This is a genomic window from Terribacillus sp. DMT04 (assembly GCF_019056395.1).
In the GTDB taxonomy this organism is placed as follows: domain Bacteria; phylum Bacillota; class Bacilli; order Bacillales; family Amphibacillaceae; genus Terribacillus; species Terribacillus aidingensis_A.
Genome location: NZ_CP077639.1, coordinates 1 through 52,500, shown reverse-complemented (window position 1 = coordinate 52,500; position 52,500 = coordinate 1). Strand labels below are relative to the sequence as shown.

Here is a 52,500-nt window from a genome sequence, read left to right as displayed (position 1 = left end):
TAATTGGATCTTCTTCCTGGTTCGCAGCCTCTGCCGGATCTTGTTGCTTTTGATTCTTTAAGAAATCTTCTCGCAGCTCCGTCCAATTCTCTTCCGGAATCGGTATAATCGCGACTTGATGTCCGATGCGCTCTGCTAGTAATGATTCTATCGTGTCTTTATGTTCTAAGGCAAGTGAACAGTGAATCTCATATTTAAATCCAATAATAATGCTGTTAGAAGATGCTGCTCTTGGCTTACTATTCAAGATAGTGGCATGAGCAGGGGCATTTTGCCGCTTCAACGCATCCATGAAACTCGCCCAATGTTCCGCTACTAGCTTCAGTTCATCCTTTGTCGCTTCCGATAACACTTGGCGAATTCGCTCAAACGGCACACGGTAGTTGTTCTTACCGCCTGTCCGCACTTGCCGTTTCGGTTGCTCTGCTGCAGCGGGCGCGTTTGTTTGCTGTGGCTGCTGCTTCAATTGCTTCAGCTCTTGCTCGAGCTGAGCAAGCTTTCGTGTCAGCTGCTGCACAGCCTCTGCTTCTACACTCGCTGTCGGAGCGCTTTGATCAGCAATATGAAGAATAGCAATCTCAACAAAGACTTTTGGACTGTTCGCCCATTTAATTTCCTGCTGGCAGCGGTTGAGCTCTACAATGGCATCTTGGATCCAAGCTGCATTCACTTCCTCTGCCAGCTGCTTGAACGCATCGTCAACCAGCACGCGTTCTAATATATTCTCCATTCCCGGAGCACTTTGAAACATAAGCAAGTCCCGTAAATAATAGATAAGATCAAAGACAAAACGTCCCGGATCTTTCCCATCTTGGATAAGTAAATCCACTTGCTCGAGTGCTGTTTGCACATCTTGCTTCGCACACGCCCGAATGACTGCTGTGAGTCGATCTTGCGAAACAGCACCTGTAACAGCCAAGACATCCTCCAGCTGGACGGTTTCTTCACTATAGGATATTGCCTGATCTAAAAGACTAAGCGCATCCCGCATTCCGCCTTCTGCTGCAAGCGCAACAGATTCTACCGCTTCATCCGATACAGTTATCTGCTCATTATCCAGAATCTCCTGCATTCTGTTGACCATTGCTTGCTGATTGATTCGCTTAAAATCGAAACGCTGACAGCGCGAAATAATCGTCAGCGGAATCTTATGCGGTTCTGTTGTTGCTAAAATAAAGACTACATGCTTCGGCGGTTCTTCCAATGTCTTTAAAAGCGCATTGAATGCCCCGATTGAGAGCATGTGAACTTCATCAATAATATATACTTTATAGTTTACCGCAGTGGGAGCATATTTCACTTTGTCCCGAATATCCCGTATCTGCTCAACTCCATTATTGGACGCTGCATCTATCTCAATCACATCCGAGATAGATCCGTCTTGTATCCCTCTGCAGGCAGCACACTCATTGCAAGCTTCCTCTACAGGTGCGTGCTCGCAGTTGATCGTCTTCGCAAAGATCTTCGCCGCACTTGTCTTCCCTGTACCACGCGGTCCGGAAAACAAGTAGGCATGTGAAAATTTATCCTGCATAATGGCATTCTTTAACGTGCGGATAATCGGTTCCTGACCTACTACATCAGAAAATGTCCTCGGCCGCCAAACACGGTATAACGCTTGATAACTCATCAGGCCGCGCTCCTTTTTTCTTTGTTATTCCATTATAACGGAATTAGATACCTGTTACTACATAGAAAGAGCCCTTACCAAATGGCAAGGACTCTGATTATTTATTGATTAAGCGCCGTGCACCCACCGTCGATAATACGGATCTAAGCGTTACATAAGTTCATGGCTCGACCCAGGCTTCCCCGCGGCACACAGGAGGAACTGCTTACTGCTGCTTCCTTCCGGACCTGACAGGGTTCACAGGTTCCTGTTGCGCAGGACCCGGGTGTCAACACCAATTCCTTATGGCAGACCTTAAAGCCGTATTACCTCGGGCGGGAATTCGGCCTCGCTACAGCGGATTGCGAGTACAGGGCACCGCTACCTCCCCGCTTAGCACGGCTAAGTTGTGAATAAAGTTAGGCGCATTTGTTAGCGCAATTTATAGTATAGCTTGTTTAGAATGAAAAATCAATCCCGGCTGTTTTTCGCAGCTTTACGCTTCCGCAGATCCCGGAAAAAGGAGGTGAGCATACCGCCGCATTCATCTTGCATGACGCCGCCTATCACTTCTGTTTGATGATTGAATCGGGAATCATCCAACAAATTATATAATGTACCTGCACATCCTGCTTTCGGATCATACGCACCAAATATCACGCGGCGAATCCGCGATTGGATAATAGCTCCCGCGCACATAGGACAAGGCTCAAGTGTGACATATAAATCACAATCCTCCAGCCGCCAGCTGCCGACTTTTTCATTTGCTGACTGAATAGCATGCATCTCAGCGTGCGACTGCGCCTGCTGTGTTGTCTCTCTTAGATTGTATCCGCTGGCGATTATTTCTCCGTCTTTTACGATAATAGCCCCAATTGGCACTTCCTCAAGAAGCTCTGCCCGCTTTGCCTCTTTTATTGCTTGTTCCATCCAGTAAGCATCTGTTGTCATATATATATCCCACATTTCTATTTATAAGGTTTGAAGTTACCTGAAGTAGATAATGTATAAGTATAAGAAGCTTTCTACTATGAAGTAAAGGGGACGATAGCTGTGAGCGATAAAAAAGCTGTTTTATTTATAGATGTATTCAATACATTCGATTTTCCCGGCGGTGATAAGCTGCTTGAGAATACGAAGGAAATTCTCCCTAACTGGGAGAAGCTGCGCAATAAAGCAAAAGAGAACAGCTGGCCTGTCATCTATGTAAACGATCACTATGGAATTTGGCAGGATAACTTTAAAAAAATTGCTGATCATACCCGAACAGATGACAATAAAGAAATCATTGATAAAATGATGCCGAGTGAAGATGATTACTTTCTTTTAAAACCCAAACACTCCGCATTCTTCCAAACATCTCTTCCGTCATTACTGAAGGAATTGGATTGCGAGCGCGTTATACTAGCTGGTGTTGCAGGCAATATCTGTGTTATTTTCTCTGCAAATGATGCACATATGCGGGAATTCAAGCTAGATGTGCCGAGAAACTGTGTAGCTTCTAATACCAAAGAAGAAAACGAAGATGCATTGCGTGTCATTGAAAGTACACTCAATGCTCAAACCGATCCAATTTAACATAGAACGGCTCCTCCGAGCATAGCTTTTCTACAGAGGCTACTTAAAGGAGGAGTCGTTTTGCAAATCTATACAGTTCAGCGTGGAGACACAGTAACGAGTATTGCAAGCCGGTATGGAACGACTAGTCAGGAATTAATTACAGCAAATGAACTTGAAGCCCCTAATAACCTTGTTATTGGCCAAGCATTAGTAATCCCCATTATCGGATCCTTTTATTATGTCCAAACAGGAGACAGTCTTTACAGCATTGCCAGAAAAAATGATCTGACTGCAGCAGAAATAGCTCGTATTAATAACATTTCAGAGACCGCTATCCTTCAGCCTGGCCTGCGTCTTTATCTGCCTGCCAAACCAAAGACAGAACTTGATTCCAATGCCTACATCGAACCATCAGGAAATACAGTTTCCCAAACACTGGAGACTGCAGCTAGACAACGCGCACCTTATTTGACCTATTTAATGCCGTTCAGCTACAAAGTGGACCGTCAAGGTAATCTGACTGCTCCGCCATTAAATGACTTTGCCACCATAGCGGAAAATAACAATACAACACTAAGTTTGGCTATTTCTACAATTGAAGGTGGACAGTTCAGCGAAGAACTTGGTAAGACACTTGTGACAGATACAGCGGTTCAGGATCGCTTATTCACAAATATTATTGATGTTGCCGATGATGTTGGGTTTCGCGAAGTACATTTTGATATTGAATTTCTTCCGGCAGAAAATCGAGAGGATTATAACAACTTCCTTCGTCGCGCTGTCGCCAGACTTCGTCCTCAAGGACTGCGTGTATCTACAGCGGTAGCGCCGAAAACAAGTGCTTCTCAGCAAGGACAATGGTATGAAGCGCATGATTATGCTGCACACGGTGAGATTGTGGATTTTGTCGTTTTGATGACCTATGAATGGGGATACAGCGGAGGACCGCCGCTTGCAGTTTCTCCTTTACCGAATGTACGCGACGTTGTAGAGTATGCGCTGACGGAAATGCCAGCAAATAAAATAGTGCTTGGCCAAAACTTATATGGATATGACTGGACACTTCCCTATGAACCTGGCGGAGATTATGCCAAGGCCGTAAGCCCGCAGCGAGCTATCGCAATTGCACGCGAAAATAATGTATCCATTCAATACGACACAACAGCACAAGCACCGTTCTTTACCTATACAGATGCTGACGGTGCCCAGCACGAGGTGTGGTTTGAAGATGCCCGATCTATACAAGCCAAGTTTGATTTGATCAAGGAATTGAACTTGCGTGGTATTAGTTATTGGAAGCTAGGTCTTTCTTTCCCGCAAAACTGGCTGCTGCTTCAGGACAATTTCACGATTAGAAAACTTTAAAGAGCAGTGTTCACTACTGCTCTTTTTCTTATGTTACTGTTACCAAGTACTTTTCTTCGGTCCACTGACCTCCATCTGCAAGATACATCGGAACAGAGACGTTCAGCGGACTTTGCAGCGGAGAAGGAGTAAGTGTGACTTGATTGGCTGATACCCATGTTCCGATTACCTTATCGGCAAAAGAGAAGTGCTGTCGAAACCCATCTCTGAACCAACTTACTTCCTCTTTTTTTGATGCACCAGGTTCGTTCATACAAATATAAAGGGAAACATCATCACAGAATTCGAGAAGCTTCTGATCAAATGCTAATGTTTCTCTTTCCTGGGGTGATAGTGTTTGCTCATCTGCTTGCTGCAAGCCATTCTCTCGTTCCAGAAATGCCTTAATTCGTTGGTCATCTGTATCTGCAGAAAAGAAGGAGCAATAATGACGGCTGCATAAAATAGCTGCATAACGAGAATGCTCTCTCACTTCCATAATACCTTGTTGATATGCACGAAGCTTATCAGCAATCGGGTAATCAATAAAGCTGAAAAATCCCCCATCTGGCTTCTTCTTTGGCATTTTATCTAATGGTATCCAAGCTCGATCATGCTGCTCAATTGCCATGATTGCCTCCGGGCGCTGCGCAGGTGATTCTGGGTCATCTGTACGCCAATGCCTGGCTATTTCCCCGGAAATAGCGGCATGTGCATGCTGCGGAATGAGTATAGTCCCCTTGTCGCTTTTTCTTACAATCATATTCTCCCTCCTACATAAAACTCCCGGCAATCGCCGGGAGTAAATTGTACTTATTTGATTAGTTTCAAAGATTGTTCGATGAAAGCTGGAATGTCATCAGGCTGTCTGCTTGTAACCAGTTGATCCTGACATACGACAACTTCCTTATCTTCGACTGTAGCGCCTGCATATTCCATATCTACTTGAATGGATTTAAACCCTGTTGCTTTACGCCCTTCTAGTGTTTTAGCTGTAATAAGGAGCTGTGGACCGTGACAAATCGCAAATACAAGTTTCTTTTCATCCATGAAATGCTTTGCGAAATTTACGAATCGGTCGTCTGCCCGCAAGTTATCTGGTGATACACCGCCAGGAATGAATAGTGCATCAAAATCAGATGGATTTACCTCATCGATGCCTTTGTCAATAGATACCGTTGCATCTCCTTGCTTGCCTGTAACGGATTTACCTGCTTCCATTTCAATCGTTGTGACTTCGTGACCAGCTTCCTTGAATGCTTTAGCTGGGTCTGTGTATTCTACGTCTTCGAACATGTCAGTAATTACTGTTGCAATTTTAGCCATTGTTTAACACTCCTTTTAAAAGTATTACACAATGTATAGTTCCACCTGTGAAGCTGGCTAAACCTGTTATTCCTCTAAAGTGGACGTGTCCCCTAGCGGAAGCCCGAGTTCTTTAGCACGAAGTAAGCGGCGCATAATCTTGCCGCTTCTTGTCTTTGGAATGGAGCTGACAATCTCGATTTCGCGTGGAGCCGCATGTGCACTTAAACCCTTCTTAATAAACAGACGAATTTCTTCACGCAGTTCAATGGAGTCTTTATGCCCCTTATCCAGTGTGATAAATGCCTTGATAATTTCTCCACGTTCTTCATCGGGCTTTCCAATCACTGCAGCTTCTGTAACAGCAGAATGTTCAATCAGTTTGCTTTCTACCTCAAATGGGCCAACGAGTTTGCCCGACGTGTTAATAACATCATCCAAACGCCCTTCGAACCAGAAATAGCCGTCGTCATCCATCTTGGCGCTATCTCCGGAAACATACCAGCCATTGATAAAATAACTGTCAAACTTCTCTTGATTGCCCCAGATGGTCTTCATCATGGATGGCCAGCCAGCCTTCACTGCTAAATTTCCGCTCTTATGCGGCGGCAGGATGTTGCCTGCGTCATCTATAATGGCAGCTTCAACACCCGGAATTGGTTTTCCCATGGCACCCGGTTTAATCGGCAGCGTTGGATGATTGACGATTAGCATTGCGCCGGTCTCAGTCATCCACCACGTATCGTGGATTCGTTTTCCGTACACTTCTTCGGCCCAATAGATAATTTCCGGGTTTAGAGGTTCCCCAACGCTGAGGACATGACGAAGTGAGGACAAGTCAAAGGAATGCGCTACCTCATCTCCTGCAGCAGCCAGCTTTCGCAATGCAGTCGGCGCTGTATACCATACGGTTACTTTGTGCTTTTCAATTGTCTTATACCAAGCTTCCGGCGTAAAACGTCCGCCAGCAATGACATTCGTTACGCCATTCAGCCAGGGTGCAAAAATACCGTAGCTTGTTCCGGTTACCCAGCCGGGATCAGCAGTACACCAATACACATCATCCTCTTGCAAATCCAGCACCCATTTACCTGTAGCATAATGTTGGATCATAGCACGATGAGCATGATACACCCCTTTCGGTTTACCAGTAGAACCTGAAGTATAATGCAGCAGCATCCCATCTTCTTTATCCAGCCACACAGGTTCAAACGCTGTTGAAGCAGCAGTCATCAGTTTTTCATAATCGTATAAGTCATCTGCTGGTTCACAATCAAGTACAATGATTTCTTGCAGATCTGGCAGGTTATCCCGATTTACACGCGGCAGCAATTCTGCTGTTGTAATTAAAACTTTTGCACCGCTATCCTTTAAACGATCTTCTACCGCCTGTTCCATAAAGGCTTCAAATAAAGGGCCTGCAACAGCACCAGTTTTGAGAATACCAAAGAAGCTTGCATAAAAATCAGGACAGCGAGGCATGAACAAAAATACTCGGTCACCTTTTGTCACACCGAGAGATGTAAGCATATTGGCCGCCTGATTGCTCCGTTCCTTTAGTTGCGTGAACGTCCATTTCTCTTCCTTGTCTCCGTCTTGATAAATTAAGGCAAGCTGGTTGGCTTTAGCAGGATTTTCTGCATGACGATCGACTGCCTCATACGCTGCATTCACTTTACCTGTTGTAAACCAAGAAAAGTTCCGTTCCATTTGACTCCATTCAAAAGACTTACAAAGCGTTTCAAAATCAGATACATTATGCTTTCCAGCGAGAGGTGCTAACATTTTCATGATTCGACATCCTTCCCTTTAATTTGTAAGCGTTTTCAATAAACTGAAATAAAAAAGGCCTTTGTCTATGATCGTAAGGCAAGTAGGTTATTCTTATTGTACCTTGTTTTCTTTACCAGTGAAAGGAAAACAATAAAAGCACCTGCAGGAAAAATACAGGTGCCCTCCGCTTATTTCTTATACTGCATGTAAACAGTTTGTGTAACCAAGTAGTCCTCCACGCCATGCTTGCCATCTGTACCGCCAAGCCCTGACTTGCGAATCCCCGCATGGTATCCTTGTACAGCTTCCATATTTTCACGATTCACATATGTTTCACCGAACTTAAGTTCATTGATTACCTTCATTGCTTCGTTAATATCTTCCGTGTATACAGAAGAAGAAAGACCATAGTCTGTGTCATTGCCCATTTCAATTGCTTCCTCAAGACTTGTAAATGTCACAATTGGGACAACTGGACCGAAAATCTCTTCTTGAATAATCGAAGAATCCTGCTGCACGCTTGTTAAGATAGTTGGCTCGTAGAAGTAGCCGGAGTCTGCTTCTGCTCTTCTTCCTCCGATAATGCATTCCGCACCTTCTTCTTGTGCTGCCGCAACCATCTTCTCTACTGTCTCTAAACGATCCTGACTTACAAGCGGTCCTAATTCCACATTATGATCCTTTGCTGGATTTCCATAAGATACTTGCTCAAATGCCTGTTTCAGTTTTTCTGTAAAGTCTTCCGCAATGCTTTCATGTACATAAACACGCTCTGCATTGGTGCATGTTTGTCCGTTATTCAAAAGACGTGATGCTTTCACCTGTTCCACTGCTAAATCTATATCCGCATTTTCCGTTATGATTGCTGGCGCTTTGCCGCCTAATTCCAGATTCACTTTCGTAATGTTCTGGGCAGCAGCTTCCATAACCTTTGTACCTGCTGTAACACTACCTGTAATCGAAATCATGTCTACTTTATTGTGAGAAGCAAGCTGATTTCCTAATGCTGAGCCCGTTCCTGTCACATATTGATACACACCATCTGGTACGATCCCTAATTCATCGACCATCTTTGTAAATGCATAAGCTGTATTCGGTGTTTGCTGACTCGGTTTAAGCACTAATGTACAACCTGCCGTTAGCGCCTGAGCGACTTTGCGTGCCAAAATAAATACCGGGAAGTTCCATGGCACAATGCCCGCAACAACTCCAATTGGCTTCTTATAGATAAAGATATTTTCGTTTGGCCGGTCACTTGGAACAATTTCACCTTCTATACGGCGGGCCCATTCCGATGTATAACGAAAGAAGTCAATTGCCATGTCCACTTCGCCTGTAGCAAGCTCATAATTCTTCCCTTGTTCCTCCTGCAGTAAGGCTACAAAAGTGTCTTTCCGTTTTTCCAGCTCATCGCCAAGCTGGCGAACAATTTTAGCACGTTCAATCGCCGGCATCTGCTCCCAGTCTTTTTGGGCAGCGGCTGCGCCTTCCACTGCTTGATTCACTTCATCTTCTGTTGCTTTCGGAATCTTTGAGATGACTGCTTCTGTTGCCGGGTTCAAAATGTCGATTGATTCTTCTGCTTGCGAGGTGACAAAACGTCCATTGATATACAGCTGATGCGTTTCCATGTGTATCCTCCTCTATTTGTACTTGGTAACGTATTTCCACAAAGAGGAGTGTTACAAACACAAAAAGGCCCATTCCTTCGCCGGAATGGACCTTTCCTTACACTTAGCAGATTAGTGGTATGGGGGATACCTGCTATCACTATACCCCTCTGCCAAAGAAATAAACATATTTCTTAAAATAGTTTACAAATATTTTGCGCGGGAACACAACTTGTATACAACAATACCAAAAGGAGTGGATTATCATGGCAGAAAATAAACAAAGTCTTAGCGATAAGGTGAAAGGTACCGTATCTAAAGTAAAAGGTGAAGCAAAAGATCAAATCGGCAACGCAAGAAATGATAAGGGGCAGCAAGCCGATGGGAAAAAGGACAAGACAAAAGGGAATTTACAGGATGTCGCCGGTAAAGTGAAAGAAAATCCTGACCGTCACTAAGAAAGAAACTTACAGTTGGTTAGATAAACTTACAAAATAACAGGGGAACTTGGGAAAGTCAGGTAAGCATCCTATTTCGTCAAATTTCGTGCTACACTTATCTCATAAGATTTCCCCTAAATTTCTAACGCAAAAAGGGCTGCCAAATTGGCAGCCCTTTTTGTTTAGATTATCTCTACATACTGTGTATTTGCTGTAATATAATTTCCGCTCTTCAGCTTATACATGGTAGAACCTGATACTGTCAACGTCTCTACCACAGTGAATACTTCTCCTTGACTTACCACTCCTGCACGCGCATTCCAATCAGGTGCATTGTAATAGTAAAGTGACTGCGCCTTTACACGAATTAAGAAAGTAGAATTCGCTTTCTTACGAAGTCCAAGTGCACGCTCTAAACCATTCACATGACCTCGCGCCACATTTTGAATCCAGCCGTTATTTTTCATTTTCGCTGCGTCCGCGCTGTTATCAATAAAACCATTTTCTGTTAAAACAGCAGGCATTGCGGTTTCCCGAAGCACATGGAAATTTGCTTTCTTTCTGCCTCGATCTGGCATATCGATTAATTTCATTACCTCTTCATGAATGCGGGCACGCATTACGCCTGTTTCGGAACTGTCGGAAAGTTTTGTGTAGATGTAATCTTCATAACCAATTCCTCCGCCAGCATTGATATGAATGCTAAGGAAGAAATCCGCTCCCCATGCATTTGCATCATTCGTCCGCTGAGAAAGTGACGGGAATGTATCACCTGTACGTGACATACGAACATCTGCGTTTTCATACTCCAGCTGCAGAATATCCCGAATAGATGTCCCAATTGCTAGAGTTACATTCTTCTCCTGAAGGCCATTCGCCGTTGCCCCTGGATCCGATCCTCCATGTCCTGGATCTACATAAATTTTCACCATTCGACCATCTCCCTTTCTTTATTTGACTGCCATGTGGTACCTTATGCAGCCTTGTACTAAATAAAAGCGGTTGATGTCACAATTTCACAACCCATTCTGCAATTAGTATCGAATGATAGGGACGAATGGTGTCATAAAAGTTAGCAAGTTAGCCACACTAAGGAAACGGAAAAGAGGTGAGCGGAAATGTTTCCATGGCAGAAAAACAAGACAGAGGCAATTGAGAAGCGAAAAGCCAGAAAGATATCCAGGAATATGAAAGATAATGTAACTTATATTGAAGAGCAGTATTCGTATGGAGTTAACTTTGATTTTGAGTCTCGATCACTACAAGGACCAGCAGTCAAGTATCATATATTCTTTTATACCACGACAGTCAGTACCAAACAGCTCAACGATGATATCATCACACCTCTGTTAGCATCTAAGAAACCTATTCCGATAGATCGTATCGTTACCGTATCGAGTTTGAACTCGTTAAAAAATATGGATGATGTAGAGAAAGGTTTAAATACAGGAAGTGTCATTATATTCCAGGATGGAGTCTCCGAGGCATACGAAGCCAGCATTCCAGACTTTAAACACCGTTCCATAGAAAAAGCAGATAATGAAAGGACAGTAAAGGGACCAAAGGATGCTCTTACTGAATCCTTAACGACAAATATTTCGATGATACGAAAAAAAATGCCTTCCAAGGATCTAATCGTGGAGAGTATAGACGTCGGGGTAAGGCCTGTCGATCCAGTTTCCTTGGTTTACACGCGCGATTTGGTGAATGATAAGGTGCTTGAGAATATTAAGAGTCGAATCAAGAGTATTACTGTAGATAATATCCGAAATATAGAAGTACTGGAGCAATTTTTAGAAGAAAGACCGCGGTCACTATTTCCCACTATGCTCTACACCGAGCGCCCAGATAATGCTGCTAATTATATTTCAGATGGTTTCATCGTGATCATGATGGATAACTCGTCATCCTGCTTGATTGCTCCGATGACAATATGGGGATTTTTCCACTCCCCAGAGGACATCTACCTCCGATGGGCATTTGGGAATTTCAGCCGTTTGATTAGGGTATTTGCCTATCTCATCACTCTATTTGTTTCAGCCGCTTATGTTGCGATAACAAATTTTCACAGCCAGCTGGTGCCGATTGATTTACTGCTGGCTATCGCTGCCAGCAGGGAGAAAGTTCCTTTACCCATCACATTTGAGGTGCTGCTGATGGAAGTAGCATTCGAGTTGATCCGAGAAGCTGGTGTCCGAATACCCAATCCATTAGGACCTACAATCGGAATCGTCGGCGCGCTCATTCTCGGACAAGCAGCTGTAGAGGCAAATATCGTTAGTCCTATTGTTGTTATCCTTGTTGCACTGAGTGGCTTATCTTCTTTTAGTGCTGCAAACTACAGCATTAACCATACATTACGCATTTCGCGCTTTTTATTCATCCTTGCTGCTGGTTTTTTTGGAGCTTTCAGCTTACTAGGTGCCATTATTATTTGGCTTGCTTACGTTGTTTCATTAAATTCCTTCGGTGTTCCTTATTTTTCACCACAAACACCGCATACCAAATCATCAGATGACACCTATTTCCGCAAACTTCTTAAAAATATTAAATGGAGACCTGGCTACCTCAAGCCAAAAGACATGGACAAAAATTAAAGGGGTGAAATCAAATGGAGCTAATCAAAAAACCAATGCGCGCTCGTGAATTAACAGCAATCATCTTTATGGTAATCGGTCTAAAAGGCGGTGATACAACACCAGCCTTATTTGCCGACAATGCACAAAATGCTCTGTGGATTTCACCTATTATTTCTACAATTGTCATCTTACCTCCATTTCTTACGCTTATGCATTTACTTAAAAAGTATAAAACGAAAAATCTTGTAGAATTGCTGAAACATCTGCTTGGAACAAAATTCGGTACATTCATCGGTCTTCTCTTGTTCTTCGGCGGCTTTTTTACAATGGCAACTGATATGCGTAATGTTGTAGAAGAATTAAATTACCTTTACTTTCCTAACGCTCCTACCTCCTTTATCTACATCACTTTCTTATTGATCATCTTATTTGTAGCAAATAAAGGATTTGAGACAATTGGCAGTCTTGCATGGGCGGTTATTCCGATCGTTGTGTTAACCATTGTCTCCGTTTTGTTTGTTGACCTTCAAGATACTGTATGGCAGCGTCTATTTCCCCTATTCGGAAGCGGTGCAGACGTTGTAATAAAGGATGGCATCTCCCTTTCTTCTGTTTTCTTAGAGTTTTTTCTTTTGACTATCGCTTACCAGGCATTCCATGATACAAGACAGTTTCACATTGGCATCTATATCGGAGGGAGTCTTTCCATACTTTTAATTGTCTCCTTCTATATCATTTACACTTTAATTTTTGACTACAACTCCATAAACGGCATCGCCTATCTTTATCAAGAATCAACCGAATCAGTCCCTTTAGGTCACTTTTTCACCAATATTAGCACGTTATTTATGGTCGGCTGGCTTTTTTCAAACTTTCTGCGATTCGCCATTTTCTTGTACTTGATTTGCTGGCTTTACGGAGCGTTGTTTCAGATTAAGCGCTTTGAAGGACTGCTCTTGCCAATAAGCTTTCTTGCTATGGTTATATCGCTAATACCTACTAATTTTATCGTAAACGAATTGATTGTTCGAAAAACAGGCTTACATTGGATTTCTCCAGTCTATCTATGTTTTCCATTCATCCTGTTGGTGTCTTCGATGTGGCGTGAAAGGAGGAGACAATGAAAAGGAATATATTAATTCTGCTTCTGCTTTTAATGCCACTATTATTGGGAGGCTGCTTTGATCAAAAAGAGCTGGAAGAGCAAGCTTTCGTAGTAAGTATTGGTGTAGACAAAACGGACCGAAGTGGGATTTACCGATTTTCCTTTCAAATCGCAAATCCGGAAGTTGGCAGTTCCGCATCTGGTTCGACTACAGATGAACCTCCGCAAGAAGTGATCAGTGTTCTTGGTACTGATTTTCTTACAGCTACAAATGCGGCAAATGCTACTGTCGCAAAGCAGATTGCATTAGAGCAAGCTAGAGTAGTCATTGTATCTGAAGAACTTGCGCGCTCGAAAGACTTTCTTTATTTGATGCAATCAGCGCCAAGTACAGTGGATTTGAAATTAAATGCCCAGTTAGTAGTTTCAAAAGAAAATGCAGAAACATTTATCCAGGAAAATAAACCGCAATTAGAATCCAGACCGCATAAGTTTTACCAGTACATGCTGGATAGAGCCAAGGAGACAGGTGTGATACCAGATGCACCTTTAGTTCGCTACTTTCTAATTACAGAGGGAGATGCCGATCTCTTTATTGCTCCTTTGGCTACAACAGAAAGAGATAAAGATCCAAAGTTTGGAGAAGAAGATCATTACAAGGCTGGAGAAATCCCGATAAAAGGGAAGAATCACACACAATTTATGGGATCGGCTGTTTTTAAAGAAGGACAGATGATTGACACATTAACTGGAGAAGAGACTAGATTCTGCCTTATGTTTGATTCTACACTATCCCAAAAAGATATAATTGCTTCCTACAATGATCCAATTAAACCTAGTTATCAAATAGCAGGACGTCTGGAAATAAACAAAGTAAAAACGAAGGTTGATTATAAAAAAGATAAACAATCAACAATTGATGTGTTTGTGAACTACAGCTTAAATGTGTATGCCATTCCCAGCACTGTAAACTACACTACAAACGATAAGAACAGACAAATACTGGAGCAATCTATTAATAAACAGCTCGGACAACGCGCCGATCGATTTATACGGCGAACACAAGACAAGTACAAAGGAGAACCGTTTTATTGGTCCTTGCATATTCGGCCTAAGTTCCTGACTATCAAACAATATGAAGAAGCAGATTGGTCCAAGAAAATCTACCCTAACGCAAAGGTCCGTGTTCACTTTCAATTAAGAGGGTTGGAATTTGGTAAGATGTTGCGTGAATCATCCATTACAGATGTGAGGGATTAGATGCCTATTTTTTATTTATCAGTTATCACTTTATTCATCGTATGTTATACGTCTCTATTCGCTTATAAGATTTATAAGGAGAAAAATAAGATGGGTTTGATAGCAGTAATCTTTCTTATACTAGCTGCAGTTGTCAGCCCGATTCTCCTAACTCTGTATAAATAACAAAAAAAACAGTCACAACCTAGACTAGGCTGCGACTGTTTTTTCATACGGCCCCGGCAAGATTCGAACTTGCGACACACGGTTTAGGAAACCGCAAAAAGCCATCATTATTCCGTTCATTTAACGTCTAACCCTATTTAGAATACGATTCCCTAACACGTTAGCTACAATGAGAAGGGGCGTTGTTCATGCATAGGAATTACGTTCTTTTTATCCGTTTGTTATAGTCATTATAAAGCAACTAACATTCTCTGTAAATACACTATTGTTATGGCTGTCGAACATGTCAGTACATAGATTACTTTAGTGATTACGAGAAAAGGTAAGTAATTACATTATAGTAGGCATTATCGGGACTTCTTTTAATTTCTGATATCTCTTTCTCTAAATAGCTTTCAAGACTCTCGTTCACGTATGCCACTTTCGTATTTTCGTAAGAGTTTTCAACATGTACGAAGCCTAATTGAGTAGACATTGATAAGGTAGACAAAACACCATCAGTTACTCTTAAAGCCATAGACTCGTCGAATTCCTCATTATATTCTATATAGACCTCTTTTACAGCATTCCTGACTGAAAATTCTTCCTCAGATTTATAGAACTTATACGCAATGAACATAGATATCTTAATTAATGGACTTGCCCCAACCAGCAGCTTACGAAAGAAATCCTCATCAAAGTAACTTGCAGACCACTCTTGAGTGTTTTCCGAATTGGAGTTTTTAAATATTAAGCTTTCCTTTAAGGTAGTAACTCCATCATCTACTCTACCAGTAATCTCCTTGATGCCGCTTATGCTTTCATTCAGAACTCCAACCTCATTCTTGAAGGTTTCTAGCATGGGTCGTATCTCATTTACTACTGAAAGGTTGTCGGCAGCCTCTTTAATTTGATTAGCAGATGCATCCAGTTTAGTATTAGCATTTTCATACGTGCTACTTTAGTAAAATGAATAAATAATTGCTACAACCGCTAAGAGAATTGAAACAATCGTACCTCCAAAACCAATATGAGAAACAATATCATTTTTATCCCCGTAAAAGAATGTGAACTGACCTACCATTATTAAGACTAATATTACAATCCAATAACCCATATCCTTCTTCTCAATTCTCGAATTTTTAACCTTTTCTTTTGACATAATTAACCTCCATTAGGTACTTTTAACCATAATACCTTACAATAAGATAAAAGGTAATATACCTTTTGAGATTTAATTGTTCTTAGCTATCCAAATTTGTTGGTTATATTAGAAGATAAGGAGGAAAGCTAATGTGGAAAGAAATTCAGATAGAGAATTGGCAGCATTTTGTTTCTTTGATACATAATGATTATGGTGGAAGTTGGATTTTCAGGGGGCAGAGTTCAACGGAATGGGACTTGGAGACTTCTTTTTATCGTGAGTGTAAAAAATCACTAGGCGACTATACAAATAGAGAAGGACTGACAATAGAAAAAAGTATATACAAGGAATTTCGTTCATCATATAAGCTATACTCAGCAACCCATATTATAGAACATTCACAAAATGAAGAGAGAAAAGCATGGTTAGAAGCAAGACTAGGTTATCTATCTATGATGCAGCACTACGGAACACCTACAAGGTTACTTGATTGGACATACTCTCCTTATATTGCTGCATTTTTTGCAATAGATAGTGCAATGAGTGATTTTTGTGTATATACAATAGACTCTACAGCATTAGAAAAATATTATTCAAAGAAGTTGGGAAGAGTCTATTTTTCAGCTGATTATCGTTACAAAGCACTCGCAAAGATTAGCACACGAGATAATAATCATCCGTACGTCTGGTTTCATGAACCTCTTGAGAAGAATGAAAGAATCCGAAAACAACAAGGGCTATTTCTAGTACCTAGTGTATTGGATAAATCTATCCAAGAGATATTGGAGGCTAATGGCATGGTTGAGGGCAAACTTGACGGTAATGAAGTAGGTCATAAACTTATTTTTAAAAAAGACCAAATAAACGAATGTTGGTCTCAGCTAAAGAAAATGAATATTACTCACGAAACAATTTATCCTGGCTTAGAGGGTTTCTGTAAGTCATTGAAGCTTAACATCATTAACAATAACTGAATTTTGTTGTAGTTCCTATTTCTACTCTTACTAAATATTATTGTTTATTAGAAGGGGGGTTATCCCCCTTCCCTCTTGTTATTGGTTATTGTTATATGGTTCTAGTTATTGGTTCTAGTTAAGTATCTAAGGTGTGTACTAGGTATATACAAAACAAATACACTCCACTCACTACTATGAATACAAGTCCATCACACATATAGGGACACGTTCCCTTATGATTGCTTTTGAACAGCTGCTACTTCTCCGTGGAATATCGAAACCTGCGATATCGGATGAATAGTATAGATGGAGTTAGCGTAGCCTCTATTGTTGTATACAATTCTTCTGGTAATAATCGGCTTACCATCCACTTCAAAATCTAGTAACGCCTTTATATGGCGGTTAATAAGGTTTTTGGTCGTTCCTGTCCGTTCGGCAAGTTGTCGCTGTGTTGGGTAGCACTCCCCCTTCTCGTCCATGTATGAAGCTATAGCAAGTAAGGTCGTCAAGTACTTACCTAGTTTTGCTGCTACACCGCTTGTGAACAATGAAATGTGTACCTTCAAAAAAACACCATTGTTGATATTGTCCTTTTCCATAACAAGATTCCTTCTTTCGTTGATTCTCCGCTTGTAGCGGGTACATCAACTATTGGAAGGCGGTGAATTGATTTGTGACTAAAAAAACCGTCATGCAGAATAAGCTACGACGGTATTCCTATTTTATAGATGTTCTTTTATTCCATTCTCACTTAAAAGATACTGTATCTTCCATAAGTCTTCTTGTGATAATAAAATATCCAATTTCCCTTTTGAAGCAACTATCAGGCTTAACATAGATAATACCGATTCTTCCGTGATGTTGTAGTATTTAGTCACTTCACTAAGGCTTGAGAAGCTTGTAGGGGGAAGTAAAATTGTATCTTCCTCTTCTCTCATTTGTTGGGCACGGTTCGTTAAGTTCATAATTCGTCATCCTTCCTTATTTTTCTGTTATATTCTTACATCTCAAAGTAATTAGGGGCATTAACCTAGACAGTATTGAATCCTCAGTTCCTTAGCTACTTTCGATTCGTGTAGTAGTCTTGATAGATTAATACACTCACGCCTTGTAATAAGTACGTTTGGATGTTCGTATAGTCCTTCACTTAATTCAAGCATTTCTCGGACTAACTCCTCTTCTACCTCATACAGTTCTGCACAGCGTTCTACGCTGATAAAACTGTTTCGAGGAATCGCTAATATAGTTTGTACCATATCCCTAACCCTTCTACTGTTATCCAGTTCCATTAAAAGAAAAGTTTCTAGCTTCTCGTTACCCATAATTTCTTCTGGTGAGTATAAATTAAAAATACTGGTCATTTTTTCCTCCTTTCTCGCTTTGTGTGTGCTATTGGAAAGGATACTTAGCTAGTGTGACAAGAATCGCGAAACATATTTTGATGGTTACATCCGGCATAAAAATTTGATGCCTATTTTCTCCAAGCCCCCAAATCACTCAACACACAACCCCTTCCGCCATGTACCCGGGGTCTCTTTTTCGCGAATGTATGAATATATGCAAAAACATACATTCAATTAATTGATTTCATTGTACTAAGTGATAATTTTAGGTAAAATGAGATTGTACGAAAAAAACATACATTCAAAACACCGTTTTTAAAGGTCTGGAGGAATGGCTATGAATCAAGTAAAGGATGTACAACCAATCCGTAGTAAAGAGATTATTGATGATATGAAATGGAGTTTGAAGAAATGGTGAGGGGAACGTGACTACATATTATTCTTACTTGGAATAAACACCGGCTTACGTGTAGGAGACCTATTGAAGCTAAAAGCAAGTGAACTTAGAAGGAAGAAAAAGATAGTAATATATGAGGGAAAGACCAAGAAGCCTCGAACAATAAATGTTTCCAACATCTATACAGAGATACAAGATTACTTAAAAGGGCTTGATAGTGAGTGGCTATTTCCTTCCCGTAAAGGAGACAAACCCATTACACCGACACAAGCATATAGGCAACTTAATAAGGCAGGAAGAATGGTTGATATAGAGGAAGGTATAGGAACCCATACAATGCGTAAGACCTTTGGATACTGGTTCTACAAGCAGACAAAAGATGTTGCCAAGTTGCAAAGAATATTAAACCATTCCCGCCCGGAAATCACCCTTATATATATTGGCATTACAGATGAAGAAATTGAAGCAGACTTGAATAGCTTCGTATTATAACAAACACGTAGACGCAGCCCTAATTGTTAGCTGTGTCTTTTTGTGTGCTTATATAGCCACTCTCACCGTTCTCCTCTTTCTATCTAACTTTCTCATGTGAACTATCCAAACACCTCTCAAATGGCTTCTAGGGCTTGATATAAAGGCATTTACAAGTCGTAAGTTACATCGGTGAAGAGAGGAATGCGTACCTTTATGCCTCCCTATAGTGGGTCTGAAGATACTCCATTACACAAGAACAATTCCTAACAGACAAGGCAACAAGAGAACAGCACATGGAACGCGTGGACGTTTTGGACAAAGTGAAAGGCCTTCTACTAATGCCCGGCACGGAATTGGCTACGGTTAAGCAAGTAGCAGACTTCTATAACGTAGGATTCGAAACACTAACATCGACAATGGGCTACAACAAAGAGGAATTAGCCGAGGACGGTTTACGTAGATATACCCGTGACGAAATCATTTCCGAGTTAAAGGTTGAAGTTCAGCTTTTAGAAAATAAGATGGGAAAGGCAGTTGTGACGCTTGCTAGTGGGGAAAAACTTGAGTTAGCAAACCGCGGCTTACGCTTATTCCCACGCCGGGCAATCCTTCGCGTTGGTATGTTGTTGCGTGATTCAGAAGGGGCGAAAGAAGTAAAAGAAAAGCCCCCTATTCCCATGTCAAAGAATAGAGGACTTTGAGTTGTGTAAGTTAGCCAAACACACAACAAATTAGGAAGAACTCCGATTTACAGAAAAAGAAATCGAAGCCCCATCATTATACGATATTTCATATATAAGCAAAACCCATACCTTTACATTAGCAGTGTATTTGATACCATAAACTAGCAATGAAAGGAGTGTTATTAGTATGACTAAAGAGGATAACAACAAGGTAGTAAACACAGATTCAGAAGGTATAACAGAGGAAGGGGCTAAAAGAATACTTGAGGAATTAAATAAGTTGAAAGAAAATATGCATGGACACTTTGATAGGATGCACGAGAAATTCGACCGATTTGACGAGAGTTTAAATAGAATTGATGAAAAGCTTGGTGAAACTAATGACAGCCTAGGGAAAGGATTCAATGGAATTAGCAATAAATTAACCAACAATATGAATCGCCTAGACGATATAAACCAACAGCTGTCCAAACAAAGTAGATTATTAGATAATGAGAACGAATACCTTCGAATTATCAAAGACAAACATAAACAATGTGACGAATAATGTATGTATAAGTAGAGGTACGGGCAATGAAGCCTATCACCTCTACCTGGTCATATTGAATAATATTCTTCAAAAAGCTTTTATTTACCGTTATTTATCAGTTCTCCAAATGTCTTACTCTTTAACTGACTAGTACCACTTTCCTTACCTACCTTGGACTGCTGTTGTTTCACCTTCTCCATATGTTCTTTCTTTAGCCGTTCTCTTTCAGTCATCCCGTATTGGATTTTGATAAGAGGGTTAGCCTTTTGAATGTTCTCCTTCGTTATCTCCTGACTGAACATACTATCGAATAACCCATCCCCACGCTTCTCTGCGTTTTGATTATATGCTTCACTCATTAGTTTCTGACTGTTTAGTGAGGTGTTTTTAGTACTTATGTGGATAGCCGTGGCTTCTCCTCTGTTCACATATTCGTTATATAATTCCAAAGCGTCTTCATCTCCGTTGAGTGCTTTCATTTGTAGTTCCTCGATATGCTTTTGCTTGTTAGTTTTCATAATATCTTTCCCCTTTAATGATTTTTATTGGCTATGTTTGATTCAAGAAGTTTTTTGCGGCTGCTGACTATACATATGAAAACAATGCTTTACGTAGGCTTTATAGTCTCGTACTGTCATCTGGTTACGTTTAGCTAGCATAGGTACTAAAACACCATGGAATCTCTCCTGGACTTCTATGGGTTGTGAATCTATCCAGTGAAAAGGATACCTATTGCCTTTGGAGATATTCGTTCTTTTGCTGAGGTATATTACATTCTCATACACATCCCCTAAGCCGTAGCCCCAAGAGATTGGAATAAAATGTTCCACTGTAATTTCTGGTGAACCTGTTAGAATACAAATACTGTTCTGTTCCCGCAGAATCTTCTCTCGCGTTTTCACAGACATTTTAGAAGGTAAGCCCTCCCTTAACGCCCTACTCCTATGATTAATAACTGATTGCGATAGGTAGCCATCTTCCATCCTTTTCATGCGTTTGTAGTTCGCCATGCACTCTTTACAATCAGTTCGTCTCTCCTTACGGTTCTTACCAAACTTACTAATCGGTAATAGTCGTCTACACTTTGTACAAATACGGTTTTTATTTGTACTCCTTTTGAATAGTATGAGTTCTTTATGCCCTTCTATTGTTCTTACTCCCATCAGTAATACCCCCATGTTCTGTTGTGTTGATTAGAAAATTATTTGAAATGCTATAACTGTAAAAACAGTTAAAACTGTTGTATCTAGCGTCTTTTTTACTCCATCCATGCCGCTTACCTCCGTTGTGCTGATTAATAAAAAAAGAGACGTGGAATTAACTCCTCGCCTCTTGTGCCTTCACTGATTTAGCTATTAAATTATCATTTGAACTTGTTTCTGTTTCTTTCGGTCAAAGGGTGAATCTTTCCATGCCATGCTTCTTTTATTTCATCACGATAAATCATTGGATTATACCTTTCATCATCAAGCTGTCCAGTCTGATTCAATCCAAGGTGGAAATCATAATAGGTATCGCGGTTACGTAGTCCTACTTTCTCCTCCATTTCACGAAATGTCTTACTATATTCACTTTCATACTTCCTTTTCATCTTGCTGTAATCAACTAGGGTCTCAAGGTAAGCTAGCTTCAATTCATTCATCTTGTCGAAATGATTACGGAATATTTCATCTTTTTCATTCACAAAATTACGACGTTCAATGTCTACTTCGTGTTTTTTGGTTTTTAGTTCTTTCTCAATCACACCATCAATCTGTTGTAGATGACCTTGCTTTATGATAATATCCCGCTGAACATTCTCTAACCGACTGGCTAACTCCTCATTAGGTTCCTTGCCGTTAAGGATAGCTTTATTAAAATCCTCTTGTTGTGCCTCTGATAATGAATTAGCTTCATCGTTTAAATCACTGATTTGTTGGGCAAGTAGCTGCTTCCTTTCTTCGCCATTTTCTATTAACTGTTTCAATTCATTTACTGTTTCCACGTTCTCTCTCTCCTTTTATGATTACTTGATTCGCTTAATGTTGTTGGAATGGTTATTCTTATCACCTTTTCTTAGCATTTTCTGAATGTCTGCTAACATATCTCCGGATAGTCCGTTCTTGGCAATGTCGCTTTTACTATCATCTACAGAACCTGATTGTTTCTCATTTTTTAAGAGACCATGAATCTTAGCGAAAAGTTCTAGATATTTGACCCCTCCTGTTTGCATCCGTTCTGACAGAATGGAATAGAACTTCGGAATATCATCAATACTCATTTCCTTTTGGAATTCTGCATATAATTGACGTCCATGGAAGCTATTCTTATAGGTGCTTAATGTTTTTCTGCTAATACCATGATAAGTAGCGATATCTTCCATGCGTTCTCCATCAAGCCTCCGTTTAAACATATCCTTTATGATGTGAAGCTGTTTATCATTTAATCGCTGTGTCTTATCCATTCTTTATTCCTCCTTTCACATATTCAACAAGAATGTGTATTGCCGCAATCTCTTCGTAAGATAGCTTGAGTTTATAGATTAATCCCCGCAACAATAACCCTTGATTACGTTCTGATATACCTCGTTCTCCATTTTCGATTTTGGACAAGTAGTCAGGGTCAATGCCGACTTTCTTAGCAAAATCATTCAATTTCATTCCCTTTAAGTAACGTGCTACCTTTACCGCTTGTCCTTTCAATACGAATGTATCGTTCTTCACTTTTCTCCCTCCTTTGATTTGTACTCCTATCCGTATTTGTGTAACTTTACAACGCAAATAAAATAACCAGACAGCAACCGTACGCCGTCTGGTACTTTATATGATAGTCAACACAAGAGGAGTAAAAGGAAACACCATGCATGATTATTTCCTACCTACTAAGCAAACAAATCGCATCTAATACAAGTTAAATAGAGAACATTTCCTGCGTTTGGGTACAAAAAAAACGAGACTAAAGCGTCTCGCGGCATCTAGCAAGTATTATCGTATATAAATCAACAATATTAGTTACTGTTTGTAAATATAGTTCGAGTTTACGAGAACATGCCTTAGGCGTAATTACTTTGGTTCTTTGACAAAAGAACAGTCTACTAACTCCTTGAATCTTATCGACTTCGCCGAATCGCTAACGCAATTTGTTTTAAGAACGAATAACTTTAACTTTATAAGTTATCATATGTTTCTATTATATAGGCGTTGTATTAGGCTGAATTACAAGTGCTGAATTGATTCACACTCTTCAAAACGGCTGAACCCTTTGTCCCCCACGGTTATAGAGATTGTTAATTTTTTGTTACAAAGGGACATAACACTTGTAGAAAATTAGTTCCATTATTAAATTCCTATACTTAATAAAACTTTTTTGTGAAAGCTAATTCCAAGATTAGACATATTATATCCCCCTCTAAGAGGTTTATGTTTTCAAAGTGTTTTTGTGATTTATGGTATTATTATGGTGTTTTATAAACTATTTCAAGGAGGAAGTTGAATGTACAAGGTTGATAACTTCTCTAAAGAAAACTTACTAAAAATTTATCGAGAATTCGGGGAGGAAGTTTATGAAGAAGTTAAATATAATAAAAAGCCAATTGATAAATGGAATAGTAGAATTAAGAAATTAACTAAGAATTTACTAGACACCTTGATTAAAGATGAGGAATTAACTAATGAACAGCGTCTAAATAAAGTCTTAATGGTTCATTACTGTTCTTATATTGTAATGATTGAATATAGGAATAGAATGCGACCGTACGAGTACATGGATTTCACTCGCAGAATAGGTGAATTATGGGAACCTTTTTGTAAACTGTGTTGGGAATATACCTCTTTAAAAGGTATCGCGGAAATTATTCCACCTAAATTTGAAGAAGCAAAGGAACAACTTCTTGGAAACTTGAATGAATTTTTGGATTCTACGCCACTAACTAAAGAAGAAAGGCAAGAACTAAATAAGTATTTAGATTTAATTTGGGAACTTGTAGCTTCTGGTGAAATAAAGCTGGAAAGCGACTTACACTTCGTTAAAGAAGAAAATGCCTCATATAGCACAAAATATAATATTGATTTCAAAAGTGGATTCAATTCAAACGAAAAGGGGAATACCAATAGATTACTTATGGTAGGAAGTATATACAAAAAATTAGACCCAGCTTACCAAAATTTATTATTAGTTAGGGCTGAAGAAAGTGAAAATAACCACTACCTTCAAACCCTTAAAAATTCTAGTCAATGGGAAGTCTATTGCGGACATGAAACTTACGAAAAGATAGAACATCTGACTGGATTCCCACTAAAAAAATGGATAATAGAAAACATTGATTGGGAAAATGATTTAGATAATGAAACAATAACTTATTTAAGAGAAAATTCTTTATCCCAGTACCTTCGTTGGTAATTCTTCATATTCATATAGAGTGTTGAAAATTTGATTTAGTTCTATTTGTAATTTTTCATCCAATGCGTTTTTATCCTTTATATGTTTAATCATTTTATTAACTAAATTGTTTACATATTTTAAATCATTCTCATTCTTTGGTAGTACTATTGGAATCTTCTTTAGGTAATTTGCTGAGTTATTTGCCGTATGGTTAATTGTCTGAATTATGGTGTTAACAATATCAGAATTAAGTAACGCTAGTAAATAGTTTAAATACTTTTCTTCTTTAGGAAATATACCAACTACAGATTGGTCAAATACTTGATTATCTATTATACTTGCTTTAACTTTACTAGACTTAACCATCGGCACTGCAATACCTTTTCTGAAATAATATTTGGAGTTTTGTAATCTTGCCTTTTTGTCTGTTCTATAATGTTTTAATGCTTCTTCTCCCCAATCGATAAACCATTCATTATTTCTATGGTACATACCGGCATTTCCTTTTGTGACAGGAATAAAGTGCTTATCACCTTCTATACCATCAAGTAAGTTTCTATATTTTAAGTAATTGTATTCTACTTTATTCTTATCAACTAATTCACATTTTGTAGGATTTCTCACTTGTGAATTTAACACTTTGAAGTATTCTCTATTGTTTCCCGTATAAATTCCCGTCACACAATCTGCAACATCGCTTAGTGTCAAAGAAGGATTATTTATAAGGTATCTAACTTTGTCCCCAGCCTTAATTAAAAATGCCATGTCTATCGAATCAAAAATTTCCTTTTGAGGAATATCCACCACACTATATTTATCAAAATTTGTTCTATTAGTTATATCTTCAATATCTGAAGCCCTGTTTAAATTACTAATAATTTTCACTGTATTTGATAATGCTTGTTCTTTATTAGTCTTTTCAAGAGTAATTATAGTTAGGTTAGAGTAACCAAAGTTTACTCCCGGAAAGAATTTAGATGGTATCATCAAAATTTCATGTATTTTTGTATTAAGCAATAAAAATTCACGTAGATTTCTATGCATATGAAGATTCATAAATGTATCAGGAATAATGAATGTTAATACTCCATTTTCTTTTAGCAAAGAGATACAACGTAGTAAAAATAAAGCATAGGTTTCTTTCACATAAAATCCCTTATAAATATTTTTGAGTTTTGCCCGTTTTTCATAATCCTGCCAAGCACCATAGGGAGGATTACCAATCACTCTGTCATAATCTCCATTCATAAACACCTTCATATCAAGTTCCATATCTAACAAAGTATCTGATTCTACTACTTGAATATTTGAATATCCATCATACTTGTTGTTCAAGACATCTATTGCTTGAGGGTTTAAGTCGTAGGCATCAATATTTGTATTTGGTTTTTGCTTTAATAGTGCGTCAATAAATACACCATCACCCGCAGAGGGTTCAAGAACTGAGTGAGTCTCATTTAAATTCAACATTTCAATCATATAATCAGTGATGAATTCTGACTTTGTATAATAGGAACTATATAGATTTTTATCCTTATTATTTTTTTCCATAGTGATAGATTAATACCTCTTCTCTGTAAGCTTATGATTAGCTTATGTTAAACATAAGCTAATCATAAGCTTTAGTCAATAGATTCAACTAAGAAATTCATCAGAGAAAGCAAGTTCATATAAATGCTTTAATTCTACCAATCTATTAATACAACTTTAGTCTTGTGAATTGCAATACCAATTATGCCCTAGTTCTTCGGCTTCTTCCTCTGTTTTCATATCAAATTCGAAATACATAGCCCTTTTATCTTCTTTACCATTTTATTATCTAAACCTATACCATTACATGCTAATAACATGTAATCCTAACGTCCGTTATCCATATTTTATATAATCTCTTCTATAGTAAGTTATCCTAATTGTCGTTAATTTCATTAAATATTCTTATGTTTTTTAGTATTTAATCTTGCTTTTTGGTTTTCTCTTTGGCAGCATCTTGAGGGCTTGTTTGGGAAAACGTAAGGCATAAAAACGACTACCTTATAAGCAAGATTTAAAAATAATCTGCTATAAGAATAGTCGCTTATACTTGGACAACATCTGTCGGGAATTATTGAGGTATCCGCAGTGTATCCCTATCAACGAAAAGATTCCTCTTTGTTATTCCTACTGCTTCAAACAGCCCTGGCAGTTTCATTAGTCCTCTACGTCTTACACTTTGGCTTTTCGACTAGTTAACCCCGTACCTCGCATATTGGAGGACTAGGAGAAGGTTTTCTAATTACTCATGGAATAACCTACACCGTCCGTAAACGGTCTGTCTTTCCTTCATTCAGCACTTAATGGCAGCTTTCTCCTTTCAGACACAAGCATGATAGGGTATGCTTACATGTCCTAGACTTAGTTTGTGCGGCGGCTAAGTCGTAACCTTTCGTGTTTTGATTATCGTCGTGCTAGCTGGCAAATCCACGACGGACGTACCATTCACTGAAAAAAGGGTATAGTTAAGAAGCCTTGCAATATCGTATTTTTTTCGATAACATGAAGGTAAGTGAATGATAAGTCATATTAAATTGTGATTTATCTTGTGTGTTTGGGTCGCCTACTGCAATAGGCGGCTTTTTCTTTTATTAGCGTTTTATAGCGTCTGAGAGATTGAGTAATGTAAGTGCTAGTTGTTCAGCTTCTTCCACACCAAATGTAATGTAATAAGACTTCTCATCACTTTCCTCGTAATACTCCAAGCGAATAGTATTATCTGCACCTTCCTCTTCCTTCGCTACTCCGTAGACTCCTTTGGCTTCCGACAAGTTGAAATAGTTGTTAGAAACCTTCACAAACGATTTATCACCATTAGAATCAAAAATCTGAAGACGACTTTCCATTTCTGTTCCTCCTAAGCTTTATAGCAGGACTATACAGCGTGTGTTGTTGCCGTATAGCCTTGTCATCTAGTTGAATGTACTTACGTGTTGTCGATATATCTGCGTGTCCGACAATCCTTTGTAGTGTAAATATATCACCACCATTCATAATGTAATTCCTACAAAACATATGGCGAAATACATGGGGTGAAACACGCTTTGTTATACCTGCTAAGTCTTTATAGTTGTTCAACCTCTTACGAAAGGAATTAGGGTTGTATCGTGTACCTATATTCGAAACGAAGACATACTCCGTATCAAAGTTAGCTTTGTTTTCTGCCACCAACTCCAAAAGTAGCTTTACTACTTGATTGGAAAGTGGGAGTATTCTTGGCTTACGATTTTTGTTCTTAGTAGCGGGCAGAATTATAGCCCTCGTCTTGAAGTCGATATCGCGGTTTTCAAGTTCGCATACTTCGTTTATTCGCATACCTGTGTCCAACATGAGATACATCATTACTAAGTCTCTAAACTGGGCATAATACTGTTCATCTGGAACGCTTATCAGCTTGTTGACTTCTTCATCTGTGAGAGGCGTTAGCCCGTCTTCATCGACCTTCATAAGCTGAATATTCCTAGTCGGGTTATTATTAATGACTTCTTCCTTGTATAACGCATTGAAGAACGTCTTCAAGAAGCGTATCCTCACATTTATAGTGAATGGCGATAACCCTACACTTTTTGTACGGTCGTTATACCTTTCCTCTCGCAAGTAAAGAAGGTACTCACGGATAATCGCTGTATTAATTTCATGAATCATTTCTATCTCTGGATGGTTTTCGTTTAACCATGAAAGAAAGTAATCCATCAAATGATGATAGTCCGATACAGTGCGTTTCCGAACACCTAAACTCTTTTTAAGTGATAGAAAGCTTTGAAATGATTCTTCTATTGTCGCTTGTAATGGAATATAGTCGCTAATTTCTCGTGCTTTACGAGTAGTAACAATGGGTTTACCTTTGCGACTGTTTGAGGGCAAAACAAAAACGCCACCTTTCGTAACTTATTCCAATACGGATAAGGAACGTGAAATGACGTTAATGTTCGGTGCAATGAGGACAATAGAAACCGTATCCCTTCGGTTTAGCTAACGCGAGAGAGAAACGGCTTAAAACCGCTACATAAAGGTTATATAACGGCCCCGGCAAGATTCGAACTTGCGACACACGGTTTAGGAAACCGATGCTCTATCCCCTGAGCTACGGAGCCACGACAAGATACATTATAGCGAATTGCAGCTTCCTTGCAAAGTCTGCTGTATTTTCCAGCAGTTTCTCGCTTTGCAATATCGAAGCACAAGCTCTTCTATGGTAAACTATATTTATTTGCCATACAACGTTTTAGTTTGGAGGATACAGCATGCACCAGCTGCCTTTTATTGCAGTGGAAGGGCCGATTGGTGTCGGAAAGACATCATTGGCTAAAAAAATTGCAGACCATTTTCATTACGAACTATTGAAGGAAATCGTTGAAGAAAATCCATTCTTAGGAAAGTTTTATGAAGATATTGATGAGTGGAGCTTCCAGCTGGAAATGTTCTTTTTAACAAATCGATACAAACAGCTAAACGACATTCGCAGGGATTATCTATCCCAGCAAAAGCCAGTTGTAGCAGATTATCATATTGCTAAAAATATGATCTTTGCACAGCGTACACTTGCATCAGCAGAATTTGATAAATACAGCAAAATCTTCTCTATCTTAACAGAGGATGTTGCATTGCCGAATATGGTTATCTATTTGGATGCCAGCTTGGAAACATTGCTGAAACGAATTGAGATGCGAGCCCGTACTGCCGAGCAGCATATCCAGTCTGACTATTTAGAGCACTTGGCTGCTGATTATCGGAACTTCATGGATCAATTTGAAAAAGAAAATCCACATATCCCTGTGCTTCGTCTTAGCGGTGATAAATTGGACTTTGTGCAAAACGAACAAGATTGGAAGTATATATGTGAAGAGATTTCCTCTCACTTGGATAAAGGAGTAACATCATCATGAATTTTAGAGAGAAATATCAGATTCCTGCTGACAGTGTCATTACCATTGCAGGTACTGTTGGTGTTGGAAAATCAACTATGACGCAAGCATTGTCTCAAGCATTGGATTTTCGCACAAGTTTTGAGAAAGTAGATGGCAATCCATACTTGGATAAGTTTTATGCTGACTTTGAACGCTGGAGCTTCCATCTGCAGGTTTACTTCCTAGCTGAACGATTTAAGGAGCAAAAGCGAATCTTCGAATACGGCGGCGGCTTCATTCAAGACCGCTCTATTTACGAAGACACCGGTATATTCGCCCGCATGGCTTATGAAGAAGGAAATATGTCTGATGTAGATTATGAAACGTATCGTTCTCTCTTTGATGCCATGGTGATGACACCTTACTTTCCGCATCCAGATTTGCTAATCTATTTGGAAGGTTCCTTTGACCACATTATCAGCCGTATTAAACAGCGCGGCCGTGAAATGGAACAGCAAACACCAATCAGTTATTGGGAAGGAATGTTCCATCGTTATGAGAAATGGATTAATAACTTCAATGCTTGTCCTGTATTGCGGGTAAACATTGCCGACTATGATCTGCTCGATCCAAATACATCAATAGAGCCGATCTTAGAAAAGGTTGGCCACTTTATTCAGCATTCACGTAAATGGACATCCCGTCAGCCTAACTAAAAATCCGCCTTTGTGGCGGATTTTTTATTTGCTGTATGCTTGTCCCATCTCTTTAGAACGTGCTGCAGCTGCCTGTACACACGCTGTAACAGCCGCTTTCACATGTTGCTCCTCCAGCACAGAAATTCCCGCTGCAGTAGTCCCGCCGGCGCTGGTAATGTTAGCCCGCAGCTGTGCAGGAGATAAATCAGACTGCTCCAGCATGGCTGCTGCCCCTTTAAAAGTTTGAATCAAAAGCTGTTTCCCGACTTCTTCATCTAATCCAACTTTGAGGCTGGCTTCTTCTAATGCTTCCATTAGATAATAGATATAAGCAGGCCCGCTTCCGGATATTGCAGTAACAGCATCCATTGATTCCTCTCCTACTTCAACAGCAGAACCAACAGTCCCAAACAGTTGCTGTACAAGCTGCAGCTGATGCTTGTCAGTAAATGTTCCGGCAGCTATTGCTGTGGCAGATTCTAGAATTGTTGCAGACGTATTGGGCATCACGCGGATGACTGGCTGTCCTACAGGCAGGAAGCTTTCCAAGTAAGCACTAGTTATACCTGCCATGAGGGACACAACAATTTGCTGCTTTTTCAGCTGTGCTTTCCCTAAGCTATGTAATGCCTGTTCAGCATCTTTTGGCTTTACAGATAAAATAATAATATCTGTCTCCTGCAGCAAGTCAATTTGATTACGAGTTACTGTGACACCGTATGCAGCTTGCATGTGCTGCAGTCTTTCCTCATTGGCATGATTTGTCACCCAAATATGCGAGGCAGGCAGAAGCTCGGCTTTAATTACACCCCTAACAATAGCTTCTGTCATCGCTCCTGCTCCTATAAAAGCTATTTTATCCATAAAAGCCTCCGTTCCACGTGAAACACGTTTGTTGTATTATCTAACGCTGCTGTCCGGAAATCAATATATAAAAAAAACCGTTACGAAAACGTAACGATTTTGTATATCTCCAATTTTATGCGTTTGTAAAATATGGCGGAGGAAGAGGGATTCGAACCCCCGCGAGCCGTTAAGCCCCTGTCGGTTTTCAAGACCGATCCCTTCAGCCAAACTTGGGTATTCCTCCGTAAGACAAGATATAATATACCATGTACACTCTAGTGATGTCAAGAAAAAATGAAAAAATGGCGAAGGAGGGGGATTTGAACACCCGCGAGCCTTATTAGACCCCTGTCGGTTTTCAAGATCAATCGCTTCAGCCGAACTTGGGTACCCCTCCATGCTTTTGTCTCCAAAAACTATCTCACCATATTTTCTCTATCTCTGTCAAGAAACGAAGATTAGCGGATCTCTGTTTTGCCACCCATGTAAGATACCAATACTTCTGGTACTTTAATGGATCCATCTGCTTGCTGGTAGTTCTCCATAATTGCAGCAACTGTGCGTCCCAATGCCAAACCAGATCCATTCAATGTGTGCACAAATTCTGGTTTGCTCTTTTCATCACGTTTGAACCGAATGCCAGCACGGCGAGCTTGGAAGTCCTCGAAATTAGATACAGAAGAGATTTCCCGGTATGTGCCGCTGCTTGGCAGCCATACTTCTAAATCATACTTTTTCGCAGCAGTGAAACCAAGATCACCTGTGCACATGCTCATCACTCGATATGGCAGACCGAGCAGCTGTAAGACTTTTTCTGCATGACCAGTGATTTCTTCTAACACAGCATAAGAATCTTCTGGTTTAACGAACTGCACCAATTCTACCTTGTTAAACTGATGCTGGCGAATAAGGCCACGTGTATCACGGCCAGCAGAACCAGCTTCAGAACGGAAAGATGCACTGAACGCTGCAAACTTCTGCGGCAGCTGTTCCCCTTTTAAAATCTCTTCTCGATAATAGTTGGTAACAGGTACTTCTGCTGTTGGGATAAGGAAGTAATCCCATCCTTCTACCTTAAAGGCATCTTCCTCAAATTTCGGCAGCTGACCTGTTCCTGTCATGCTTGTTCTGTTTACCATATAAGGAGGCAGCATTTCTTCGTATCCATGTTCATCTGCATGAAGATCCATCATGAAGTTGATCAAAGCGCGCTCCAGACGTGCACCTAATCCTTTGTAATATACAAAGCGGCTTCCCGTCACTTTACCAGCACGTTCAAAATCAAGAATTTCTAAATCAGCAGCAAGATCCCAATGTGCTTTCTCTTCGAAATCTTTCTGCTTCACCTCGCCCCACATACGTGCTTCTACATTATCATCTTCAGATTCGCCTACAGGAACGCTCTCATGCGGAATATTCGGGATAGAGAGCAATAGCATATCCAGCTCGCTTTCCACCTCACGAAGCTCCTCATCATAAGCTTTGATTTGATCGCCTACTTCACGCATTTCCTTGATCTGTGCATCAGCATCTTGTTTCTCTTTCTTCAGTACAGCAATTTGTTTTGATACTTCATTGCGTTTTGCTTTCAGTTCTTCTGTCTCATTGATCAGCTTACGGCGACGTTCATCCAGGTCCCCGAACTTATCCAAGTCACTTAAATCTTCACCACGATTTGTAAGCTTCTGTTTTACTTCTTCAAAATTAGAGCGCAGATATTTCATATCCAGCATACATGCTTCCTCCTTTTTTCTTAAACAAAAAACACCCCGCCCCTTTAAAAAAAGGGACGAGATGTTTCACCCGCGATACCACCCTGATTGAAGACAAAAGAACTGTCTTCCGGCTCAACAAGATAACGGTTTGTACCGGGTATGTCTCCATACCGTTCCAGGATGGATTCACTCACAGCGCTGCATCGACTTTCACCAGCCGTCGACTCTCTCTAGCATGCTATGGGTTACTAGTTCCTATCATCACGTTGTTGTTATTCTTCCTAAAGAATAGCTAATTCCAGGTGATTATGCAAGTATGATATGCAATTCTGAATCTATCTTCCACAAAGAAAAGGTGATTTATACGTAAAAACCCCGAAAAGATGAACTCTCCGGGTTTTTTACTTATCTTTACGTTCCTAAACGGCTTTCTCCGCTTTTCTTTGATGTCCAGCTGCACAGACCAGAAACTGCGGTATAGGCGATAAATCCCTGCATGAGACAAAGCACCTCATTCCGGGCTTTCTCACCTATTCCTCCGTTTCTAACCGGTCTTCTCCGCTTTTCTTTTTGTCCAGCTGCACAAGCCAGGAACTAGAGGATAAGCAATGAATCTCTGCGTGGGGAAAATCACCCACTCCGTGCTCCCTTGCTTATCCTTACGTTCCTAAACGGCTTTCTCCGCTTTTCTTATTTAAAACCAGCCTTTAACTGTGTCTGCTACGCTAGTGAAGATGCCGGAGAAGAAGTCTCCGATGGCTCCTAGGGTAAGCATGAACCAGTTTGATTTTTCAACGTCTTCTGATGCGACGATGTCGACAGTGTAAGAGCCGCCGTTGATGTTTCCTAAGTCATCACCATCATAGACAAGTGTAGCTGTACCCACTTTATCGCCTTTTTTCACTGGAGCTACTAGCTCGTCATCTTTGTTCAGCTTGTCCTCATCGACTTTGAATTCAAGATGATATTTATCTTCTTCACCGTTCTTAACAGATGTTGTGATTGCATCTTTTGTTGCAATGGCTGCTGTATCTTCTTTTCCTTTTGCAACAGATATAGATTCATGGTCTTTGATTTCTGTGCCGGCTTTATAAAGCTCTGTTTGTTCAAACTGATTGAAGCCGTAATCCAGCAATTTCGCTGTTTCTTGGAAACGTGCTTCTTCGCTCGCTGTCTTCATCACAACAGTAATATATCGCTGTCCATTTCTTTCAGCTGTACCTGTAAAGCAGTAACCAGCTGCATCGGTGTGCCCTGTTTTTAAGCCATCCATGCCTTCATAGCCATATGCTTCTAGGTAGCCAGGCATATTCGGCAGCATCCAGTTCCAGTTTGTGATTTTTTTACCATCAAACTCTGTTTGTGTTGTGCCGGCAACTTCGAGTGCCTCCGGATGATCTTTGATTAGGTTATAAGCAAGAATACCAGTTGATCTGGCTGACATAAGGTTGTCATCGTTAGCTCCCGTTCCCTCAGGACGCTTATCACCAAGGTCAGAGTTAGCAAGACCAGAAGCATTAACGAATTTGTACTCTTTCATGCCGATTTCTTCGGCTTTATTGTTCATCATTTTGACGAATTCTGTTTCACTGCCAGCTACAAGTTCTGCTAACACGACAGTAGCAGCATTATCCGAGTAGATAGCCATTGCATTGTAAAGATCACGCACTGTGTAATCTTTGTCCTGTGTAAGCCCTGTACCGGAGAAATCCTTATTAGCTGAAATGGCATACGGATAATCGCTCACTTGCGTTGTTGTATCCCAGGAAATAGTCCCAGCTTCAATCGCATCTAAGATAAGATATTCCGACATCATTTTTGTCATACTTGCTGGAGGTAAAGTGAGATCAGGGTTCTTCGCATATAATATCTCACCAGAGTTGGCGTCTATTAGAATTGCGGATTCCGCTTCGATATTCAAGCTTCCCGCAGCTTGTGTGTCTAGTGGCTTTGCTGTAAAAGTGCTAAACGTAATCAGCATCGCGAATAAACCGATCATCGATGCTTTCAAAAGATGTTTCAAGTGTTTCTACCTCCACAAATATATAGAATCGTTATTTTATATCCTCGCTATTTTACCATATAGGGCAGCTAGAGGGGAACGTACTTTGTGACGATTCTACATTTTGTTCACAAGTCCGGCACACACCAATCAATTGGCTGCAGTTCATTGCTTTTCAATATGTCATTCGTTTTAGAAAATGGCTTGCTGCCAAAAAATCCGCGTCTTGCTGATAATGGGCTTGGGTGAACAGATGTGAGTGTATAATGCTTGTCGGTGTCTATCAGATTCCGTTTTTCCTGTGCATGTTTTCCCCATAAGATAAAGACAACTGGATCTTGCTTGTCATTGAGTGACTGAATTACACGATCGGTGAAATGTTCCCAGCCTTTGCCGCGATGAGATGCAGCTTGATGTGCTTCTACTGTTAACGCCGTATTTAAGAGAAGCACACCTTGCTCAGCCCAGTGCTTCAGATAGCCGTGATTTGGGATGGAACATCCAATATCGTCAGCTAGTTCTTTATAAATATTTACAAGTGATCTTGGCACTTTCACTTCTGGCTGGACTGAAAAGCTGAGTCCATGTGCTTGATTTGGACCGTGATACGGGTCCTGCCCAAGAATCACGACCTTTGTCTGCTGGAAAGATGTCATCTGCAAAGCTTCGTATATATGATGCATATCTGGATAAATTGTCCGTTCCTGATAAGCCGTTTTTAGAAAGATTCGTAGTTTCTGGTAATACTCCTTATCAAATTCATCTTGCAATATCTCCTGCCAGTCATTATCAATCATTTGTTTTACCATACTTTTCACCTCCCGGCCATTGTACCAAACCTATACCCGGATTACCCGAAAGAAAAAGCCACCTTCCATTAAGAAGATGGCTTTGTTACAGGCACATTCCATTCGGAACGTTTAACGAAGTACTGAATGGCAATCAATGCTGCAAAAGTAATAATACCTGCTATTCCTGTCCATAGATTCGGATAAATGAGCACCAGACCTCCAATTATAGCTGCAAATCGCTCTACGATATGTAACTTTCGGTACCAGTAGCCGATAATTCCCGCTCCAATACTAATCATACCGAGAAACGCTGTGAGGAAGATCCAAATAACATGCAGATAGTTACCATCTATATCATAGAGTAATAACTGTGGCTCCAGTACGAACATGTACGGAATGATAAAGGCAGCAATGGATAACTTCGCAGAGTTCAGTCCGGTAGCAATCGGTCTTCCTCCAGACATTCCTGCTGCTGCAAATGCCGCCAGCGCTACAGGTGGAGTGATATCCGCCATAATACCGAAATAGAACACAAACATATGAGCCGATAAATCATTTACACCTAGTAAGATAATTGCCGGAGCTGCAATTGTTGATGTAATAATATAGTTGGCCGTTGTTGGGGCTCCCATCCCTAAAATTAAACTTGCAATCATCGTAAAGAACAATGTTAACAGCAATTTCTCATTAGCCAAGTCGACAAGGCTGTTCGCCAAGCTTAGCCCAAGGCCTGTTTTTGTCACAACAGCAACAATGATTCCGGCTGCAGCTGTTGCTGCGATAACACTTAGAGCTGTTCTTGCTCCTTCGGCTAATGCCTGAATCGTATCAATGAAATTCTCATCGAAAAAGTAACTAACAATAACTGTAACCAGAGCGGCCACTATTAAAGCTGTTTCAATTGATATTCCGTTTGTCACTGCACCGTATATAAGATAAGCAGCGAAGGCTGCCGCAAACACAATTGGATAAAGGTGTTTGTAACGTTCTTTCCGCAGTAAACCAATTAAAATACATGTAATAATACCATATACCGCAGCGCGCATAATACTTAAACCAGAACTCAAATAAAACACCATGGCGACGATGGGGAGAAGCAGATAAAGGTTTTGCAGCACTTCTTTCTTATTTGGCATCTCTTCTTTCTTTAATCCGCGCAGTCCCGTTTTCTTCGCTTCAAAATGAGTCATAATCCAGATACCCGAGAAGTAAAGAATGGCTGGGATGATTGCTGCTTTGGCAATCGTCCAGTAGCTTACTCCAATGAATTCGACCATTAAGAAGGCTGCTGCCCCCATGATGGGCGGCATAATTTGTCCTCCTGTAGATGAGGATGCTTCCACAGCTCCTGCAAAGTTCTTCGAATAACCAAGTCGCTTCATCATCGGAATTGTGAATGATCCCGATGTCACAACGTTAGCAACAGAACTCCCGCTTACTGTCCCTTGCAAAGCACTTGAGAAGATGGCAACCTTTGCTGGACCGCCAATTCTTCTGCCGGCAATAACCAACGCCAAGTCATTAAAGTACTGTCCAACACCAGTCTTAACAAGAAAGGCCCCAAACAGCAAGAATAGAAATATGTATGTAGCTGATACACCAATTGGAGTGCCTAAGATTCCTTGTGTTGTAAAGAATAGTGACTGTACCAAAGTATCAACGTCCACACCTGGATGCAACAGGAATCCCGGCATTTGCCGTCCCCAATACGCATAAGCCAAGAAAGCGACTGCGATGATGACAATCGGCAGACCGACCGTCCGACGTGTTGCTTCTAATACAAGAAGGACAGCCAGCGTGCCAACGGCGAAGTCCATCGTTGTAATCTGTCCGGCTTGTGATATTATCTCATTGTACATCACCGGCCAATAAGCACCTACGACGAATCCAAGAACAGCCAGCAGATAATCATACCAAGCTATTTTTGTCCGGCTGCTTTTCTTAGAAGCTGGAAAAAGCAGAAATATTAATACAAGGCCGAAACCTAAGTGAATGGAACGGTGAATCTGGGTAGGAATATTTCCGTAAGTTGATGTATACAGCTGATAAATGGAGAAAGCAAGTAACCCATAAAAGACAATCAAGCTCATGAATCCAGCAAGTCTTCGGAAATTCGATTCGGAGTCATATTTCTCAATCAGCTGCTGCTGTTGTTCTTCTGTCATTCTTTCTGCTTGTGCTAGCTTGTTACTCATATAATCTGTCTCCTTTCCAAAGCATCCATTTATTTACGTTACGAGTTTTAATCGCAATGGTCTCGCCTGGACCGATGTTATCTTGCAGCGAGTAAGAGGTATTATTATAAACAATTTGATGATTAGCTTTTACAGCTCCAATCGTGAGATAAAGCTTGTCTGTTGAACCTTGTAGATTGGATATAATGTATTTCCCGTCTTCCATCGTGAAAGTTTGACCTGCTTCCGCATTTGCTGGCATCCCTACTCCTGTGTCTTCATAAATCAGCTGATAAGGATATAAACGCCCCGCTTGCACACGATACTCTTCGCGTACATCTGATAAGTGAATAGAATGCGTGTATTTGATTTGGAAGTGATCACCATCTGCTACCGGCAAATAGCACAGCAGCTCCCCACTATCCGGATTCTCCAAAGCAAGAATTTGGTGAGATGGGTAGACTAAATACCACAGAAATAAAGCTCCAAAAGGAATTACCAGCAGCCCGTATTTTAAACGAAGCAGCTTCATACTCGAACACCCTTTCAACCTTAAAAAATCGCCGGTAACCGAGGTATACCGGCGATCACATACATATACGTTATTGCGGTACTTCTACTCCTGCTTCTTCAAAGTAACGCAATGCACCTGGATGGAAATCGATGCTCACACCTTCTACTGCGCTCTCTGGTTTAATAAATTCAGCTTTTTGATGACCAATCTCATCTGTATTTTCATAAATAGACTTCGTGATATTGTAAACCAGGTCTTCATCCATACCTGACGTTGTCGCAAGCATTGCATTAACAGAAACTGTCTCTACAGGCTGCTCCAAGCTGTAGGTGCCTTCTTCGATTGTATAAGGTGCATAATATGGTTTCTCTTCAATCAATTGATCGACCTTTTCTTTATCCAAGCCGACAACAGTTATATCTGTCGTTGCAGATAGACTTTCTACCGCTCCTGTTGGTGTACCCGCTGTGATGAAAGCAGCATCAATCGTCCCATCCTGCATGCCAGCTGTAGACTCACCAAAGTCAAGATTCTGCACTTCAATATCATCCACTGTCAAATCATAGATAGCTAAAATATCCTCTGCACTTGCGCTAGTACCGGATCCTGGTGCACCAATGGATACCGTCTTTCCTTTTAGATCTTCTATCGTTTCGATGCCGCTAGCTTTGGTGGCAACAATCTGGATTGTCTCCGGATAGAGAGAACCAATCGCTTGAATATTATCTATGGCTTCTCCTTCGAACATCAATGTTCCTTCTGCTGCATATGCAGCAATATCTGTCTGGGTAAAGGCAATCACATCGTCGTTACCTTCACTCAATGTATTCATATTTTCTACAGAAGCTCCTGTAGATGTAGCACGTGCTTCTACATCATCCACGTTTGAGTTGATAATCTCAGCCAAGCTGCCCCCTAGCGGATAATATGTACCTTCCGTTCCGCCTGTCAGCAAGTCAATGAATTGCGGACCGCCTTCAGAGGAAGAGCTGTCACTTGTACCACCGCCGCATGCTGCCAAAATAAAGGTCAACGCCGCTATCATACTAATTACAATAAAAGATCTTTTCTGCCTTCTCATCACTTCATACCCCCTATTTCTAAATCAGTTCTTTATAAATGTAGCAAACCCTTTCAATTATTACAATATTATTTCTATTGAAAAAAGTCTGTTCATTTGTTAGATTATGTACTATAAAAAAGAAACGACGCCTATAATGACGTCGTTTCCGTTTTAAATTAATTTACTGAATAGTTCGGGGCTTCTTTTGTAATTTGAACATCATGCGGATGGCTTTCACGCAAGCCCGCTCCCGTCATGCGGATAAATTGTGCATTCTCACGGAAGTACACAAGATCAGCAGCACCGCAGTAGCCCATGCTGGCACGCAAGCCGCCAAGCAGCTGGTGTACTGTATCTGCAAGAGCTCCTTTGAATGCAACGCGTCCTTCGATGCCTTCTGGTACTAATTTCTTCGATTCTTCTGTTTCGCCTTGGAAGTAACGGTCTTTGGAACCAGATTTCATCGCTCCAACAGATCCCATACCACGGTATACTTTGTATTGGCGGCCTTGGAAAATCTCTGTTTCGCCAGGGCTCTCTGCTGTACCCGCAAACATGCTGCCAAGCATAACGGCATGTCCGCCTGCGGCTAATGCTTTAGCAATATCGCCAGAGTATTTGATTCCGCCATCAGCAATGATGGACACGCCATGCTTATCAGCTTCAACAGCACAGTCATGAACAGCTGTGATTTGTGGCACACCAACACCAGCTACAACGCGTGTTGTACAAATAGAACCAGGTCCAATACCAACTTTAACTACATCAGCACCTGCTTCGATTAGTGCACGTGTACCTTCAGCTGTTGCTACATTTCCAGCAATCAAGTCCACTTCTGGGAATTTCTCTTTAATCGCTTTTACTTGCTCTAAAACACCCTTAGAATGACCATGTGCAGTATCAACAACAAGTACGTCCACCCCAGATTCCACTAGCTTGCTGATACGTGTCATCGCATCACCAGTAACACCGACAGCAGCTCCTACAAGTAAGCGTCCATGTTTGTCTTTAGCGGAGTTCGGGAACTCAATTACTTTCTCAATATCTTTAATAGTAATCAAGCCTTTAAGCACGCCTTTATCGTCTACAAGCGGCAGCTTTTCGATCTTATGTTTCTGAAGAATTTTCTCTGCTTCATCTAATGTTGTGCCGACTGGTGCAGTTACCAAGTTTTCTTTTGTCATCACATCGGAGATTGCAATCGAATAATCCTGTACGAAACGAAGATCACGATTTGTCAGGATACCGATCAGCTTCTGCTCTTCTTTGTTGTTAACGATTGGCACACCTGAAATGCGGAATTTACCCATCAAATGCTCAGCATCGAACACTTGGTTTTCAGGGCACAAGAAGAATGGGTCTGTTATAACGCCGCTCTCTGAACGTTTCACACGATCCACCTGTTCTGCTTGCTCTTCAATGGACATGTTCTTATGGATAATGCCTAGTCCACCCTGTCTGGCCATCGCAATCGCCATACTAGCTTCTGTTACAGTATCCATTCCAGCACTGATAAGTGGAATGTTTAGTGTAATATTTTTAGTTAATGCAGTTTGGAACTTCACATCGCGTGGTAATACCTCAGATCTTGCTGGCATAAGCAAAACATCATCAAAGGTCAAACCCTCTTTTGTAAACTTGTCTTCCCGCATGTTTATCCTCCTTTTATCATGAAATGACTATATATGGTTAAAATACTTCTATAAAAACCTATTGTTACTTACAATACGCCAAGATGCGCGGTTTTTCAACTATATAAGCATTGAAAAATTAATGGAGGATTCTGTATGAAAGATGAAAACGTCTCCACCTTTCTAACCTACCTGGAAGCAGAAGATGCAGCCCTATCTCTTCTGCAAAATAACTACCAGCAACTCGCTATCCCCGATGCAGAGAGCCGGAGCTATGAGAATATAGCTGCTTTCATGGCCTATTTAAACTATGGTAAGGCTTATAATTCCTATGGTAAGGATGCCCCGCTTTTCATGAAGCCTGTCTTATTGTTTTACGGGATGACACATTTTATGAAAGCTAGTTTACTGCTGGTGAGGCCGGGATATCCAGAATCAACAGCTGAATTGGCACATGGGCTGTCATCTAGAAAACGTAAAAAACGGGATTATCAGTTCAGTCTTGATGAAGTACTTGTACAAAAGCGCGGCCTATTTCCCTATTTCTCGCGATATGTTTGCCAGAAAGATTTACTTTCCATCCATAAGCTTTCTATGGGCGATATGCTTGGTCTAATCCCAGAGTTACAAGATCTTTTACTGATGCAAGAAGAGAAGCAGCATTTGACTCCAGCAGCACAGCAGCAAGGTACTATTCATCTGCCGTCATCCTTGCCAGATTACTATCAGTGCACGCACCGACGTTTCCGTGAACTTTTGCAAGCTTCCTCGCTGCAACTAACCAGTGACGACCAGCTGACTATCCAGACTCCAGATACAAGTTGGCAAGCAGCTGGTCCGCTTTTTTACAGCACAACAGATCAGCAATACCACTTTCTCAAACAGCGAAGCTTAACGGCTATTCACGAGTGCATGGCCCATTATGTACTGTTATATAATCTGAGCATGATTTGCCGTTATGAAACAGAATGGTGGACAGATTTCCTGCATGTGAGTAAACCGCATGAATATCCGCTAATTGTTCGTTTTCTAGAAACCACTTGTGAGAAAATCCCACTGCTAATCGGATCTTTTATGCTGCAACGCTTTTTAGATACAAAAAAAGAGCCTAGAACAAAACAAGATTAATACATCCTAAATGCGAACAATGACTAGATCCATACTTCCTAATACAGCCCTCTGGCGGCTGCTGCCTCTCCAACTTTAGCTGTTATTGTCGGACAGAAATGGCTTTTGAAGTAGACACCGACAAGAAAATCGGCTCTTATTTTCGAGGAGTCTACTTATTCAGTGAAGGTTTCTCATAACAAAAATTAGCGTAGGAAATACACGGAGACTCCCGCAGGAAGCGATGCGCTCATCTAAATTTTCAATGCAAATAATCCAAACAATGCTGCAGGTAATTGCAGTATTGTTTGGATCATTATATAGCTTAAACAGTTATGTCTCCGCCTCTTCATTTGATGATTTCCTCAATGTATAAATCCGGATATTCATTCATCGCTTTCACTTCTCCAGATTCCAGCTCACGGACCATTGGTTTGGGCGGATTACTGCTATCTGTAAAAACAATTTCAGCAAGCTGTCCGGAAGATAAACGAACAATTGTTTTCTGTTGTGCATCAAGAAAAGCTTGCATAAAAGCCTGCACCATGGAAGGATCAAATCGTTCAAATTGCTCTTCCAGTATAATTTCAACTGCTCTGTAAGGAGATACAGCCTGCTGATAAGCCCGTTCGGATATGAGTGCATGATAGGTATCGCAAATGGAAACAAGACTTGCGAAAGGATGGATTTTATCTTTACCCAACCGGAGTGGATATCCAGTTCCATCTGCCCGTTCATGGTGCTGCAGAATCGTAAGTTTTGCTTTGGTAGAAAGAAGAGAAACTTGCTCTATCATTCGGTAAGACAGTGTAGGGTGTTTCTCTATATCCTCTCGTTCCTGAGTATGTAAGGTGCGCTTTTGCAGATAATATGGCTGCTTGAGCTTTGCCATTCCGCAATCCGCCAACAAAGCAGCTAAAGCTGTTTGATTCACATCCGCCTCTGTGTAACCTGCTTTCTGCAGTACGGCTGCTGCAAGCAGAGCCATTCCAATTGCATGATCAGAGACATAGTCTGTTTGCATCCGATATGATGGCAGATTAAAGATATTTCCTTCCCAGCTTGCTGCCTTCTCCATTACCGGCAGAAGCATTTGCCGCAAGCTAGATACATCCACTGCTGCTCCATGCTGCCAAGAAGCAAATTGTTTCTGATATACATCTGCAGCTGCTTCCAGGGCATCTAGAAAACGCACTTCTTTCTTCCGTTTCTTTGGCTGTACAGGTTCCTTACTTGGAACAAAGCTGGTACCGTCTTCTAAGTGACTAGCCACTGGCACTTTCTTCACAAGTAATTTTTGCAGATAAAAGATCTCCGACTCTGTCAGTGTTGTTTTATTCTTTACAAGCGGTAAGCCGCTTTTTCCGATTACGTCTGCAGTTACAATACAGCCAGCTACAAGTTGATTAGCTGAGACGATCATATCCTACGCATCCTTTCTTCCACTACATTATGTAAAAAAAAGCACTCCCACTATGGGAGCGGGAATGCTTTTAATCATACTTCTTCGGAATCCTCAGAGTTGTCTGCTTCGGGCTGTACTGGTTCATCCAGCAATTCTTCCGAAACACCCTCAATTTCCTCTTCTTGCTCTTTATCAATTCGAGCAACAGTAGCAACTGCTTCATTCTCTTGAATACGAATCAAAATAACACCCTGTGTATTCCGGCCAGTAACTGAGATACTGGCAACAGGCATACGGATTAAGACACCAGAAACAGTGATAATCATAATATCTTCATCACCACTTACTGGTTTAACTGCAACCATCTGACCTGTTTTTTCCGTAATCTTAGAGGTTAGAATACCTTTACCACCGCGATTCGTAATCCGATATTCTGATTCCGGTGTGCGCTTCCCAAATCCTTTTTCGGTGACATTCAGGATATCCACGCCTTCATCAATAATATCCATTGATACTACCGAATCATCTTCACCACGCAAGCTGATTCCTTTCACTCCCGCAGCAGTCCGGCCCATCGGACGGATCTGTTCTTCAGGGAAGCGAATCAAATAACCATTTCTCGTACCAATCATGATGTGCTTATTACCATCAGTCATACGAACAGAAATCAATTCATCATCTTCACGCAGATTCAATGCAATCAAACCGCCTCGGCGGATATTAGCAAACTGAGAAAGGGTTGTCCGTTTGGAAATACCTTGTTTTGTTGTGAAAATCAAATACCAGTCATCAACAAAGTCCTTAACAGGTATCAACGCATTGATCCATTCGCCTTTTTCTATCTCCAGCATGTTGATAATCGGAATACCTTTTGCTGTCCGGCTGAACTCTGGTACTTCATAGCCTTTTGCACGATATACTTTCCCTTTATTCGAGAAGAATAGAATCGTATCATGCGTACTAGTAGAAATAAGATGTTCAACAAAGTCATCTTCATTCGTACCCATACCTTGGATACCTCGGCCGCCGCGTCCTTGACTGCGATAAGTGGAAGAAGGCAGACGTTTCACATACCCTTGGTGTGTTAACGTGATGACCACATTCTCTTCTGGGATTAGTGCTTCATCCTCAATAAAGTCTGTACCGCCGATGACAATCTCTGTACGGCGCTCGTCACCAAAGCGTTCCTTGATTTCAATCAATTCTTCCCGAATGATTTCCAATACTTTTTCATCATCAGCAAGGATTGCTTTCAGCTCAGCAATAAGTTTTACAAGTTCCTGATATTCCTCTTCAATCTTGTCACGTTCCAAACCTGTCAAACGCTGCAAACGCATATCCAAAATTGCCTGTGCTTGTTTGTCAGATAGCTCAAAGTTCGTCATTAACGCTTCACGAGCAATGTCTGTTGTCTGGGATCCGCGAATCAAACGAATGATTTCATCCAGATTGTCGAGTGCAATGCGTAAACCTTCCAAGATGTGAGCTCTTGCTTCTGCTTTGCGCAATTCAAACTCTGTTCTGCGACGGATAACAATTTGCTGGTGATCCAGGTAATGTTTAAGCACTTGCTTCAAGTTCAGAATCTGCGGTTTGTCGTCTACAAGTGCTAAAATGTTAATCCCGAATGACGTCTGCAAAGCTGTATGCTTATACAAGTTATTCAAAATTACATTTGGATTTGCATCACGGCGGATCTCAATAACGACACGCATCCCGTTCCGGTCAGATTCATCGCGCAAATCTGTAATACCTTCAATTCGTTTATCACGCACGAGCTCTGCAATTTTCTCCACCAAACGAGCTTTGTTCACTTGGTAAGGAAGTTCGGAAACAAGAATAGTGGATTTGCCATTGTCATGTTCAATAATCTCTGTATTAGCGCGAACAGTAATTGAACCGCGTCCTGTTTCATAAGCCTTCCTAATCCCGCTTCTGCCCAATATTTGAGCTCCAGTAGGAAAGTCAGGGCCAAATATGTGCTCATCCATTAGTTCTTCAACAGTGATATCTGGATTCTTACTAAGGGCTAGGACACCGTTAATTGTCTCATTTAGGTTATGCGGCGGTATATTTGTAGCCATTCCGACTGCAATACCAGACGCCCCGTTTACAAGCAGGTTCGGGAAGCGCGCTGGCAATACGAGTGGCTGTCTTTCCGTGCCATCGTAGTTATCACCATAGTCAATTGTATCTTTGTTGATATCACGCAATAGCTCCATTGATATCTTAGACATACGTGCTTCCGTATACCGCATTGCCGCTGCTGAGTCACCGTCCACAGAACCGAAGTTGCCGTGGCCGTCAACGAGCATATAACGATAACTGAAATCCTGCGCCATACGCACCATTGCTTCGTATACTGCCGAGTCGCCATGCGGGTGGTACTTACCTATTACTTCCCCAACAATACGAGCTGATTTTTTATATGCTTTATCAGCATGCATACCCAAATCATGCATTGCATAAAGAATTCTGCGGTGCACAGGCTTCAAACCATCTCTAACATCGGGCAATGCACGTGCTACGATAACGCTCATTGCATAGTCAAGGAATGATGTACGCATTTCTTGACCAATATCTCTATCTTGCACACTTGGACGTAATTCATCCGCCATGCGAAAAACCTCCTGTCAATTGCCAGTACCAATTCTACATTGGTTAGATATCTAAATTCTGCACATTTTCTGCATTGTCTTGAATGAAATTCCTTCTTGGTTCCACTTTATCACCCATCAGTATATCGAAAATCTGATCGGCATCAATCGCATCCGCTAAGCTGACTTGCAGCAATGTGCGGTGGTCTGGATCCATTGTTGTATCCCATAACTGTGTGGCGTTCATTTCTCCGAGTCCTTTATAACGCTGAACACCAGGTTTTGGTACTTTCGGAAGTTCACTCATAATCCGATCCATTTCACGGTCATTGTACGCATAATATGCCGCTTTCCCTTGCTGTACTTTATAAAGCGGCGGCTGTGCGATATACACATAACCATTCTCAATCAGCGGGCGCATGTAGCGGTAGAAGAATGTTAAAAGCAATGTCCGGATATGTGCACCATCGACATCCGCATCCGTCATGATAACCAGTTTATGATATCGCGCTTTAGAAATATCGAATTCTTCCCCGATACCTGTTCCTAAAGCAGTAATCATGGCGCGAATCTCATTATTGGCAAGAATCTTATCTAGTCGCGCCTTCTCAACGTTAATAATTTTACCTCGCAATGGCAGAATCGCTTGGAAGTGACGATCACGCCCCTGCTTGGCTGAACCGCCGGCAGAGTCTCCCTCTACTACGTACAATTCACTGATAGAAGCATCTTTAGAAGAACAGTCTGCAAGTTTACCTGGCAAGCTGCTTACTTCCAAAGCACCTTTACGCCGTGTTAGTTCACGTGCCCGTTTTGCCGCAATCCGAGCGCGAGATGCCATTAATCCTTTTTCAACAACAATTCTTGCTGTATCTGGATTTTCAAACATGAACTTAGAGAATAACTCTGTAAACGCCGCATCGGTTACTTGGCGTGCTTCACTGTTACCAAGCTTCGTCTTTGTTTGGCCTTCAAACTGCGGATCTGGATGTTTGATAGATATAATGGCAGTTAAGCCTTCCCGAACATCATCACCAGACAAATTAGGGTCATTTTCTTTAAACATGTTATTTTTCCGCGCATAGTCATTGATAACACGTGTCAAACCAGATTTGAATCCAGCTTCATGTGTTCCGCCTTCATACGTATGGATATTATTCGCAAAAGAGTAGATACTGCTTGTGTAGCCGTCGTTGTATTGCAGAGCAATCTCCACTGAGATATCAGATTCCGTATTTTCTGCATAAAACGGTTCATGTAATACTTCCTTGGATCGATTCAAATGTTCCACATAAGAACGGATACCGCCTTCGTAGTGGAAGGTAACGGCCTCAGGTTCTTCCTCGCGCTTATCTTCCAGACTGATAGCCAGTCCTTTATTTAAAAATGCAAGCTCTCGAATGCGGACAAGCAGTGTCTCTTTGTTATATTCTGTCGTTTCTGTGAAGATCTCCGGATCCGGCTTGAAATGTGTGAAGGTACCTGTTCTGTCAGATTCCCCAGTAACTCTTAAATCAGCTTTCGGGATACCTCTTTCAAACGTTTGTTCATGGATTTTGCCATCACGGTGAACGGTAACATTCAGTTCTGTCGACAAAGCATTTACAACGGATGCACCTACACCGTGCAAACCGCCAGATACTTTATAACCGCCTCCGCCGAATTTACCTCCGGCGTGAAGGACCGTCATAATGACCTCAACTGCAGGCCGGCCCGTTTTTTCATGTGTGCCGACAGGAATTCCGCGGCCGTTATCCTCTACCGTAATACTGTTATCTTTCTCGATTGTTACTTTAATATGGTCACAATAGCCAGCAAGTGCTTCATCGATACTGTTATCAACAATTTCCCACACTAAGTGGTGCAGCCCGCGCTCACTTGTCGAACCAATGTACATTCCTGGACGTTTCCTTACAGCCTCTAAGCCTTCCAGTACTTGTATCTGATCTGCATCATATAACTGTTCTCCCGGCATCTTATCTTCCGTTGCCATATGCATTCACCTGCGTTTCTTTATAGGTTATCTTCTTCTATCATTCTCGGAATCGAGACAGCAGCCCGTCTTTTCAGTGTTTGCACAGATAAGGGACTCGAATAAATCCCATCTATGGTGACAATGATAGATTTGGCTGCTGTATCATCCGCTTCGTCATTTTCTGCCCGCTCAGGGTCAACTGTTTTGGCTGCTTGGTCATACTCCAAGATAGCCACCACATCTCTTGCCCTAACGACATTATCCCAACCAATTGACAGAAACATATCAGGCCCCTCCTGACTCACGAACAAGCTTACCTGCTTGAATGTTAAACAGTTCGGCCTGCCTTAATGTGTCGTGCTGGATGCCGGACACATTTGTTGTTGATACAAAAGTCTGTACTTTTCCTTGTATCGTTTCAAGTAAATGGGATTGTCGGCTGTCGTCTAATTCACTCAATACATCATCCAGCAAAAGAATCGGATAATCTCCCACTTCTTTGTGAATCAGCTCAATTTCAGCTAGTTTCAAGGATAATGCTGTTGTACGCTGCTGCCCTTGTGAACCGAAGGCTTGTACGTCTTTCCCGTTCACGTAAAAAGACAGGTCATCACGATGGGGGCCTGCTAATGTTGTCCCTCTTTCCACTTCACGCGTTCTAAGTGCAGAGAATTTTTCTTCATAAGCTATTCTCAGCGTTTCCTTATCGGATTCTTCTGATACGTCAATGTTGGAAAGATATTCTATATCAAGCATCTCCAGTCCTGTAGTAATGCCCTGGTGGATGGGCTGTGCCCATTTCCGCAGCAGTCCAAGGAACAAGAAACGTTTTTCTAAAATAATAGCAGCATGTTCGATCAGCTGCTCTGTGAGTACATCAAGCATCGTTGGATCAGCTTGCCGCCGCTGAAGCAGCTTCAGCAGATGGTTTCGCTGCTTTAATATTTTTTGGTATTGCCCAAGGTGATAAATGTAAACAGGCTGAATCTGTCCAATCTCCATATCAATAAAACGCCTGCGAATTTGCGGACTGCCTTTCACCAAGTTCAAATCCTCAGGAGCGAACATGACTACATTAAGCGCCCCGATATAATCACTTAGGCGTTTTTGTTCCAGATGATTCAGTTTTGCTTTTTTGCCTTTGGACGATAATACAATCTCCAGCGGAATCCGCTGTTTTCGCTTTATTATGTTCCCTTCTATTTTAGCATATTCTTGGTCCCATTGGATAAGTTCTTTATCTTTCGGAGTCCGGTGGGATTTAGAAAAAGCGAGAACATAGATGGCCTCCATTAAATTCGTCTTGCCTTGTGCATTCTCGCCGATGATGACATTTACTTTATCGTCGAATTGAAGCTGCAGCTTATCGTAATTCCGATAATGCGTAAGCGTTAGCTCTTGAATATGCATGCTCAGGTCCTTTCTGTATCCGGCAAGCTGCTATGCCTTTTTGACAATAAACACCTCGGATGTCGCTGGCAGCTCGACACGATCCTCCGGATACAGCTTCCTGCCGCGTCTGTTTTCTTCTTCTCCGTTCACTAGCACCGGATAGTCAGCTAGATACAACTTAACCATTCCGCCGCTTTCCACAGCATTCACCAGCTTCAGGAATTTCCCCAGCTGAATATATTCGGTATTAATCTGAATTTCTTCGTTCATTTCCGCTCTCCTTACTTTTAAGTGCCTTCTTATTATTTTACTAAAGTATCCACAACAATGAAAGTTATTTTCATTATGCCCAATTGAATGGACAACATGTTATGCACAGAAAAAAGACACCGCCGATTGGCAGTGCCTTTATCCACATGTGTATAACTCAGTACGTACGAACTGGTGTGATCAGCTGCAGCAAATCTTCATCGTCAGTTGGACGAATGAGGAATGGACGCATTGCTCCTGTGAATTCAATTTTCACTTGTTCACTTTCAATAACCTTCAGTGCATCCATCATATATTTGGCGCTAAAACTAATGCGCAGTTCTTCTCCGGAAATTTCTTCAACAGACATTTCTTCTACTACTCGGCCAACTTCTGGTGAATTGCTGCTGATTTCTAGTTTTCCTGACTCCTGCGTAACAAGTTTTACAACGTTGTTTCTGTTCTCTTTTGCGAGCAAAGATGCACGATCGATGGAACGAAGTAATTCTTTTGTATCGATCTGAAGAACAGTCTTGCTTTCATTTGGTATCAGACGAGATGTGTCTGGGTAATTGCCTTCCAGCAAACGAGAAAGGAAATATAAATGTTTTGTGCGGAAAAGAATTTGGTTGTTCGTAATTCGAATTTCCACAGGGTCCTGATTTTCATCAAGAATTTTATTCAGTTCTGTCAAACTTTTACCTGGAATAACAACATTTTGGAAAGCAAATGCTGCAGAGATTGGAATCTGTCGGGAAGCTAGTCTGTGACTATCTGTCGCAACAAAATGCAATTGGTCATCTTGTACACGAACATTTACTCCAGTCAATAACGGACGTGTTTCCTGTGTAGAAACAGCAAATACGGTTTCTTTTATCACATTTTTGAATAAATCTGCAGGAAGTTCAAAGCTATCTTCGCTATGAAGCTTCGGCAGCTGTGGATATTCATCCGCATCTTGCCCATTTAATTTAAATTCTGCACTACCGGATCGAATTGTGACATTTAACTGCCCATCCGATTCAATTTCTACCGCATTCATCGGTACTTTTCGTACGATTTCTGGGAAATACTTAGCTTGCAAGACGATGCTTCCTGGTTCTATTTGTTCTACATACACAATTCCATCTTCTTCTTTAGGGATAAAGGACTCAATTGAAATATCTGAATCACTCCCTGTTAGAGTAATGCCGTCTTCTTTTGCTTCAATTTTCATTCCTGTAAGAATTGGAATAGCTGTTCTGGATGAGATTGCTTTCATCACGTCTTGGATACTAGCTAATAGTCGATCACGTTGTATGACAAATTTCATGATAATTGCGTGCCTCCTAAAGGGGTGTTCTTATATTAATTATTATTTATAAAAATACAGTAGTAGTAATAGGGGCTGTGATTATGTGGATAACCACCAAAAAACCCAGTTACAACAACAAAAACACCCTGTGGATAATATGTGAATAAAAAAAGAGTTTATGCACGTTTATCAACAGGGCCTTGTCGTTAGAAAGATTTTAGTCTTTCTTTTATCTCATCAATTTCACGCTGGAATTCCTGATCTTCACTTAATAGCTTAGATATTTTCTCGTGCGCATGAATAACAGTGGTATGATCTCTTCCGCCGAATTCTTCCCCTATTTTAGGTAAAGAAAAATCGGTTAGTTCACGAGAAAGAAACATTGCAATTTGTCGGGGAAAAGCAATAGCCTTCGTACGCTTTTTGGCACTAAACTCTTCTAACCGTACGTTAAAGCGCTCTCCAACCAGCTCTTGAATCGCATGAATCGTAATGACCTTTGGCTTCGAGCTAGGAATGATATTTTTAAGTGCGTCTGCTGCTAAAGAAGCATCAATATCCGAGTTTATAAGAGAGGAGTAAGCAACAACACGTATAAGTGCACCTTCCAGCTCTCGGATATTCGTATCTATTTGATTGGCAATGTACAGCATAACTTCATTTGGAATATCTAAGCCTTCTGCTTTGGCCTTTTTGCGTAAGATTGCAATTCGTGTTTCCAGATCCGGCGGAGTGATATCTGTAATTAGTCCCCATTCAAAGCGGGAGCGCAGACGATCTTCTAATGTTGGAATTTCTTTTGGCGGCCGGTCACTGGAAATAATAATTTGCTTGTTTTCTTCATGCAGCGCATTAAATGTATGGAAAAACTCTTCCTGCGTTTGTTCTTTTCCAGCCAAAAATTGAATATCATCTATAAGCAAGACATCAATATTTCGATATTTTGCCCGAAATTCCGCTGTTTTGTTATCTCGGATAGCGTTAATGAATTCATTTGTGAATTTCTCAGAAGATAAGTACACGACTTTAGCACCTGGATTATGATCAAGGACATAATGTCCGATTCCGTGCATCAAATGGGTTTTGCCGAGCCCGACACCTCCATAGATGAAAAGCGGGTTATAAGCTTTAGCGGGTGCTTCTGCGACAGCCAGTGATGCAGCATGTGCGAAGCGGTTTCCGGATCCGATAACGAATGTATCAAATGTATATTTGCTATTGAGCATCGTTTTTGGTGACTCTGCTGCCGTATCTTTTGATGCTGTTTTTGCAGGCATAGCTGGTCTGGCAGTTTCTTCTTCCTGCTGGAATTCCGGAATGATGAATTTTGTCTGCAGGCGATTACCGGTCACTTCAAAAAGGGTGTCTCCAATTAAGGAGGAGTAGCTGCTTTCCAGCCAGTCTCTGGCAAACTCATTGGGAGCTTCAATAATTAGGGTATCCTCTTCGAGTGCGTATGCGTTTGTATTTTTCAGCCACGTATCAAAGCTTGGCTTACTGATTTTCTGTTCAATTGCTTGTAACGTCTTTTTCCATAAATCTTGAATATTCTCCAA

At 41.0% G+C, this 52,500-nt stretch carries 49 protein-coding genes, 2 tRNA genes, 1 other RNA gene and 1 other annotated feature (1 of these 53 only partly in view); of the genes, 14 read left to right on the top strand and 38 right to left on the bottom strand.

The window, feature by feature from the left end; genetic code table 11:
- The 3 genes from dnaX to tadA all read right to left on the bottom strand — a co-directional run.
- Positions 1–1,630 carry the 5' portion of a DNA polymerase III subunit gamma/tau gene (dnaX, locus tag KS242_RS00260; protein WP_217322538.1) on the bottom strand. Its footprint begins 53 nt before the window's first position, so the window shows 1,630 of its 1,683 coding nt (coding positions 1–1,630); the start codon lies at positions 1,628–1,630; the stop codon falls past the left edge of the window.
- 115 nt (positions 1,631–1,745) lie between these two features.
- Positions 1,746–2,011: signal recognition particle sRNA large type (gene ffs / locus KS242_RS00255), an RNA gene on the bottom strand.
- A gap of 69 nt (positions 2,012–2,080) precedes the next feature.
- Positions 2,081–2,560 carry a tRNA adenosine(34) deaminase TadA gene (gene tadA / locus KS242_RS00250; protein ID WP_217322537.1) on the bottom strand — a complete coding sequence of 160 codons (480 nt, stop codon included), beginning with the start codon at positions 2,558–2,560 and terminating at the stop codon, positions 2,081–2,083.
- A gap of 102 nt (positions 2,561–2,662) precedes the next feature.
- Here tadA and KS242_RS00245 point away from each other — a divergent pair, with 102 nt between their 5' ends.
- A complete protein-coding gene (locus KS242_RS00245; protein WP_254391760.1) occupies positions 2,663–3,187 on the top strand; it encodes a cysteine hydrolase family protein in 525 nt (174 codons plus the stop codon).
- 60 nt (positions 3,188–3,247) lie between these two features.
- Entirely contained in the window at positions 3,248–4,534 is a 1,287-nt protein-coding gene (locus KS242_RS00240) for a glycoside hydrolase family 18 protein (RefSeq protein ID WP_217322536.1), read from the top strand.
- Between the two features lie 28 nt (positions 4,535–4,562).
- Here the strand turns inward: KS242_RS00240 and KS242_RS00235 are convergent, their stop codons facing one another.
- The 4 genes from KS242_RS00235 to aldA form a co-directional block, all read right to left on the bottom strand.
- Positions 4,563–5,276, bottom strand: a complete 714-nt coding sequence (locus KS242_RS00235; RefSeq protein WP_217322535.1) for a DUF3891 family protein — start codon at positions 5,274–5,276, stop codon at positions 4,563–4,565.
- 50 nt (positions 5,277–5,326) lie between these two features.
- A complete protein-coding gene (locus KS242_RS00230) occupies positions 5,327–5,839 on the bottom strand; it encodes a type 1 glutamine amidotransferase domain-containing protein (protein ID WP_217322534.1) in 513 nt (170 codons plus the stop codon).
- 66 nt (positions 5,840–5,905) lie between these two features.
- Positions 5,906–7,609 (bottom strand): acetate--CoA ligase, encoded by a 1,704-nt coding sequence (gene acsA / locus KS242_RS00225; RefSeq protein ID WP_217322533.1) that lies wholly within the window; start codon positions 7,607–7,609, stop codon positions 5,906–5,908.
- A gap of 170 nt (positions 7,610–7,779) precedes the next feature.
- Positions 7,780–9,222, bottom strand: coding sequence for an aldehyde dehydrogenase (gene aldA / locus KS242_RS00220; protein ID WP_217322532.1), 1,443 nt, complete (start codon positions 9,220–9,222; stop codon positions 7,780–7,782).
- Between the two features lie 245 nt (positions 9,223–9,467).
- Between aldA and KS242_RS00215 the strand changes: the two genes are divergently transcribed.
- Entirely contained in the window at positions 9,468–9,659 is a 192-nt protein-coding gene (locus tag KS242_RS00215; protein WP_217322531.1) for a CsbD family protein, read from the top strand.
- Positions 9,660–9,823: 164 nt separating this feature from the next.
- Here KS242_RS00215 and KS242_RS00210 read toward each other — a convergent pair whose 3' ends face one another.
- Positions 9,824–10,573 (bottom strand): N-acetylmuramoyl-L-alanine amidase, encoded by a 750-nt coding sequence (locus KS242_RS00210; RefSeq protein WP_217322530.1) that lies wholly within the window; start codon positions 10,571–10,573, stop codon positions 9,824–9,826.
- Positions 10,574–10,759: 186 nt separating this feature from the next.
- Here KS242_RS00210 and KS242_RS00205 point away from each other — a divergent pair, with 186 nt between their 5' ends.
- From KS242_RS00205 to KS242_RS00195, 3 genes are read left to right on the top strand one after another with little or no spacing between them, the layout of a single operon-like run.
- Complete coding sequence (locus KS242_RS00205; RefSeq protein ID WP_217322529.1) at positions 10,760–12,238, top strand: spore germination protein; 1,479 nt, start codon at positions 10,760–10,762, stop codon at positions 12,236–12,238.
- A 14-nt stretch (positions 12,239–12,252) separates the two neighbouring features.
- Positions 12,253–13,344 (top strand): GerAB/ArcD/ProY family transporter, encoded by a 1,092-nt coding sequence (locus KS242_RS00200; protein WP_217322528.1) that lies wholly within the window; start codon positions 12,253–12,255, stop codon positions 13,342–13,344.
- Entirely contained in the window at positions 13,341–14,585 is a 1,245-nt protein-coding gene (locus tag KS242_RS00195) for a Ger(x)C family spore germination protein (RefSeq protein WP_217322527.1), read from the top strand. The genes KS242_RS00200 and KS242_RS00195 overlap by 4 nt, the downstream gene beginning before the upstream one ends.
- Before the next feature lie 475 nt (positions 14,586–15,060).
- Here KS242_RS00195 and KS242_RS00190 read toward each other — a convergent pair whose 3' ends face one another.
- Positions 15,061–15,591 carry a hypothetical protein gene (locus KS242_RS00190; RefSeq protein ID WP_217322526.1) on the bottom strand — a complete coding sequence of 177 codons (531 nt, stop codon included), beginning with the start codon at positions 15,589–15,591 and terminating at the stop codon, positions 15,061–15,063.
- Between the two features lie 99 nt (positions 15,592–15,690).
- Complete coding sequence (locus tag KS242_RS00185) at positions 15,691–15,891, bottom strand: hypothetical protein (protein WP_217322525.1); 201 nt, start codon at positions 15,889–15,891, stop codon at positions 15,691–15,693.
- Between the two features lie 131 nt (positions 15,892–16,022).
- Between KS242_RS00185 and KS242_RS00180 the strand changes: the two genes are divergently transcribed.
- Positions 16,023–16,847 carry an FRG domain-containing protein gene (locus KS242_RS00180; RefSeq protein ID WP_217322524.1) on the top strand — a complete coding sequence of 275 codons (825 nt, stop codon included), beginning with the start codon at positions 16,023–16,025 and terminating at the stop codon, positions 16,845–16,847.
- 215 nt (positions 16,848–17,062) lie between these two features.
- On the opposite strand, the gene KS242_RS00175 is transcribed toward KS242_RS00180, so the two are convergent.
- The 3 genes from KS242_RS00175 to KS242_RS00165 all read right to left on the bottom strand — a co-directional run bounded on the left by KS242_RS00175 (position 17,063) and on the right by KS242_RS00165 (position 18,190).
- A complete protein-coding gene (locus KS242_RS00175) occupies positions 17,063–17,428 on the bottom strand; it encodes a helix-turn-helix domain-containing protein (RefSeq protein ID WP_217322523.1) in 366 nt (121 codons plus the stop codon).
- A 123-nt stretch (positions 17,429–17,551) separates the two neighbouring features.
- Complete coding sequence (locus KS242_RS00170) at positions 17,552–17,794, bottom strand: hypothetical protein (RefSeq protein ID WP_217322522.1); 243 nt, start codon at positions 17,792–17,794, stop codon at positions 17,552–17,554.
- 60 nt (positions 17,795–17,854) lie between these two features.
- The gene (locus KS242_RS00165; RefSeq protein ID WP_217322521.1) at positions 17,855–18,190 is read right to left on the bottom strand and encodes a hypothetical protein; all 336 of its coding nucleotides are present in this window, start codon (positions 18,188–18,190) and stop codon (positions 17,855–17,857) included.
- Between the two features lie 415 nt (positions 18,191–18,605).
- Here KS242_RS00165 and KS242_RS00160 point away from each other — a divergent pair, with 415 nt between their 5' ends.
- The 3 genes from KS242_RS00160 (at position 18,606) to KS242_RS00150 (ending at position 20,273) form a co-directional block, all read left to right on the top strand.
- The gene (locus tag KS242_RS00160; protein ID WP_254391849.1) at positions 18,606–19,061 is read left to right on the top strand and encodes a tyrosine-type recombinase/integrase; all 456 of its coding nucleotides are present in this window, start codon (positions 18,606–18,608) and stop codon (positions 19,059–19,061) included.
- 275 nt (positions 19,062–19,336) lie between these two features.
- Positions 19,337–19,744 (top strand): hypothetical protein, encoded by a 408-nt coding sequence (locus KS242_RS00155; protein ID WP_217322520.1) that lies wholly within the window; start codon positions 19,337–19,339, stop codon positions 19,742–19,744.
- Positions 19,745–19,913: 169 nt separating this feature from the next.
- Positions 19,914–20,273, top strand: coding sequence for a hypothetical protein (locus tag KS242_RS00150; RefSeq protein ID WP_217322519.1), 360 nt, complete (start codon positions 19,914–19,916; stop codon positions 20,271–20,273).
- A gap of 80 nt (positions 20,274–20,353) precedes the next feature.
- Here the strand turns inward: KS242_RS00150 and KS242_RS00145 are convergent, their stop codons facing one another.
- The 4 genes from KS242_RS00145 to KS242_RS00130 all read right to left on the bottom strand — a co-directional run bounded on the left by KS242_RS00145 (position 20,354) and on the right by KS242_RS00130 (position 22,957).
- Positions 20,354–20,773 carry a hypothetical protein gene (locus tag KS242_RS00145; protein WP_217322518.1) on the bottom strand — a complete coding sequence of 140 codons (420 nt, stop codon included), beginning with the start codon at positions 20,771–20,773 and terminating at the stop codon, positions 20,354–20,356.
- An 845-nt stretch (positions 20,774–21,618) separates the two neighbouring features.
- A complete protein-coding gene (locus tag KS242_RS00140) occupies positions 21,619–22,239 on the bottom strand; it encodes a hypothetical protein (RefSeq protein ID WP_217322517.1) in 621 nt (206 codons plus the stop codon).
- A 21-nt stretch (positions 22,240–22,260) separates the two neighbouring features.
- A complete protein-coding gene (locus tag KS242_RS00135) occupies positions 22,261–22,698 on the bottom strand; it encodes a hypothetical protein (protein WP_217322516.1) in 438 nt (145 codons plus the stop codon).
- Positions 22,691–22,957, bottom strand: a complete 267-nt coding sequence (locus KS242_RS00130) for a helix-turn-helix domain-containing protein (RefSeq protein WP_217322515.1) — start codon at positions 22,955–22,957, stop codon at positions 22,691–22,693. Before KS242_RS00130 ends, KS242_RS00135 begins: the two co-directional genes overlap by 8 nt.
- Before the next feature lie 769 nt (positions 22,958–23,726).
- Between KS242_RS00130 and KS242_RS00125 the strand changes: the two genes are divergently transcribed.
- On the top strand, positions 23,727–24,632 hold the full coding sequence (locus tag KS242_RS00125; protein ID WP_217322514.1) for a hypothetical protein: 906 nt from the start codon (positions 23,727–23,729) through the stop codon (positions 24,630–24,632).
- On the opposite strand, the gene KS242_RS00120 is transcribed toward KS242_RS00125, so the two are convergent.
- From KS242_RS00120 to KS242_RS00105, 4 genes are all read right to left on the bottom strand, one after another.
- Positions 24,609–26,165, bottom strand: coding sequence for an Eco57I restriction-modification methylase domain-containing protein (locus tag KS242_RS00120; protein WP_217322513.1), 1,557 nt, complete (start codon positions 26,163–26,165; stop codon positions 24,609–24,611). The two genes, KS242_RS00125 and KS242_RS00120, sit on opposite strands and share 24 nt — an antisense overlap.
- Before the next feature lie 1,070 nt (positions 26,166–27,235).
- The gene (locus KS242_RS00115; protein ID WP_217322512.1) at positions 27,236–27,490 is read right to left on the bottom strand and encodes a hypothetical protein; all 255 of its coding nucleotides are present in this window, start codon (positions 27,488–27,490) and stop codon (positions 27,236–27,238) included.
- Positions 27,465–28,508 (bottom strand): tyrosine-type recombinase/integrase, encoded by a 1,044-nt coding sequence (locus KS242_RS00110; RefSeq protein ID WP_217322511.1) that lies wholly within the window; start codon positions 28,506–28,508, stop codon positions 27,465–27,467. The genes KS242_RS00115 and KS242_RS00110 overlap by 26 nt, the downstream gene beginning before the upstream one ends.
- 157 nt (positions 28,509–28,665) lie before the next feature.
- A tRNA-Arg gene (locus KS242_RS00105) sits at positions 28,666–28,738 on the bottom strand.
- A gap of 150 nt (positions 28,739–28,888) precedes the next feature.
- Between KS242_RS00105 and KS242_RS00100 the strand changes: the two genes are divergently transcribed.
- A complete protein-coding gene (locus KS242_RS00100; RefSeq protein ID WP_217322510.1) occupies positions 28,889–29,530 on the top strand; it encodes a deoxynucleoside kinase in 642 nt (213 codons plus the stop codon).
- A complete protein-coding gene (locus KS242_RS00095) occupies positions 29,527–30,207 on the top strand; it encodes a deoxynucleoside kinase (protein ID WP_217322509.1) in 681 nt (226 codons plus the stop codon). Before KS242_RS00100 ends, KS242_RS00095 begins: the two co-directional genes overlap by 4 nt.
- 24 nt (positions 30,208–30,231) lie before the next feature.
- Here KS242_RS00095 and proC read toward each other — a convergent pair whose 3' ends face one another.
- The 9 genes from proC to guaB form a co-directional block, all read right to left on the bottom strand.
- A complete protein-coding gene (proC, locus tag KS242_RS00090; RefSeq protein WP_217322508.1) occupies positions 30,232–31,053 on the bottom strand; it encodes a pyrroline-5-carboxylate reductase in 822 nt (273 codons plus the stop codon).
- A 133-nt stretch (positions 31,054–31,186) separates the two neighbouring features.
- A tRNA-Ser gene (locus tag KS242_RS00085) sits at positions 31,187–31,279 on the bottom strand.
- A 214-nt stretch (positions 31,280–31,493) separates the two neighbouring features.
- Entirely contained in the window at positions 31,494–32,768 is a 1,275-nt protein-coding gene (serS, locus tag KS242_RS00080; protein WP_217322507.1) for a serine--tRNA ligase, read from the bottom strand.
- 49 nt (positions 32,769–32,817) lie between these two features.
- Positions 32,818–33,021, bottom strand: a binding site (T-box leader).
- Positions 33,022–33,444: 423 nt separating this feature from the next.
- Positions 33,445–34,773, bottom strand: a complete 1,329-nt coding sequence (locus tag KS242_RS00075; RefSeq protein ID WP_254391759.1) for a D-alanyl-D-alanine carboxypeptidase family protein — start codon at positions 34,771–34,773, stop codon at positions 33,445–33,447.
- Between the two features lie 107 nt (positions 34,774–34,880).
- Complete coding sequence (locus KS242_RS00070) at positions 34,881–35,561, bottom strand: uracil-DNA glycosylase (protein ID WP_217322506.1); 681 nt, start codon at positions 35,559–35,561, stop codon at positions 34,881–34,883.
- A 68-nt stretch (positions 35,562–35,629) separates the two neighbouring features.
- Entirely contained in the window at positions 35,630–37,738 is a 2,109-nt protein-coding gene (locus KS242_RS00065) for a TRAP transporter permease (protein ID WP_217322505.1), read from the bottom strand.
- Positions 37,731–38,249, bottom strand: coding sequence for a DUF1850 domain-containing protein (locus KS242_RS00060; protein ID WP_217322504.1), 519 nt, complete (start codon positions 38,247–38,249; stop codon positions 37,731–37,733). The genes KS242_RS00065 and KS242_RS00060 overlap by 8 nt, the downstream gene beginning before the upstream one ends.
- A 70-nt stretch (positions 38,250–38,319) precedes the next feature.
- Complete coding sequence (locus tag KS242_RS00055; RefSeq protein ID WP_217322503.1) at positions 38,320–39,312, bottom strand: TAXI family TRAP transporter solute-binding subunit; 993 nt, start codon at positions 39,310–39,312, stop codon at positions 38,320–38,322.
- A gap of 158 nt (positions 39,313–39,470) precedes the next feature.
- Positions 39,471–40,946, bottom strand: coding sequence for an IMP dehydrogenase (guaB, locus tag KS242_RS00050; RefSeq protein ID WP_217322502.1), 1,476 nt, complete (start codon positions 40,944–40,946; stop codon positions 39,471–39,473).
- Between the two features lie 135 nt (positions 40,947–41,081).
- Between guaB and KS242_RS00045 the strand changes: the two genes are divergently transcribed.
- A complete protein-coding gene (locus tag KS242_RS00045; RefSeq protein ID WP_217322501.1) occupies positions 41,082–42,053 on the top strand; it encodes a YaaC family protein in 972 nt (323 codons plus the stop codon).
- Between the two features lie 328 nt (positions 42,054–42,381).
- Here KS242_RS00045 and KS242_RS00040 read toward each other — a convergent pair whose 3' ends face one another.
- From KS242_RS00040 to dnaA, 8 genes are all read right to left on the bottom strand, one after another.
- A complete protein-coding gene (locus tag KS242_RS00040; protein ID WP_217322500.1) occupies positions 42,382–43,455 on the bottom strand; it encodes an HD-GYP domain-containing protein in 1,074 nt (357 codons plus the stop codon).
- A 74-nt stretch (positions 43,456–43,529) separates the two neighbouring features.
- Positions 43,530–46,055 carry a DNA gyrase subunit A gene (gene gyrA / locus KS242_RS00035; protein WP_217322499.1) on the bottom strand — a complete coding sequence of 842 codons (2,526 nt, stop codon included), beginning with the start codon at positions 46,053–46,055 and terminating at the stop codon, positions 43,530–43,532.
- A 43-nt stretch (positions 46,056–46,098) separates the two neighbouring features.
- The gene (gyrB, locus tag KS242_RS00030; RefSeq protein ID WP_371747646.1) at positions 46,099–48,009 is read right to left on the bottom strand and encodes a DNA topoisomerase (ATP-hydrolyzing) subunit B; all 1,911 of its coding nucleotides are present in this window, start codon (positions 48,007–48,009) and stop codon (positions 46,099–46,101) included.
- Between the two features lie 38 nt (positions 48,010–48,047).
- Positions 48,048–48,293, bottom strand: coding sequence for an extracellular matrix regulator RemB (remB, locus tag KS242_RS00025; RefSeq protein WP_097038130.1), 246 nt, complete (start codon positions 48,291–48,293; stop codon positions 48,048–48,050).
- A gap of 1 nt (position 48,294) precedes the next feature.
- Positions 48,295–49,419, bottom strand: a complete 1,125-nt coding sequence (gene recF, locus KS242_RS00020) for a DNA replication/repair protein RecF (RefSeq protein ID WP_217322497.1) — start codon at positions 49,417–49,419, stop codon at positions 48,295–48,297.
- A gap of 30 nt (positions 49,420–49,449) precedes the next feature.
- A complete protein-coding gene (gene yaaA / locus KS242_RS00015) occupies positions 49,450–49,671 on the bottom strand; it encodes a S4 domain-containing protein YaaA (RefSeq protein WP_095220703.1) in 222 nt (73 codons plus the stop codon).
- A 157-nt stretch (positions 49,672–49,828) separates the two neighbouring features.
- Entirely contained in the window at positions 49,829–50,962 is a 1,134-nt protein-coding gene (dnaN, locus tag KS242_RS00010; RefSeq protein WP_217322496.1) for a DNA polymerase III subunit beta, read from the bottom strand.
- Positions 50,963–51,150: 188 nt separating this feature from the next.
- Positions 51,151–52,500 (bottom strand): chromosomal replication initiator protein DnaA, encoded by a 1,350-nt coding sequence (gene dnaA / locus KS242_RS00005; RefSeq protein ID WP_217322495.1) that lies wholly within the window; start codon positions 52,498–52,500, stop codon positions 51,151–51,153.

Excerpts from the sequence above, each read along its gene's own strand:
- KS242_RS00060 (WP_217322504.1), bottom strand. The coding sequence starts at position 38,249 with ATGAAGCTGCTTCGTTTAAAATACGGGCTGCTGGTAATTCCTTTTGGA.
- KS242_RS00145 (WP_217322518.1), bottom strand. The coding sequence starts at position 20,773 with ATGAAAACTAACAAGCAAAAGCATATCGAGGAACTACAAATGAAAGCA.
- KS242_RS00055 (WP_217322503.1), bottom strand. The coding sequence starts at position 39,312 with ATGAGAAGGCAGAAAAGATCTTTTATTGTAATTAGTATGATAGCGGCG.
- KS242_RS00200 (WP_217322528.1), top strand. The coding sequence starts at position 12,253 with ATGGAGCTAATCAAAAAACCAATGCGCGCTCGTGAATTAACAGCAATC.
- KS242_RS00115 (WP_217322512.1), bottom strand. The coding sequence starts at position 27,490 with ATGGAAAGTCGTCTTCAGATTTTTGATTCTAATGGTGATAAATCGTTT.
- KS242_RS00065 (WP_217322505.1), bottom strand. The coding sequence starts at position 37,738 with ATGAGTAACAAGCTAGCACAAGCAGAAAGAATGACAGAAGAACAACAG.
- KS242_RS00040 (WP_217322500.1), bottom strand. The coding sequence starts at position 43,455 with ATGATCGTCTCAGCTAATCAACTTGTAGCTGGCTGTATTGTAACTGCA.
- KS242_RS00165 (WP_217322521.1), bottom strand. The coding sequence starts at position 18,190 with ATGACCAGTATTTTTAATTTATACTCACCAGAAGAAATTATGGGTAAC.
- tadA (WP_217322537.1), bottom strand. The coding sequence starts at position 2,560 with ATGACAACAGATGCTTACTGGATGGAACAAGCAATAAAAGAGGCAAAG.
- KS242_RS00070 (WP_217322506.1), bottom strand. The coding sequence starts at position 35,561 with ATGGTAAAACAAATGATTGATAATGACTGGCAGGAGATATTGCAAGAT.
- recF (WP_217322497.1), bottom strand. The coding sequence starts at position 49,419 with ATGCATATTCAAGAGCTAACGCTTACGCATTATCGGAATTACGATAAG.
- KS242_RS00185 (WP_217322525.1), bottom strand. The coding sequence starts at position 15,891 with ATGTCAAAAGAAAAGGTTAAAAATTCGAGAATTGAGAAGAAGGATATG.
- gyrA (WP_217322499.1), bottom strand. The coding sequence starts at position 46,055 with ATGGCGGATGAATTACGTCCAAGTGTGCAAGATAGAGATATTGGTCAA.
- acsA (WP_217322533.1), bottom strand. The coding sequence starts at position 7,609 with ATGAAAATGTTAGCACCTCTCGCTGGAAAGCATAATGTATCTGATTTT.
- KS242_RS00150 (WP_217322519.1), top strand. The coding sequence starts at position 19,914 with ATGACTAAAGAGGATAACAACAAGGTAGTAAACACAGATTCAGAAGGT.
- KS242_RS00175 (WP_217322523.1), bottom strand. The coding sequence starts at position 17,428 with ATGGAAAAGGACAATATCAACAATGGTGTTTTTTTGAAGGTACACATT.
- aldA (WP_217322532.1), bottom strand. The coding sequence starts at position 9,222 with ATGGAAACGCATCAGCTGTATATCAATGGACGTTTTGTCACCTCGCAA.
- KS242_RS00135 (WP_217322516.1), bottom strand. The coding sequence starts at position 22,698 with ATGGATAAGACACAGCGATTAAATGATAAACAGCTTCACATCATAAAG.
- yaaA (WP_095220703.1), bottom strand. The coding sequence starts at position 49,671 with ATGAACGAAGAAATTCAGATTAATACCGAATATATTCAGCTGGGGAAA.
- guaB (WP_217322502.1), bottom strand. The coding sequence starts at position 40,946 with ATGCGGGAAGACAAGTTTACAAAAGAGGGTTTGACCTTTGATGATGTT.
- KS242_RS00205 (WP_217322529.1), top strand. The coding sequence starts at position 10,760 with ATGTTTCCATGGCAGAAAAACAAGACAGAGGCAATTGAGAAGCGAAAA.
- KS242_RS00125 (WP_217322514.1), top strand. The coding sequence starts at position 23,727 with ATGTACAAGGTTGATAACTTCTCTAAAGAAAACTTACTAAAAATTTAT.
- remB (WP_097038130.1), bottom strand. The coding sequence starts at position 48,293 with ATGTTTCTGTCAATTGGTTGGGATAATGTCGTTAGGGCAAGAGATGTG.
- KS242_RS00095 (WP_217322509.1), top strand. The coding sequence starts at position 29,527 with ATGAATTTTAGAGAGAAATATCAGATTCCTGCTGACAGTGTCATTACC.
- gyrB (WP_371747646.1), bottom strand. The coding sequence starts at position 48,009 with ATGCCGGGAGAACAGTTATATGATGCAGATCAGATACAAGTACTGGAA.
- KS242_RS00235 (WP_217322535.1), bottom strand. The coding sequence starts at position 5,276 with ATGATTGTAAGAAAAAGCGACAAGGGGACTATACTCATTCCGCAGCAT.
- KS242_RS00230 (WP_217322534.1), bottom strand. The coding sequence starts at position 5,839 with ATGGCTAAAATTGCAACAGTAATTACTGACATGTTCGAAGACGTAGAA.
- KS242_RS00170 (WP_217322522.1), bottom strand. The coding sequence starts at position 17,794 with ATGAACTTAACGAACCGTGCCCAACAAATGAGAGAAGAGGAAGATACA.
- serS (WP_217322507.1), bottom strand. The coding sequence starts at position 32,768 with ATGCTGGATATGAAATATCTGCGCTCTAATTTTGAAGAAGTAAAACAG.
- KS242_RS00045 (WP_217322501.1), top strand. The coding sequence starts at position 41,082 with ATGAAAGATGAAAACGTCTCCACCTTTCTAACCTACCTGGAAGCAGAA.
- KS242_RS00195 (WP_217322527.1), top strand. The coding sequence starts at position 13,341 with ATGAAAAGGAATATATTAATTCTGCTTCTGCTTTTAATGCCACTATTA.
- KS242_RS00215 (WP_217322531.1), top strand. The coding sequence starts at position 9,468 with ATGGCAGAAAATAAACAAAGTCTTAGCGATAAGGTGAAAGGTACCGTA.
- KS242_RS00180 (WP_217322524.1), top strand. The coding sequence starts at position 16,023 with ATGTGGAAAGAAATTCAGATAGAGAATTGGCAGCATTTTGTTTCTTTG.
- KS242_RS00155 (WP_217322520.1), top strand. The coding sequence starts at position 19,337 with ATGGAACGCGTGGACGTTTTGGACAAAGTGAAAGGCCTTCTACTAATG.
- KS242_RS00100 (WP_217322510.1), top strand. The coding sequence starts at position 28,889 with ATGCACCAGCTGCCTTTTATTGCAGTGGAAGGGCCGATTGGTGTCGGA.
- dnaN (WP_217322496.1), bottom strand. The coding sequence starts at position 50,962 with ATGAAATTTGTCATACAACGTGATCGACTATTAGCTAGTATCCAAGAC.
- KS242_RS00190 (WP_217322526.1), bottom strand. The coding sequence starts at position 15,591 with ATGCTAGAAACCTTCAAGAATGAGGTTGGAGTTCTGAATGAAAGCATA.
- proC (WP_217322508.1), bottom strand. The coding sequence starts at position 31,053 with ATGGATAAAATAGCTTTTATAGGAGCAGGAGCGATGACAGAAGCTATT.
- KS242_RS00120 (WP_217322513.1), bottom strand. The coding sequence starts at position 26,165 with ATGGAAAAAAATAATAAGGATAAAAATCTATATAGTTCCTATTATACA.
- KS242_RS00210 (WP_217322530.1), bottom strand. The coding sequence starts at position 10,573 with ATGGTGAAAATTTATGTAGATCCAGGACATGGAGGATCGGATCCAGGG.